General features: G+C 36.3%; 54 protein-coding genes and 1 pseudogene (1 of these 55 only partly in view). 25 read left to right on the top strand and 30 right to left on the bottom strand.

What is annotated here, in order from left to right; genetic code table 11:
- The first annotated feature begins 82 nt into the window (after window positions 1-82).
- Window positions 83-358 (top strand): hypothetical protein, encoded by a 276-nt coding sequence (locus DKT72_RS01920; protein WP_162623216.1) that lies wholly within the window; start codon window positions 83-85, stop codon window positions 356-358.
- Window positions 359-469: 111 nt separating this feature from the next.
- Here DKT72_RS01920 and DKT72_RS01915 read toward each other — a convergent pair whose 3' ends face one another.
- Entirely contained in the window at window positions 470-1,966 is a 1,497-nt protein-coding gene (locus DKT72_RS01915) for a hypothetical protein (RefSeq protein ID WP_111307020.1), read from the bottom strand.
- A gap of 411 nt (window positions 1,967-2,377) precedes the next feature.
- Here DKT72_RS01915 and DKT72_RS01910 point away from each other — a divergent pair, with 411 nt between their 5' ends.
- Entirely contained in the window at window positions 2,378-3,097 is a 720-nt protein-coding gene (locus DKT72_RS01910) for a hypothetical protein (protein ID WP_111307019.1), read from the top strand.
- Window positions 3,098-4,552: 1,455 nt separating this feature from the next.
- On the opposite strand, the gene DKT72_RS01905 is transcribed toward DKT72_RS01910, so the two are convergent.
- Complete coding sequence (locus DKT72_RS01905; protein WP_111307018.1) at window positions 4,553-4,945, bottom strand: gamma-glutamylcyclotransferase family protein; 393 nt, start codon at window positions 4,943-4,945, stop codon at window positions 4,553-4,555.
- A 6-nt stretch (window positions 4,946-4,951) separates the two neighbouring features.
- A complete protein-coding gene (gene ytxJ / locus DKT72_RS01900; RefSeq protein WP_111307017.1) occupies window positions 4,952-5,341 on the bottom strand; it encodes a bacillithiol system redox-active protein YtxJ in 390 nt (129 codons plus the stop codon).
- 267 nt (window positions 5,342-5,608) lie between these two features.
- Here ytxJ and clpB point away from each other — a divergent pair, with 267 nt between their 5' ends.
- Window positions 5,609-8,218, top strand: coding sequence for an ATP-dependent chaperone ClpB (gene clpB / locus DKT72_RS01895; protein WP_111307016.1), 2,610 nt, complete (start codon window positions 5,609-5,611; stop codon window positions 8,216-8,218).
- A gap of 172 nt (window positions 8,219-8,390) precedes the next feature.
- Entirely contained in the window at window positions 8,391-8,789 is a 399-nt protein-coding gene (locus DKT72_RS01890) for a hypothetical protein (protein WP_235841580.1), read from the top strand.
- Here DKT72_RS01890 and mqo read toward each other — a convergent pair.
- Window positions 8,786-10,276: a malate dehydrogenase (quinone) gene (gene mqo / locus DKT72_RS01885; RefSeq protein ID WP_111307014.1), complete on the bottom strand. Its 1,491-nt coding sequence runs from the start codon at window positions 10,274-10,276 to the stop codon at window positions 8,786-8,788. The genes DKT72_RS01890 and mqo overlap by 4 nt on opposite strands.
- A gap of 298 nt (window positions 10,277-10,574) precedes the next feature.
- On the opposite strand from mqo, the gene deoC reads away from it, so the two are divergent.
- Window positions 10,575-11,237, top strand: coding sequence for a deoxyribose-phosphate aldolase (gene deoC, locus DKT72_RS01880; RefSeq protein WP_111307013.1), 663 nt, complete (start codon window positions 10,575-10,577; stop codon window positions 11,235-11,237).
- Here the strand turns inward: deoC and DKT72_RS01875 are convergent.
- The 7 genes from DKT72_RS01875 to DKT72_RS01845 all read right to left on the bottom strand — a co-directional run bounded on the left by DKT72_RS01875 (window position 11,234) and on the right by DKT72_RS01845 (window position 19,561).
- Complete coding sequence (locus DKT72_RS01875; protein WP_111307012.1) at window positions 11,234-12,079, bottom strand: 5-oxoprolinase subunit C family protein; 846 nt, start codon at window positions 12,077-12,079, stop codon at window positions 11,234-11,236. The two genes, deoC and DKT72_RS01875, sit on opposite strands and share 4 nt — an antisense overlap.
- The gene (gene pxpB / locus DKT72_RS01870; protein WP_235841579.1) at window positions 12,072-12,803 is read right to left on the bottom strand and encodes a 5-oxoprolinase subunit PxpB; all 732 of its coding nucleotides are present in this window, start codon (window positions 12,801-12,803) and stop codon (window positions 12,072-12,074) included. Before pxpB ends, DKT72_RS01875 begins: the two co-directional genes overlap by 8 nt.
- 5 nt (window positions 12,804-12,808) lie before the next feature.
- Entirely contained in the window at window positions 12,809-13,546 is a 738-nt protein-coding gene (gene pxpA, locus DKT72_RS01865) for a 5-oxoprolinase subunit PxpA (RefSeq protein WP_111307010.1), read from the bottom strand.
- Entirely contained in the window at window positions 13,546-14,778 is a 1,233-nt protein-coding gene (locus DKT72_RS01860; protein ID WP_111307052.1) for an Nramp family divalent metal transporter, read from the bottom strand. Before DKT72_RS01860 ends, pxpA begins: the two co-directional genes overlap by 1 nt.
- Window positions 14,778-15,875 (bottom strand): DUF2891 domain-containing protein, encoded by a 1,098-nt coding sequence (locus tag DKT72_RS01855; protein WP_111307009.1) that lies wholly within the window; start codon window positions 15,873-15,875, stop codon window positions 14,778-14,780. Before DKT72_RS01855 ends, DKT72_RS01860 begins: the two co-directional genes overlap by 1 nt.
- Window positions 15,876-16,025: 150 nt before the next feature.
- Window positions 16,026-18,887, bottom strand: a complete 2,862-nt coding sequence (locus tag DKT72_RS01850) for a M16 family metallopeptidase (RefSeq protein WP_111307051.1) — start codon at window positions 18,885-18,887, stop codon at window positions 16,026-16,028.
- A gap of 191 nt (window positions 18,888-19,078) precedes the next feature.
- Window positions 19,079-19,561 carry a DinB family protein gene (locus DKT72_RS01845; RefSeq protein ID WP_235841578.1) on the bottom strand — a complete coding sequence of 161 codons (483 nt, stop codon included), beginning with the start codon at window positions 19,559-19,561 and terminating at the stop codon, window positions 19,079-19,081.
- Window positions 19,562-19,882: 321 nt separating this feature from the next.
- Here DKT72_RS01845 and DKT72_RS01840 point away from each other — a divergent pair, with 321 nt between their 5' ends.
- Window positions 19,883-21,358 carry a S41 family peptidase gene (locus DKT72_RS01840; protein WP_162623215.1) on the top strand — a complete coding sequence of 492 codons (1,476 nt, stop codon included), beginning with the start codon at window positions 19,883-19,885 and terminating at the stop codon, window positions 21,356-21,358.
- 68 nt (window positions 21,359-21,426) lie between these two features.
- On the opposite strand, the gene DKT72_RS01835 is transcribed toward DKT72_RS01840, so the two are convergent.
- The gene (locus DKT72_RS01835; RefSeq protein ID WP_111307006.1) at window positions 21,427-22,962 is read right to left on the bottom strand and encodes a YifB family Mg chelatase-like AAA ATPase; all 1,536 of its coding nucleotides are present in this window, start codon (window positions 22,960-22,962) and stop codon (window positions 21,427-21,429) included.
- Between the two features lie 363 nt (window positions 22,963-23,325).
- On the opposite strand from DKT72_RS01835, the pseudogene DKT72_RS01830 reads away from it, so the two are divergent.
- The 14 genes and pseudogenes from DKT72_RS01830 to moaA all read left to right on the top strand — a co-directional run.
- Window positions 23,326-23,970, top strand: a pseudogene (locus DKT72_RS01830) (serine hydrolase domain-containing protein); the annotation flags it as partial.
- 249 nt (window positions 23,971-24,219) lie between these two features.
- Window positions 24,220-24,612 carry a hypothetical protein gene (locus DKT72_RS01825; RefSeq protein WP_111307004.1) on the top strand — a complete coding sequence of 131 codons (393 nt, stop codon included), beginning with the start codon at window positions 24,220-24,222 and terminating at the stop codon, window positions 24,610-24,612.
- 314 nt (window positions 24,613-24,926) lie between these two features.
- Window positions 24,927-25,268 (top strand): hypothetical protein, encoded by a 342-nt coding sequence (locus DKT72_RS01820; protein WP_111307003.1) that lies wholly within the window; start codon window positions 24,927-24,929, stop codon window positions 25,266-25,268.
- A gap of 79 nt (window positions 25,269-25,347) precedes the next feature.
- Window positions 25,348-26,526 carry a molybdopterin molybdotransferase MoeA gene (locus DKT72_RS01815; RefSeq protein WP_111307002.1) on the top strand — a complete coding sequence of 393 codons (1,179 nt, stop codon included), beginning with the start codon at window positions 25,348-25,350 and terminating at the stop codon, window positions 26,524-26,526.
- A 5-nt stretch (window positions 26,527-26,531) separates the two neighbouring features.
- A complete protein-coding gene (locus DKT72_RS01810; protein WP_111307001.1) occupies window positions 26,532-26,870 on the top strand; it encodes a winged helix-turn-helix domain-containing protein in 339 nt (112 codons plus the stop codon).
- Between the two features lie 49 nt (window positions 26,871-26,919).
- The gene (locus DKT72_RS01805) at window positions 26,920-27,129 is read left to right on the top strand and encodes a four helix bundle protein (protein WP_111307000.1); all 210 of its coding nucleotides are present in this window, start codon (window positions 26,920-26,922) and stop codon (window positions 27,127-27,129) included.
- A 9-nt stretch (window positions 27,130-27,138) separates the two neighbouring features.
- Window positions 27,139-27,879, top strand: a complete 741-nt coding sequence (locus tag DKT72_RS01800) for a sulfite exporter TauE/SafE family protein (RefSeq protein WP_111306999.1) — start codon at window positions 27,139-27,141, stop codon at window positions 27,877-27,879.
- Between the two features lies 1 nt (window position 27,880).
- Window positions 27,881-28,453, top strand: coding sequence for a molybdenum cofactor guanylyltransferase (gene mobA, locus DKT72_RS01795; RefSeq protein ID WP_111306998.1), 573 nt, complete (start codon window positions 27,881-27,883; stop codon window positions 28,451-28,453).
- Window positions 28,450-28,683 carry a MoaD/ThiS family protein gene (locus tag DKT72_RS01790; protein ID WP_111306997.1) on the top strand — a complete coding sequence of 78 codons (234 nt, stop codon included), beginning with the start codon at window positions 28,450-28,452 and terminating at the stop codon, window positions 28,681-28,683. The genes mobA and DKT72_RS01790 overlap by 4 nt, the downstream gene beginning before the upstream one ends.
- A gap of 64 nt (window positions 28,684-28,747) precedes the next feature.
- Complete coding sequence (gene moeB / locus DKT72_RS01785; RefSeq protein WP_111306996.1) at window positions 28,748-29,845, top strand: HesA/MoeB/ThiF family protein; 1,098 nt, start codon at window positions 28,748-28,750, stop codon at window positions 29,843-29,845.
- Window positions 29,835-30,278, top strand: a complete 444-nt coding sequence (locus tag DKT72_RS01780) for a molybdenum cofactor biosynthesis protein MoaE (RefSeq protein WP_220628060.1) — start codon at window positions 29,835-29,837, stop codon at window positions 30,276-30,278. The genes moeB and DKT72_RS01780 overlap by 11 nt, the downstream gene beginning before the upstream one ends.
- A gap of 34 nt (window positions 30,279-30,312) precedes the next feature.
- Window positions 30,313-30,660, top strand: a complete 348-nt coding sequence (locus tag DKT72_RS01775) for a four helix bundle protein (RefSeq protein WP_111306995.1) — start codon at window positions 30,313-30,315, stop codon at window positions 30,658-30,660.
- Window positions 30,661-30,689: 29 nt separating this feature from the next.
- Window positions 30,690-31,601, top strand: coding sequence for a bifunctional molybdenum cofactor biosynthesis protein MoaC/MoaB (gene moaCB / locus DKT72_RS01770; RefSeq protein ID WP_111306994.1), 912 nt, complete (start codon window positions 30,690-30,692; stop codon window positions 31,599-31,601).
- 78 nt (window positions 31,602-31,679) lie between these two features.
- Window positions 31,680-32,687, top strand: a complete 1,008-nt coding sequence (moaA, locus tag DKT72_RS01765) for a GTP 3',8-cyclase MoaA (RefSeq protein ID WP_111306993.1) — start codon at window positions 31,680-31,682, stop codon at window positions 32,685-32,687.
- An 8-nt stretch (window positions 32,688-32,695) separates the two neighbouring features.
- On the opposite strand, the gene DKT72_RS01760 is transcribed toward moaA, so the two are convergent.
- The 10 genes from DKT72_RS01760 to tilS all read right to left on the bottom strand — a co-directional run bounded on the left by DKT72_RS01760 (window position 32,696) and on the right by tilS (window position 46,331).
- Window positions 32,696-34,993: an FdhF/YdeP family oxidoreductase gene (locus DKT72_RS01760; protein ID WP_111306992.1), complete on the bottom strand. Its 2,298-nt coding sequence runs from the start codon at window positions 34,991-34,993 to the stop codon at window positions 32,696-32,698.
- Between the two features lie 2 nt (window positions 34,994-34,995).
- Entirely contained in the window at window positions 34,996-35,613 is a 618-nt protein-coding gene (locus DKT72_RS01755) for a nucleotidyltransferase family protein (RefSeq protein ID WP_111306991.1), read from the bottom strand.
- Between the two features lie 7 nt (window positions 35,614-35,620).
- Window positions 35,621-36,640 (bottom strand): XdhC family protein, encoded by a 1,020-nt coding sequence (locus tag DKT72_RS01750; protein ID WP_111306990.1) that lies wholly within the window; start codon window positions 36,638-36,640, stop codon window positions 35,621-35,623.
- A gap of 91 nt (window positions 36,641-36,731) precedes the next feature.
- Complete coding sequence (locus tag DKT72_RS01745) at window positions 36,732-38,927, bottom strand: molybdopterin cofactor-binding domain-containing protein (RefSeq protein WP_111306989.1); 2,196 nt, start codon at window positions 38,925-38,927, stop codon at window positions 36,732-36,734.
- 12 nt (window positions 38,928-38,939) lie between these two features.
- Window positions 38,940-39,395, bottom strand: coding sequence for a (2Fe-2S)-binding protein (locus DKT72_RS01740; protein WP_111306988.1), 456 nt, complete (start codon window positions 39,393-39,395; stop codon window positions 38,940-38,942).
- Window positions 39,396-39,594: 199 nt separating this feature from the next.
- The gene (locus DKT72_RS01735; protein WP_111306987.1) at window positions 39,595-41,736 is read right to left on the bottom strand and encodes a xanthine dehydrogenase family protein molybdopterin-binding subunit; all 2,142 of its coding nucleotides are present in this window, start codon (window positions 41,734-41,736) and stop codon (window positions 39,595-39,597) included.
- A gap of 10 nt (window positions 41,737-41,746) precedes the next feature.
- Window positions 41,747-42,208, bottom strand: coding sequence for a (2Fe-2S)-binding protein (locus tag DKT72_RS01730; RefSeq protein WP_111306986.1), 462 nt, complete (start codon window positions 42,206-42,208; stop codon window positions 41,747-41,749).
- Between the two features lie 89 nt (window positions 42,209-42,297).
- Window positions 42,298-43,266 (bottom strand): YheT family hydrolase, encoded by a 969-nt coding sequence (locus DKT72_RS01725; RefSeq protein ID WP_111306985.1) that lies wholly within the window; start codon window positions 43,264-43,266, stop codon window positions 42,298-42,300.
- A 49-nt stretch (window positions 43,267-43,315) separates the two neighbouring features.
- Complete coding sequence (gene ade, locus DKT72_RS01720; protein ID WP_111306984.1) at window positions 43,316-44,935, bottom strand: adenine deaminase; 1,620 nt, start codon at window positions 44,933-44,935, stop codon at window positions 43,316-43,318.
- Between the two features lie 85 nt (window positions 44,936-45,020).
- A complete protein-coding gene (gene tilS / locus DKT72_RS01715) occupies window positions 45,021-46,331 on the bottom strand; it encodes a tRNA lysidine(34) synthetase TilS (RefSeq protein ID WP_111306983.1) in 1,311 nt (436 codons plus the stop codon).
- Window positions 46,332-46,455: 124 nt separating this feature from the next.
- Between tilS and DKT72_RS01710 the strand changes: the two genes are divergently transcribed.
- Window positions 46,456-47,148, top strand: coding sequence for a hypothetical protein (locus tag DKT72_RS01710; protein ID WP_111306982.1), 693 nt, complete (start codon window positions 46,456-46,458; stop codon window positions 47,146-47,148).
- On the opposite strand, the gene DKT72_RS01705 is transcribed toward DKT72_RS01710, so the two are convergent.
- The 4 genes from DKT72_RS01705 to DKT72_RS01690 form a co-directional block, all read right to left on the bottom strand.
- On the bottom strand, window positions 47,145-48,437 hold the full coding sequence (locus DKT72_RS01705) for an anthranilate synthase component I family protein (protein WP_111306981.1): 1,293 nt from the start codon (window positions 48,435-48,437) through the stop codon (window positions 47,145-47,147). The two genes, DKT72_RS01710 and DKT72_RS01705, sit on opposite strands and share 4 nt — an antisense overlap.
- A 194-nt stretch (window positions 48,438-48,631) precedes the next feature.
- Window positions 48,632-49,336, bottom strand: a complete 705-nt coding sequence (locus DKT72_RS01700) for a hypothetical protein (protein ID WP_162623214.1) — start codon at window positions 49,334-49,336, stop codon at window positions 48,632-48,634.
- Window positions 49,337-49,453: 117 nt separating this feature from the next.
- The gene (locus tag DKT72_RS01695) at window positions 49,454-49,930 is read right to left on the bottom strand and encodes a T6SS immunity protein Tdi1 domain-containing protein (protein WP_111306979.1); all 477 of its coding nucleotides are present in this window, start codon (window positions 49,928-49,930) and stop codon (window positions 49,454-49,456) included.
- A 162-nt stretch (window positions 49,931-50,092) separates the two neighbouring features.
- On the bottom strand, window positions 50,093-50,449 hold the full coding sequence (locus tag DKT72_RS01690; RefSeq protein WP_162623213.1) for a hypothetical protein: 357 nt from the start codon (window positions 50,447-50,449) through the stop codon (window positions 50,093-50,095).
- A 396-nt stretch (window positions 50,450-50,845) separates the two neighbouring features.
- Here DKT72_RS01690 and DKT72_RS01685 point away from each other — a divergent pair, with 396 nt between their 5' ends.
- A complete protein-coding gene (locus tag DKT72_RS01685) occupies window positions 50,846-51,553 on the top strand; it encodes a hypothetical protein (protein ID WP_111306977.1) in 708 nt (235 codons plus the stop codon).
- Window positions 51,554-51,886: 333 nt separating this feature from the next.
- A complete protein-coding gene (locus DKT72_RS01680; protein ID WP_111306976.1) occupies window positions 51,887-52,780 on the top strand; it encodes an aldose 1-epimerase family protein in 894 nt (297 codons plus the stop codon).
- A 151-nt stretch (window positions 52,781-52,931) separates the two neighbouring features.
- Here the strand turns inward: DKT72_RS01680 and DKT72_RS01675 are convergent, their stop codons facing one another.
- A complete protein-coding gene (locus DKT72_RS01675) occupies window positions 52,932-54,260 on the bottom strand; it encodes a HEPN domain-containing protein (protein ID WP_111306975.1) in 1,329 nt (442 codons plus the stop codon).
- 227 nt (window positions 54,261-54,487) lie between these two features.
- On the opposite strand from DKT72_RS01675, the gene DKT72_RS01670 reads away from it, so the two are divergent.
- The gene (locus DKT72_RS01670) at window positions 54,488-55,834 is read left to right on the top strand and encodes a DEAD/DEAH box helicase (protein WP_111307049.1); all 1,347 of its coding nucleotides are present in this window, start codon (window positions 54,488-54,490) and stop codon (window positions 55,832-55,834) included.
- A 65-nt stretch (window positions 55,835-55,899) separates the two neighbouring features.
- Window positions 55,900-56,679, top strand: a complete 780-nt coding sequence (locus tag DKT72_RS01665; protein WP_111306974.1) for a S1/P1 nuclease — start codon at window positions 55,900-55,902, stop codon at window positions 56,677-56,679.
- A 4-nt stretch (window positions 56,680-56,683) separates the two neighbouring features.
- On the opposite strand, the gene DKT72_RS01660 is transcribed toward DKT72_RS01665, so the two are convergent.
- From DKT72_RS01660 to DKT72_RS01650, 3 genes are all read right to left on the bottom strand, one after another.
- Complete coding sequence (locus DKT72_RS01660; RefSeq protein ID WP_111306973.1) at window positions 56,684-57,028, bottom strand: TfoX/Sxy family protein; 345 nt, start codon at window positions 57,026-57,028, stop codon at window positions 56,684-56,686.
- Between the two features lie 13 nt (window positions 57,029-57,041).
- Window positions 57,042-57,248, bottom strand: coding sequence for a YdeI/OmpD-associated family protein (locus DKT72_RS01655; RefSeq protein WP_262510058.1), 207 nt, complete (start codon window positions 57,246-57,248; stop codon window positions 57,042-57,044).
- Between the two features lie 189 nt (window positions 57,249-57,437).
- On the bottom strand, window positions 57,438-57,671 hold the 3' portion of the coding sequence (locus DKT72_RS01650; RefSeq protein WP_111306971.1) for a putative antibiotic biosynthesis monooxygenase. It continues 318 nt past the right edge of the window; only the last 234 of its 552 coding nucleotides appear in the window; the start codon falls outside the window, past its right edge; it ends in the stop codon at window positions 57,438-57,440.

The following is a 57,671-nucleotide window of genomic DNA, read 5'->3' as shown; positions in this document are numbered from 1 at the left end:
TCTTTCGTGGAATTCAAATTCGCCACTGAACATTATGAAAACAAAAAAGCTGGCGACAAAAATCAAACATAAAATTCTTAAAATGATAGTCAAATTGTCTAGTTCAGAGATTAAGTCTAATTCAGAGAACGATTTTTCAAATCCAATAATAAATGGGAGCATTAGAAGTCCCATTAACCAACCTTTATATTCTGACTTTATGTATTTGATAATTTTCAATTCAGAGTTCGATTTTCAAATTGCATACAACCCCCACACAACCCCAACAAACACCAATCCTATTATTGCAGCCATATCGTTTACATACGCAATATATTACTTTTCAACAAGCTATCCAACAGACTTAAAACAACCATAATCGTATTGTTAATGGCAATGGTTTTGGTAAGTCAAAAACTTTCCACAGCAGGGAAGCGACCTAAAAAAGAAACTGCCTCAAAAGGCAGTTATAGAAGTCTGTTTTTATAATTTATAGGCTTGTGCAACGGTTACCATTGTTAGCAGCTGGTATTATATCAAATTTTTGTTGCAGTTTTACTAATATTTGGGCACCTTGTCCATTTATTCCTTTTCCATATTCTTTGTCAATTTCTTGAATAGATTTTATAACAAACGATTCAGTCATTAAAAAGTTAATAATGTAAGAAATAAATAAGTCAAATCTATCAATTCCTTTAGTCGGTTTTACATCTTCTCTTTTCTTATCTGAATATTTACTATCAACAAAATATCCCAATTTTTCAATATCTTCAATCAAGTGAATAGGATTGAATAGAGAAACAACAATTGTGTTTAAAAAATACATTTGCTTTAACTCATTACTGTCTATTGGATGCCAAAATAAAGGAACAGTTCCTGGAGTATTTTTATCAGTCAAATCTGGATTGTATAATAACTGTCCGATTATAATTCCATTATTCTTTGATTCTTTTTTGATTAATTTTTTAACAGCCTTAACATATATTTCCTTGAAGGTGTCATTAACTCCATATTTGGTGAAATCCTTATGAAAAATATTATTGTATAAGCTTGTTTTTCGGGACTTTAATGAAATAAATACAAGACCCTCACTTACTTGAATATATTTGCTTTGGTTTACTCTTGATGATTTTAGCAACTTTTCTATTTCTTTTGAATATGTTGGATTTTCGAGTTTCTTTCTTCTATCATTTTCTCCTTTTTCATTAAATAACAGGTTTGCCATTCCAAGAATCTGCCTTCCATTTCTTGTTTTTTCTAATTCGAGATTTTCAAGAGGTTTGTTTTTTTTATCTATGTCATCCCTTTTAAAATATGTTAGGCTTAAGTTTAAAGTTTGAGAGTCTACTTTTTGGGTTTTCAATTCGCCAATTTTTTCAACTTTGAGCGTCTTAAGATTTATAAAGCTAAAATCTCCATATCGTAAAGTGTTTGTGATATCGTGAAATAAAGTGAAATGTCCTTCTATATGCTTAATGTTTTTTATGAACTCAAGTTCACCTCTTTTGCCAATATCAGCGGTATCATTTATTATTCTTTGATGATTTAAATGTTTGGACAATAATTCCTCATCGAATTGATAGAAGAAATAGGCAAAAGCGTCTCCAAAAGATTTAGACATATTCACAACTGAATCAATTCCTTTTTTGAAATTCGATAATAATTTCATTTTTGATCGGAACCAATCATAGCTGTAACTGTCTTTTTTCTTAATATAATTCTTCTCTTCTGAAATTATATTGTTTCTTATTGACTGTAGTCTGAAAATTGTTGTGGCAAGAGTTTCTTGAAATTTCAATAGTCTGTCGACAAAGTTGTTGTCGTGATATGATAGAGCTTTTAAGTCTGACAAAAAGTTCCAACAAAATTCCAAGTTTTCTTCAGCAAGCTTGAATTCAGATTGAATAATTTTTTTTGTAGTCTTTTTTGTCATACTTGCCACTAACACTTGTATAACCACAATAAATATATACCTTATTGCAGCCATATCGTTTATATATGCAATATATTACTTTTCAACAAGGTATCCTATAGACTTGTAATGGTTTTATTGTTAATTCCAATGATTTTGGTATAAATCCCTTGCCCTACAAAGTCTCTGCTCTTTTCATACAAATACCTCATGCCATTAAGTTTTATAAAATAACCTGTATCTGTATAGCAATAACAGGATGTATTCATCAACCTGTATAGCTATGTCAGGACGCCTCATCTAGGTATCAAGTCCATAACAACTCCATAACAAGTCCATAACAACTCCATATTAAATATGGACTTGTTATGCATTTCATATGCATTAATTATGTACTTTTATAAAACAGAACCAAAGCCTTGCCTTAAAAACAAAGGCAGCTCATGGTTAAAAAAAGAGTGAAAACCTTAACAAAAACGTGAAACGATGGCGAAACCCATACAAGATGGCACCCTAAGTGGTGCGATAGGCAACGTGGTATTTGTGAACAAAGGCGACTATACCTATGCACGCAGCAAACCGGGAAAGATAAAGCAAACCGCTGGCACCAAAGCAGCAGCCAGCACCTTTGGCTGGGTCAGCCAACAGGATAAAACATACAGGAGGGCCCTTACACAGGCCTATCCCTTGGTAACCGACAGCTATTATGCCGCCAGACACCGCGCTACGATGGCCAAGGCACTCAACCCCACTTTGGGAGCTACCACCCCTGCCAGCTCCTTAGCATCCAACATGCCACAGGCATTGGAAGGCTTTGAGTTCAACAGCCAGGTACCCTGGGCTAAGACCTGCCATTTCTATATCGAGGTGAACCAGACCGACAACAACACGGTGGACTGCCTCATCCCTGCCCTAAACCTGGGGCAAAACATCAAACCGCCCAAAGCCGTGCGCTCCGCCCTCCTACAACTCCATGCCTTTACGGTAAACCCCAACAAGCCCGACATCGATATAACGCCCCTGAGCAGCCACGAGACCACCCTACAGCCCCATAAAACCATACCCGAAGCCCTATGGCAGTTCCCCATGCCTTCTGAAAAGGGCTGGTTACTGATACTCGGCACGGTGACTTTTAAGTTCGAACAGGCCCATGTGGACAACAAATTACAGGGCAGTGCCACCTATCTGTTTGCTAAGGAGGTGTAAGGTTATGGATGAATGCCATGACGTTAAGAAAGAACACATGCTGTTTTGTCATTCCGAAGCATGAGGAATCAGATTTTTTGCTCACGTTATATGATGTCTCCTTCGTCGAAACGACATATCGATTATTGATAGTGTTCTTTAGTTACGCTGCCCGTTCGAGTGACATACTAAGGCACGACGTATTTAGTATCGAGAACAGATTTAAACCCTAAGCTTCCCGATATAAATTTGTTCCGTCCGCTTCACAAATTCCATCGAAGTAACATGTCGATTATTGATAGTGCTTTTTAGTCACGCTATCCGTTCGAGTGACATACTGAGGCACGACGTATGTTGTATCGAGAACAGATTTAACCCCTAAGCTTCTCGATACAAATTTATACCGCCCACTTCACGAATTCCATCGAAGTGACATATCGATTATTGATAGTGTTTTTTGTTACGCTGTCAGTTCGAGTGACATACTGAGGCACGACGTATGTTGTATCGAGAACCGATTTAACCCCTAAGCTTCCCAATACAAATTGGTTCCGGCCGCTTCACAAATTCCATCGAAGTAACATGTCGATAATAGATAGTGTTTTTTAGTCACGCTATCCGTTCGAGTGACCTACTGAGGCACGACGTATGTTGTATCGAGAACAGATTTAACCCCTAAGCTTCCCAATACAAATTGGTTCCGCCAGCTTCACAAATTCACTCGAAATGACATATCGATTATTGATAGTGTTTTTTGTTACGCTGTCAGTTCGAGTGACATACTGAGGCACGACGTATGTTCTATCGAGAATAGATTTAACCCCGAAGCTTCCCAATACAAATCGGTTCCGTCCGCTTCACGAATTCCATCGAAGTAACATGTCGATAATAGATAGTGTTTTTTAGTCACGCTATCCGTTCGGGTGACATACTGAGGCACGACGTATGTTGTATCGAGAACCGATTTAACCCCTAAGCTTCCCGATATAAATTGGTTCCGCCCGCTTCACGAATTCACTCGAAATGACATATCGATTATTGATAGTGTTTTTTGTTACGCTGTCAGTTCGAGTGACATACTGAGGCACGACGTATGTTGTATCGAGAACCGATTTAACCCCTAAGCTTCCCGATATAAATTGGTTCCGCCCGCTTCACGAATTCACTCGAAATGACATATCGATTATTGATAGTGTTTTTTGTTACGCTGTCAGTTCGAGTGACATACTGAGGCACGACGTATGTTGTATCGAGAACCGATATAACACCTAAGCTTCCCGATATAAATTTGTTCCGCCCACTTCACAAATTCCCTCAAAGTAACATATCGATTATTGATAGTGTTTTTTAGTCACGCTGTCAGTTCGAGTGACATACTGAGGCACGACGTATGTTGTATCGAGAACAGATTTAACCCCTAAGCTTCCCAATACAAATTTGTTCTGCCCAATTCACAAATTCACTCGAAATGACAAACTAGGTGTTTAAATAACGCCCAGAAGGAATCAACCGCAGGGCATCCGTAGGAAAGTGATACGCATAAAACCAGGTACTTACTTCAGTACCATCCCCTAAATAAGCCGTCACGGACCTACGTACATACGCATACACATGGGGGTCGCCATCACCAATGCCCTCATAATCATCCAATACCTTAAACACAGCGTCCGCATCCATCACCTTAAACACATGGCCATACACCCGCTCCGAGGCATCCCCACTAGGCACCGCTCCCGGATAGTCCCCCAAGTCATAAAGCCTCCCGTAGATATAAGCATCACCAACAAACTCCGAATGCGCCCGCAAAAAGCGCGACACCCCGTTGTTTGCCGTATGCATCAAAGTGCCATAAACAAACAGAAACCCCATATAAGTTTATATAAACCGCTTTATATCCAAATCGTTGATAGCACCATGACTGGCATGCGCGACCACCACGCCGTTTTTAATAACCAACACCTGTGGCGATTCGTGAACCACGTTAAAAGTATTGGCAACAGCATGAGACACCTCTCGGTAAGCAAGTAAATCCAGATAATATAAATCCAACTCCTTTTCAGACAACCCAAAATCGGCAACAAATTGCCTCATCACCATCCTGCTAATCCCGCAGGTAGTAGAATGTTTAAAAATAACCTGCGTTTTGGTAGCTGAGTGGTCTTTGATGGTCTGTAATTGGCTGGTCGTGTTTAAATCTAACCAAGGCAATACCTTTTCCTCTTTTTGTTCTAATGAAGTGCTAAATAACTTGCTAAATAATCCCATAATTCGTATCTTATACCTGATTAGTCTGTTTCATTTTCGAAATCTTACAACTGACTAAAAGTCAGTGTTTATAGGTGTTTTAATGTCATTTTGTCCTGTAAATCGGACTGGTAAGATTATTGACTGAATCACTTTGTAAAATTAAATCAATTAAGAAGAAAAAGAAAATACATCATGAAATTCCTGCCTGAGCAGGCATAACAACAAGAAAATAAAAGACACAATCAAAAGATCCCTGCCTAGGCAGGAATGGAAAAATAACATATTATGAACTTAAACAATTATACCATAAAATCGCAAGAAGCCATACAGCAAGCGCAACAAATAGCGCAAAGCCATGGCCACCAACAAATAGAAAATGAACACCTGTTTAAAGGCATTTTTGAAGTTGACGACAACGTATTGCCATTCCTTTTAAAAAAACTGAATGTCAACATCGTGGTGTTAGAACAAGCTTTAGACAAACAATTAGAAAGCTTCCCTAAAGTATCGGGCGGCGAGCTCGTCCTATCCCGCGAAGCAGGAAAAACACTTAACGAAGCCGCCATCATTGCTAAAAAAATGAACGATGACTATGTTTCCGTAGAGCATTTAATCATTGCCATTTTTAAATCGAACAGCAAGATCGCACAGATGCTAAAAGACCAGGGTGTCACCGAAAAGGCGCTAACAGCCGGTATCAACGAATTACGTAAAGGCGACCGTGTGACGTCACAAAGCCAGGAAGAAACCTATAATTCGCTAAACAAATACGCCAAAAACCTAAACCAGTTGGCCAAAGACGGCAGGCTGGACCCGGTAATTGGCCGTGATGAAGAAATCCGCAGAATTCTTCAAATTTTATCCAGACGGACTAAAAACAACCCCATTTTGGTGGGAGAACCCGGTACTGGTAAAACCGCTATTGCCGAAGGATTGGCGCACCGAATTATAGATGGTGATGTGCCAGACAACCTAAAAGACAAGCAAATTTTCGCATTAGACATGGGCGCCTTAATTGCAGGTGCCAAATACAAGGGCGAGTTTGAAGAACGTCTTAAAGCCGTGATTAAAGAAGTGACCGAAAGCGAAGGCGATATCGTGCTGTTTATTGATGAAATCCACACCCTGGTAGGAGCCGGTGGCGGACAAGGGGCTATGGATGCAGCCAATATTTTAAAACCTGCCTTAGCTCGTGGTGAGTTACGCGCCATTGGTGCCACCACGTTGGATGAATACCAAAAATACTTTGAAAAAGACAAAGCCCTGGAGCGACGTTTCCAAAAAGTAATGGTCGATGAGCCTGATACCGAAAGTGCCATCTCCATCCTTCGAGGTATTAAAGAAAAATATGAAACCCACCATAAAGTACGTATTAAAGACGAAGCCATCATTGCAGCCGTTGAATTATCACAACGCTACATTACCAACAGGTATTTACCAGATAAAGCCATTGACCTGATGGATGAGGCCGCTTCCAAATTACGTATGGAAATCAATTCCAAACCAGAAGAGTTGGATGTTCTGGATAGAAAGATCATGCAGTTGGAAATCGAAATAGAGGCGATTAAACGGGAGAAAGATGAATTAAAATTGAAATCCCTACGCTCCGATTTAGCCAATTTAAAAGAAGAACGCAACGAATTGAACGCGAAGTGGAAAAGCGAAAAAGAAGTAGTCGATAACATCCAGACCATCAAACTAAATATTGAAAACTTTAAACTGGATGCCGAACGCGCCGAACGTGATGGTGATTATGGTAAAGTCGCCGAATTACGTTACGGAAAAATCAAGGAAGCCCAAGAACAATTGGAAACCCTTCAAAAAGAGCTGCAAGACAATCAGTCTGAAAACTCTTTGATAAAAGAAGAAGTAACCTATGAAGATATCGCAGAAGTCGTGGCGAAATGGACAGGCATTCCGGTATCTAAAATGATTCAAAGCGAACGCGAAAAACTATTGAAACTGGAAGACCAATTACACAAACGCGTGGTAGGCCAACAAGAAGCCATCATAGCCGTGAGCGATGCCGTAAGACGAAGCCGTGCCGGATTGCAAAATCCGCAAAAGCCCATAGGCACCTTCCTGTTTCTAGGAACCACAGGCGTGGGTAAAACAGAATTGGCAAAAGCCCTGGCAGAATATCTGTTTGATGATGAAAATGCGCTAACCCGAATCGACATGAGCGAGTACCAGGAACAACATGCCGTAAGCCGATTGGTAGGAGCACCTCCGGGATATGTAGGCTATGATGAAGGCGGTCAGTTAACAGAAGCCGTTAGAAGAAAACCCTACTCCGTTATTTTGCTGGATGAAATTGAAAAAGCACATCCCGATACCTTCAACATCTTATTACAAGTATTGGATGAAGGCCATTTAACGGATAACAAAGGGCGTGTAGCAGATTTTAAAAACACGATCATCATCATGACTTCCAACATCGGAAGCCAAATCATACAAGAGCGTTTTGAAGCTACAAAAGATATCGATTCAGCCATTGAAGTCGCTAAACTAGACGTACTCACCCTATTAAAACAAAGCGTGAGACCCGAGTTTTTAAATAGGATAGACGACATCATCATGTTCACGCCTTTAACCAAAGACGATATTGTGAATATTGTTGGGCTGCAACTGAAAGGCATTACCAAAATGATTGCCAAACAAGGCATCATCTTTGACGCCACCCCAGAAGCAGTGGCCTATTTAGCGAACAAAGGCTATAATCCGGAATATGGCGCAAGACCTGTAAAACGTGTCATTCAAAAAGAAGTATTGAATGCTTTGAGTAAAGACATCCTAGCAGGAAAGGTAAATACCGATAGCGTTATCCTATTGGATGCTTTTGATGACGAACTGGTGTTTAGAAACCAAAGCGATTTAGCAACAAAAAGCATCTAAAGTGTAACAATTTACAAAAACAACCGTCTTAGTATTGGTTGGTTAGTGAAAAACAGCAAGGTTTTATTCAGGCATTTCTGAAAAATAATTGCTGTTTTTCTATTTTATTAGGTATTTTTTTACTAACTTAGTAATTCCACGTCTTAAACCTACTAAATCAATAATTATGGGAATGATTCATTACTATGATATTGGTCACGCGGAAGTGTTTGTATTTGACCACTTTATCATAAAACAAGTTAAAGAAGGACAATCGTCCGACTTATTAAATACCTCCGAACTAGAGACCATTGTTAAAGAACATTTTGAAAACAAAAACATGGTTTACATCTCAAACCGTGTAAACTCTTATTCTGTAAACCCACTTGTTTACAAAGAATTTGAAAAAATACCCAATCTGATTGCCATTGCCGTAGTCCCCCATAGCAATAGCATGCGATTGAGTGCGGAATTAGAAAGCAAATTCTTCAACAAACCTTTTGAGATATTTGAAAATCTCAACACAGCCGTTTCATGGGCAAACCGCATCATTGAAACAACCAATACCCAAACCTTCCCAAAAAGCAGTTAAAGCCTCAAAAGCAATCTAGAACGTTCTAGTTGCTGTTGGAACACGGCTTTACTTACCTCCGTGTTCCAAGTAGGCACCATGTCTTTTAACAGCTTCTCCCCTTTTTCAGAATGCATTATTTCAGGAAAGGCCTTTTCCAATACCTGCAACATCACATGGGTCGCTGTAGAAGCCCCAGGAGAGGCTCCCAACAAACAGGTAATACTCCCGTCCTTACTACTGACTACTTCGGTACCAAATTGCAACACCCCACCTTCATATGCGTCTTTTTTAATGATTTGAACCCGTTGTCCAGCAACCAATAGCTCCCAATCGGCACTCTGGGCATCTTTAACAAATTGCCGCAAATCGTTCATTCTATCCTCATGGCTCATGGTCACCTGTTCTATCAAGTACTTCGTCAATGGCAAATTATGCCAAAAAACCCCTAACATCGGCTCTATATTATCCAATTTGATGGATTTCAATAAATCGAAATTAGAGCCTTCCTTTAAAAACTTGGCACTAAAGCCCGCAAAAGGTCCAAACAACAATTCGCGCTTGCCTTTAATATACCTGGTATCTAAATGCGGCGTGGACATAGGCGGATCGTTCGGCCCCGCTTTACTATACACCTTCGCATGATGCTGATTAATAATGGCCTCATTTTTACAAACCAACCATTCCCCACTTACAGGAAAGCCACCATACCCATCCTTTTCCTCAATCTCTACTTTTTGCAATAACAACAAGCTACCGCCACCTGCACCAATAAACACATGCTCGGCATCAAAATACTGTGTCTTTTTCGTCTCGGTATCTTTTACTTTTACGTACCATTCCACCTGCTCATCCGGGTCGATATCCACCACCTCTTGATGACATTGCACCTTGGTATCAAACTCCGTTTCCAAAATCCTAAAAAGCGTTCTGGTGAGTTCCCCATAATTAACCTCCGTTCCCCGCTCTATTCTGCTAGCCGCCATGACCTCTTCAGGACTTCTATGAGCGGCAATCAACGGAAACCATTGCTTCATAACCTCAACATCTTTTGTAAACGCAATGGTATCGAACATAAAATGCTTTTTCATGGCATGATAGCGTTGCTCCAGATAAGCCACATTCTCGCTTCCCGTTACCCAACTATGATGTGGCACATTACAGATAAAATCCTCTGGCGTTTTCATCAGCCCCCTAGCTACCAAATACGACCAAAACTGTTTAGAGACTTCAAACTGGTTGCAAATAGCAATCGCTTTTTTAATATCCACCTCTCCGTTTTCATCCTCGGGGCAATAATTAAGCTCACATAAAGCCGAATGCCCCGTACCCGCATTGTTCCATGCCGCCGAGCTTTCTAAAGCCACGTCACCCAAACGCTCCAGTATTAAAATATTCAAAGTAGGATCAAAAAGCTTGGCCATAAGTGCCAATGTCGCACTCATAATGCCACCTCCAACACATATTAAATCGTAATCGGTATTGACTTGTATGGATTTAGAACTCATTCAATATATTTTCAGCTAAAATAAATAACATTTCGGAAAACACACCCCATACCACAAATACTTAACAAATAGTGCAATACATTAAATAATCCTTCAGTTATTAACAATATTTTATGAAATGTTCATTTTTTTTAACAAAAATCGATAAAGTACACAATCTAGATAGTCCATCTTTTGTTTTTATTCGTAAATTTGCACGACTACTAGCCCCAACCTAGACATACATTATTTAATTTAACAAGCATATTATGTTCTTAGCATTAAGAAGGTAATAGGCTATAAAACCCTACTTATAAACATGAACATATCCAAATATATAGATCATACGCTATTAAAACCGACTGCTACAGAACGAGATATTATCAATTTATGTGAAGAAGCCATCGAACACAATTTTTATGCTGTTTGCGTGAACAGTGGCTATGTGGCCCTAGTTAAACAACTATTACAAGGCAGTGGCATTAAAATAGTGAGCGTCATCGGCTTTCCTTTTGGAGGCATGAGCACAGAAGCCAAAGTCTTTGAAGCCCAAAAAGCCATTGAAGATGGTGCCGATGAAATTGATATGGTCATCAACCTGGGCTTTCTTAAAAGCAAAAACTACGTACTAGTCTTTAAAGATATTAGAGATGTAAAATTAGCTATTGGAAGAACCCCATTAAAAGTCATCATTGAGATTTCTGAATTAAACAAAAATGAGGTGATTAAAATCTGCGACATCTGTATGGATGCCAAAGTAGATTTCATTAAAACATCTACAGGCTATTCCAAAGCTGGTGCTACATTAACCGCCGTAAAGATTATAAAGAAATCCGTTAGGGATGATATTAAAATAAAAGCATCTGGAGGCATAAGAGATTATGATACAGCCATAAAATACATTGAAGCTGGCGCGGACAGAATTGGTACCTCATCGGGAGTTGACATTCTAAATACGTCCCTCTCCTCCAACACGTATTAAAGCCATTTAAAACAGACCTTATTTCCAGTAAATTTTTGTGCCATGGTACGCATGGCACTTTCTTTTAATTGCAACACCCTGGGATAACCGCCCGTGGTTTGACAATCGCGCATTAAAACAATCAGGTGTCCCGAAGGGGTCAACTGCACGGTTCCGGGCAATACCAAGGAGGTAATGATGGGGTCTAAATCATTCTCTAAAGGCTGCTCTAGTTGATAGGCCATACGGTTATTATCTTTTGAAACAGTAAACACCTGCGTCAGCAACTGGGTTTGTTGTTCCCTTGAAAGCTTGTCAAACTCAGGCCCCTTAAAAACCTCAATGGTGTTGGCATCCATGTAGGCATCATTTATTTTAATGGATGCATGCTTTTGAAGCATGCCCTTCACCTGTGCCATGATAGGCAATACATCGCCTTTTGCAATAACAGACTGGTTCGTGACTCCCTTAAACTGACTCCTACTGGTCATGGTCTTTTCTGTTTCAAACCCACCAGAAACCGCTAAATAGCACCTAAAGCCACGCTTCAACCCCCCAAAAGATAACACAGAGTCTTTTTCAACACGAAGGGCTTTATGGTTTTCTATAGGATGCCCATTAAGCATGGGGGACATATCCGCTCCAGACAAGCAGATGATGGCAGCACTATGGAACTGTAATGTCGCCCCAGTCATTGTCATTTCCAACACAGCAGCGTCTTCATCATTGCCCACCAACATATTGGCAACAGAGGCCGCATAAGGATCCATAACACCAGCATACGGTACTCCATAGGCTTGAAATCCGAAACGCCCCTTATCTTGAATGGTGGCATACAATCCTGGTTTTAATACCTCAACCATGCCACACCTCACTTTCTATTTGATATACGCCTGCTGCCGACAACACTTTAATATCGTTATACTCTTTCATCGATATGGGTTTAAATCGAATATGATCGCCCGCTTTTGCAAAACAAGGCACCTTGTTTTTAGGATTAAAATAGTCAATGGGTGAATTCCCAATGATGTTCCACCCCCCAGGACTTTCGATTGGATACACCCCCGTTTGATGGCCGCCAATGGCAACAGCCCCTTGTGCTATTTTTAATCTAGGGGTCGATTTTCTAGGCATGTGTAGCGTATCATCCAAGCCTCCTAAATATAAAAAGCCCGGCAAAAAACCAATAAAATAAACCGTGTAAACAGCTTGCGAATGACGCTTAATAATGGCTTCTTTTGAAAGGTTTTTTTCTTTGGACATGGCCTCTAAATCGATACCAAATGCCTCATCGTAACACACAGGGATTTTCCAGAGGATTGACAAACTGTCATATTTAGAATCGGTCGTTTTATAGATGGATTCTAGGGTATTTACCTCATTTTCAAAATTCCTACAAACAGTATGATAAACAATTAATAACGAGTTGTATGCATGCTTTACATCAACAATCACTTTAATGTCTTTTTTTATAATTGCAGCTTTAAATCTTAGAACATCTTTTAAAATATGTTCATCAATCATAGCGGGCCATTCTATTAAAATAGCGCCTTCTCCAAAACGTTTATAAGTTAAATGATAGGTCATGGATGTCATAAAATAGTGAGTCCTTTGTCTTCTAATTGCATTCGTAAATTTTTAACCAAATCTATGGCTTGGGGGTTATCGCCATGCACACAACAGGTATCTGCTTTTATAGCAACTTCCACTCCACTAATGGTTCTTACTTTTTGGTGTACCACCATATTATAAACATGCTCCACCACCGTTTGGGTATCGTGTATTAAGGCATGATGTTCTTTACGGGACACCAATGTTAAATCAGGATTATAATTTCTATCGGCAAAAACCTCATACACTATAGGGATGTTATTTTGTAGAGCCAACTCGGCGATAACCGATTTATAAGGCACGTATAATTTAATAGGCAAGGCAAACCATGTCATGACTTCAACAATCACCAAGGCAATATTTTTATCGGTGGCCGCTAAATTGTAAAGGGCCCCGTGTGGTTTGATATGGTTTAGAGTCATCTGAGCGTCCCCAAGAATCGGAATCAAACTTTCAATCTGGTTTTTTACAGAAGCAAACAATGCCGCATAGGACATCTCCATGGGTTCCCGACCAAAATGTGCCTTATCTGGAAATGATGGATGCGCCCCTATTTTAACGCCATAGCGTTTGGCTAATGCCACAACCGTTCGCATGCTTTCAGGGGTGCCAGCATGACCGCCACAGGCTATATTACAAGACGTGATATAAGGCATCAGCAAAGGTTCGTTACCAATACCTTCTCCTACATCGGCATTTATATCAATAATATGTTGCATTAAAACAAAGTTAACCCAAATACTTTATTGAGCGTTGTTAAAGAGAGTAAGAAACTAATCAACACAATAATCAATCCGAAGATATTCTGCCATGCATTGTTTTTATAAGTTCCTAAAATAGATGTCTTATTCATAATCCACACTAAAAACCCTGCGATGATGGGCAATAAAATGCCATTGGCAACTTGGGCAAACTTAATGACATCGATGGGTTTTATGTTGAGCGATGAAAACACAATGCCCAAGAGTATCATAAACATCCATACAAACCTAAACTTAGGCGACTTAAAATCTGAAGACCAATTTAAACAGCCACAGGTAACATAGGCCGCTGCCAACGGTGCTGTGATGGCACTGGTGATGCCAGCCGCAAAAAGACCGATACTTAAAACATAGGTTGATAAGCTACCAAATAAGGGCTCTAGCCCTTTTGCTAAATCGGCGGTATTTGCTATATCTTGGGTTTTTATAGCCGCCGAAGATATGATAACACACATAGACACCATACCCCCTAACGCCACCGCAATAAAGGTGTCTTTCCTTGCTAATTTTAAATCGCTTGTATGTTGCCACTTTTCTTTGACTAATGAGGCGTGCAAAAACAAATTATAAGGCACCACGGTGGTTCCTATAAGTGCTATGATAGTTAAGGTACTATCTTTTGGAAAACTAGGAACAAAAGCCCCTTTTAATACCTGTAATACATCCGGTTTCGTAATGACTGCCGTTATTAAAAAAGCCAGACTCATTAAAATAACGAGCCCTATCAACACCTTTTCCAGAATTTTGTAGTTCCCATAATAAAGCACCCCAAAGGCAATACCTCCGACAATAACGCTTAAATAATTAAAGGAAAAGTTTGCAAAAGTTATGGTAGGACTTCCGAAAATAGTCTCTAAGCCCAACACACCTCCAGTGATATTACCAGCTTCGTAAGCGGCATTCCCTATTACAATGGCAGACAGTATCAATATGATGGTTCCAATCTTAATGACTGGATGCTTAATCTCTGTTCTAATAATTTCAGCGAGTCCTTTTTGAGATATAATGCCCAGTCGGGCAGCCATTTCCTGTAATACGATGGTTGCTATGGTAGACACTACCATGGCCCATAACAGGGCAAACCCAAAGGATACCCCTGCTAAGGTACAAACCGTGACCGTACCGGGACCAATAAAAGCGGCTGCCACTAAAGGTCCTGGCCCTATATTCTTAAACCAGTTCTTCAAGATCATTCCATAGAATTCAAAGCATAAATAGCGAAGGTTCCTAACCAGTGGCCGCCTTCGTAATTCCCATCTACAATACTTGGTAAAGAATAATTGATATGTTTATTGGCGATGTTTTTAAGATGGGCATATTCTGGCAAGCCTTCAGCTATTTTGTTTAAGCTCCATGCACGCGAGAAATTAACCCCATCTAAATGCACTAATTGTCCGTCGGTTCTATCAGAAACCTGTCCAGGTTCTAGGCTATAGTTTTTATCTTTTAATTTAGGTAAGAAGGCATCTAACCAAGTTTTAAATTCTTCTACTGGCAACAAGCGTTTCATTAAGGCTGCTTCTTCTAAACATGGTGATAAAAAATCGGTTCCCCCAGGTTCCCAACTCATAGGGCAATCTTTATCATTTAAAAAGAAATAGGAAGCCCGTTCTGCAATGACCTTTTTTAAAGGCTCATTGTTTACCGTTTGGGCATAATCGTAAGCAAAAGACAATCCGAAGGCTGTATTCGGGTGTGTTCCCACACGAAGTGGATAGTTTAACTTCGGCAAAAACTCTATGTATTTATCAACAATCAAATTGGTTAAAGGCTGTAGATTGTCCTCCAGCTCTCTAGCCGTTGGGTCGTCCCAAGTATGTAATTCCTCTGCCAACTTTAGCAGCCATGCCCAACCATAGGTGCGTTCATGCGACTTATTTAAGTCGTCATAATAAGCCACTTCGGTGATAATATGCTCTTTAGAAATGTTTTGAAGCAACTGCGCTTTGATGGTATCTGCATGATCCATATCTGGGAATTGCTTTAACAAACTTACCAAACTCCAATGTCCGTGTACGGCCGAATGCCAATCGAAACAACCATAAAACGCGGGATGCAATGTTTGCGGGGACTTTAAATCGGCATCGCTCCCTAAGGTTTGACTCAACTTATTGGGATACTCGGTATTCATACATGCTAAGGGTAATTGAGCCAAGCGATTGGCTTCATGTAAATTCAGCACGGGAATTGCCGCTTGTTCGATGTCTGGTACGGGAGCCTCCTTTTGTTTGTGGGAATCGCTACACCTTAAAACTAAAGCAACTAATAAGAGTAAAAAGTATTTCATTAAAATAGGGTTTTGATTGAATAACTAATCTTAAACCCTAAAGATATAATAGCTACGTATCATATACAAAGTTTCCATGGATCTAAATGACACAATAAAAAAGGGTGCCACATATGTGGCACCCTTTTTTTTACCTTAATTAAAATTAACTTAGGGTTTCACTGGTGAAACTTCTACTTTTTTAGCATCTTTATCTAAAAGAATAACCTCATCAAAGTCTGCTGTTTTAAATTTTTGAAACTGGGTAGCAGCATCTCCAACAACTAAATAGCTCATTTTTTTGGTGTCTAAATATTTATTGGCGAGTTTTTTATGCGCTTCCAAGGTCATGGAATTAATAATGTTTTCTTCGTTAGCGATATAATCTGATGGCAAATCATAAGAGCTCATTTCCTGTAACATACCCAATAAGGAGTATTGGGATTCGAAACGACGTGCATTGGATTTTATTAAAGCATTTTTAGTAAAATCTAAATCTTCTTGGGAAATACCTTCTTTATATTTTTCAATTTCGTCTTTAAAGATTTCTACAGATTCATAAGTTGTGTTGGTTCTTACACTTGAAGAAGCAGAGAATGTTCCTGGTATTTTTGTACCACTAAAACCAGTACGAGCACCATAGGTATATCCTTTTTCTTCCCGCAAAATAAGATTAACATTTCCAGAAAAAGAACCACCCAACTTATAATTCATAACTGTAGCAGGAAAATAGTCTGGATCTGTTCGCGGCATAGACAAATACCCTATTTCTATAACTGATTGTTTGGCATTGGGAATATCAACAAAATATAAGGAAGCCTTATCACGCCCCTCTGGAAGAGGATATGTTGGTATTTTCACTTCTTTTGCTGCCCATTTAGTTTCCAAATCACGTAACACTTTTAATGTTTGATCTTTGGTAATATTGCCAACAATGTGAAATGTACTTACTGAGGGCGAATAATTCTTTTCGTAAAAAGATTTTAAATCTGCCATCGTGATGGATTCTACGGACTCCTCAGTTCCTGAAGTGGGATAAGCGAAAATATGCGCCTCTCCATACAGCAATTTATTGGCGACATTATTGGCTACGGTATTGGGGTCTGCAGCCGAACGCTTAATGCGATTTATAGTACTTAATTTAATTCGTTTAAGCTCATCTTCATCCCAACGAGGTTCTAATAGGATCTCTTCCACCAAATCCATGGTTTTATCAAAGTTTCTAACTAGAGTATTTCCTGAAATGGTGATGGCTTCCCGTCCTGTGTACATATTAATTGAAGCCCCTAAAAGCTCTATAGCTTCTTCTAATTCTTCTGGGGTTTTATTGGCCGTACCTTCCATCATAATATCGGTCATTAAATTGGCAACCCCATTTTTATCAAAAGAATCCAATAAGTGGCCCCCTTCTATTACCAGGCTAAAATTAACTAAAGGCAATTCGGTTTGTTCAATTCCGTAAACTTCCATTCCGTTTGATAAGGTGGATGTCCAAGTTTGAGGTAGTTTCAATTTAGGCGAAACGCCTTGAGATGGCTCTATAGAACGGTCAAAACTTGAAGGTGTTTTCACCACTTCACTATCATGCTCTGCTACAGCAACATCCACATTTTCTTTAATTTCTTCTTCCACTACTGCTGCCATCACAGAATTATCGGCTGCCAATTTTAATTCCCCTTTAGGCACAAAACTGGTCATTACAAAAGGCTTATCTTTTATATATTTATTATAAACCCTTAATATATCTTCTTTTGTAACCGCTTTAATATTTTCAATATCTTGAGTAATAAACCCTGGGTCGCCTGTAAATACGTTGTATTGCGCTAATTGGAATGACTTATTCAAAACACTGCTAATGCCATTATAAAAATTAGTTTCCAAACCTGCTTTAATACGTTCTACGTCTGTATCTTTAATACCTTCTTTTTCAAATTTATCAAAGGCTTCAAAAATGGCCTTTTCAATCTCAGCTAAGTTCTTTCCGGAATTTGCAGTCACACTTATATGAAACTCTCCAGCAATTTCCTGGGAGTTATTATAAGCATTGACACGAGATGTTAATTCTTTCTCCTTTACCAATACTTTATACATGGGTGCTTTTTTTCCTTTAGATAATATTTGAGCAAGAAAATCAAGAGCATACGCATCATCTGTATATTGTTGTAGTGTTGGCCAAACCACGTTTAACTGTGGCGCTGTAGCAAAATTATCTTCATGGTATAATCGCTTCGTTTCATTTAGAGTAACAGGTTGCGGTTTTAAAGGCTCAACCTCTTGGCGTCGCTTTATTTCGCCAAAATATTTATTGATTAATGTTTTTGCTTCCTCTGTTTCAAAATCACCTGCCAAAACCAACGTAGCATTATTAGGCCCATAATACTTATCATAAAATTCCTTTACATCGTCTACCGTAGCGTTTTGCAAATCGACCAACTCACCAATGACCTGCCAGTTGTATGGATGCCCTTCTGGATATAAGGCCTTATCCAATACCCAGCTTGTATGCCCATAAGGGTTGTTATCTACACGTTGTCTTTTTTCATTTTGAACCACTTCTTGCTGATTGTAAAAAGCACTTTCTGTTACCGTATTTATAAGATACCCCATACGGTCGCTTTCCAGCCATAAAACCATTTCCAGGGCATTATTTGGAACTACTTCATAATAGACAGTTCCATCTTTCCAGGTACCTCCATTTAAAGTGCCTCCAGCATCTTGGATTTTTTTAAAGAATTGATCCTGAGGCACATTTTCAGATTCTTGAAATAGCATATGCTCAAATAAATGAGCAAATCCCGTACGCCCTGGTTTTTCTCTGTTGGAGCCAACACCATACTGTATTGCCAAGGACACAATAGGGTCTGATTTGTCTTGATGAAGTACCACATCGAGCCCATTATCAAGCGTGTACTTTTCAAATTCAATAGCTAATTTATCACCTGACCTTTCTTTTTCAGATTTACAATCCGTAAAGATTAAAAACCCTGAAATAGTTACAACTGTCAAAATGATTCGTTTAAGATTGATGATCATAAGAATATTTTTTAATGTTAACATCTAAAAATACTGAAAAAATATGAATTGGACTTACTGGAAAACCGTAAACCCTTACAAAGCAAATCATTAAACCAAACTATTATCACTTTAAAACCGTCTTTTTATAAAACAAAAAAGTCTTTAACCACATGGATGAAAGACTTTTTAGAAGATATGAAATGATACTCTTAATTACTCCAAGGCGGCACAACACCAATAGATCTTGCATAGGCAATTAATTGCCCTTTATGTTCGCCGGTATGGTCTAAAACCACCATCATGGTACCTAAGGTACTTAGCTTAGAAAATCCTAAATCCACTTCTTTCCCATAATCCTCAGGGTTGATTTGGCCTAATTTATCCAATACAAACACAAAGGACTTATGAAGCGTTTCAATCACATTCTCTTTTCCTGTGATTTTCTCCATGCCCATCATGTCCACATCTTCGGGTGGTGTAAACCCTAGCTTCGTTGCTAGAAAATAATTGGCTGCAGCGATGTGTAAAATAGCTTCACCAACCGAGCGAATCCCTTCGGCAGGACGCCAATTGTACTGCTCTTCTGAAAACGCATTGGCTAAAGAGGTTATTTGAGTTTCATTATTACTTATTAAAGCTTGCAAACTGGACTTGGCCACGCTGTCTTGGGCGGAGGCCATGAGGGTGCTCATACATACAAAGAGGGTGATTAGTTTTTTCATGTGTAATGGTTTAAGGTTATCTATTTGATTTTTAGAACTATAAATATCTTAAAATGATTTGGAAACTGAATTATATTGTTAATAAATTTTATTGTTTTTTGACATTAAGCTTGATTTTAAGGGCCATCAAAAGGGAACGTATACCAAACCATTGAAATTAATAATAAGACCCGCATAAGTCTGTTGGACACCTTATTAAAAAGCAATATATTGCATACATAAACGCTATAACAACAATAGGATGGGAGTTATTGTGGTTGTATGATTGTTGGCTATAATTTGAACATGCAAATGAAAATCATTATTTTATCAAGTTTAATCTTGCTGATTTCCTGTAAAACGGAAAATAAAAAACCTGAGTTTAAAGAAGACTATTCCTTATCAAAACAAGAAATGCTTCAAGACTTTGAAATGTTTGAATCCATATATGAAAAAGCGAATGCAGGTCTTTATAAATACCGCTCTAAATCTGAAATTGATAGTGTTTTCAGGAAGAATAAAGCAGAAATAAAAGACCATGTTTCCTACAGAGAATTTTATAACATCTTATGGAACGTCATTGACTATACGGGAAGTTGCCATAATGAGCTAACTTACCCCGATTCTTTAGACAATCATTTAAGTAAACAAAAAATATTCTTCCCTATTCCACTTAAATATTTAGAAAACAAAATTTATACAAATCTTGATTATAAAAACATACCGACAGGAAGCGAAATAATTTCTATCAATAATATGAGTGCTGATCAGTTTCTAACTTCACTAGGAAAATATGTAAGTACCGACGGATTTAATAAAACAGGCAAAAACATAAAGATTGAAACAGATTGGCTGCCTTTCTATATTTATTTGGCAATGGGAAAGCAAAACCAATTCGAAATAGAGTACAAGACAATAAATTCAGACATTATTAAAAAAAGCTCTATCATAAGTGTTCCCTACAAAGATTTTTATGCGAATTACAACAAACGACACTCTAAAGAATTTGAGCATACAATAAGCAAAGACTATGCTTATAAACTATTGGACAGTATAAACACAGGGCTTTTGGAAGTGCACACTTTTGGAATGGGTGGACCCGATACAGACGGACACAAAAAGTATGCTGTATTTTTGGATTCAGTATTTACAACGCTTAAAACAAAAAAAGTGAAAAATCTAATTGTTGATGTACGTGGAAATGGCGGAGGCAATGACCCAAACGACATTTTACTTTATTCTTATTTAGCACAACGGGAATTCAGAGAGAACAAAACAGCATTCACAATCTTTCAAGATATTCCATTTCCAAAATATTATATAGATGATGATATTGATGAACTTCCAGGGGAATTAAAAGAAGAGCATTCTATTTATAAGCATGGTAAATACTACCAAAATGAATCCTTCAATAAGATATGGAAACCCAATACAAATGCTTTTCAAGGAACCATTATTTTACTAATTGACCCCTATGTAGCATCTGCGGGTTCATTATTTGCAAGTTTGGTAAAGAGTGATGAAAACACCATAGTCATAGGAGAAGAGACCTTGGGCGGCTATTATGGACATACAGGCCATATTCCAGTAACATATAAATTACCCAACTCTAAATTAAAACTGTCTTTTTCCATTGTTGATATTGAACAAGATGTAAAGGAATTATCTGATGAAAAATTTGGAGATGGCATCAGGCCAGATTTTAAAGTTGTTCAATCCCACAAAGATTTTATGAGCAATAAAGATACCCAAATGAACTTTGCAATGGAAAGAATAAAAAAACTATAGCTCCCAGCTAGTGCTCGTTTGCAAAAAGACGGATTAAAAAAGAAGATTACCGCCTTCGTAGGAATCCATTACCCCAACCAGCCTTCCCTATCCAAACTCCTGTATTGAATGGCTTCACTAATATGAGCCCCATTGACATCTTCCGCACCTTCTAAATCGGCAATCGTTCTAGCTACTTTCAAGATTCTGTCATAAGCCCTAGCGGACAGATTCAATCGTTCCATAGCGGTTTTTAAGAGTTGCTTGGAAGCCTCATCTAAAATACAATATTTACGTATTTGTTTGGTAGTCATTTGCGCATTATAATGCACGGCATCGCTGTCTTTAAAACGTTCTGTTTGGATCTGTCTGGCTTTGGTGACACGCTTTCTAATATTCACTGAGGTTTCTCCTTTTCGGTCTTCTGATAGTTTTTCAAAAGGCACGGGCGTCACTTCTATATGAATATCAATTCTATCTAATAACGGTCCCGATATTTTACTTAAATAGCGTTGCATTTCGGCAGGACTAGAGGTTACGGGTGCATTCGGGTCGTTAAAATAGCCTCCGGGACTTGGGTTCATGCTTGCTACCAACATAAAACTACTTGGGTAGGTGACGGTAAATTTCGCCCTGGAAATGGTGACTTCCCTATCTTCTAAAGGCTGGCGTAATACTTCTAAAACATCACGTTTGAATTCAGGCAACTCATCTAAAAACAACACGCCATTATGAGACAAGGAAATCTCTCCGGGCTGCGGAAAACTACCACCACCAACAAGCGCCACATTCGATATGGTATGGTGCGGACTTCTAAATGGTCGTTGCGCCATCAAGCCCGTATCTTTTACACGCCCCACAACGGAATGGATTTTGGTGGTTTCCAAGGCTTCATTCAAGGTCATAGGAGGCAAAATACTTGGTAAGCGTTTTGCCAACATGGTTTTACCTGCACCGGGTGGTCCGATTAAAATAATATTATGACCCCCAGCTGCTGCAATTTCCATACAGCGTTTAATACCTTCTTGCCCCCTCACATCTGAGAAATCGTGTTCTGGATAATTCAGACTTTTTTCGAACTCTTCCTTTACATCTATGATTTCTTGGGAAAGCGGGATATTATTATCAAAAAACTGAATAACTTCCATAATATTATCAACACTATAAACTTCAAGTCCATCAACAATAGCAGCTTCCTTAGCGTTTTGACTTGGAAGAATGAAACCTTTAAAGCCTTCCTCTTTCGCTTTAATAGCAATAGGCAATGCGCCTTTTATAGGTTGCAATGTGCCATCTAAAGACAACTCCCCCATAATGATATAGTGTTCCAAGTTTTCAGATTTAATTTGGTTTGTTGATGCTAGAATCCCAATGGCTAGCGTTAAATCGTATGCAGAACCTTCCTTACGTAAATCGGCAGGCGACATGTTGATGATGATTTTTTTACCGGGAATTCTGTATCCATTATTTTGAAGTGCCGCTGCAATACGGTAATTACTTTCTTTAATGGCATTATCAGGCAAGCCAACCAAATGGTAGCCAATACCTTTATCTGTATTTACTTCAACGGTAACCGTGGTGGCTTCAACGCCAAAAATAGCGCTTCCAAAAACTTTTTTAAGCATATCTGATTTTTTACTGTTTAAATGTAAGAAAAGTATTTTAAACTTTAATCATGATGGTGAAAGTGGTTCGACTAAAGTATCTTTTAATGTGCATTCTAATGCATGAGAGTGCCTCACTGTATTTGACATGACATACTAATCATATGCTGCGCTTCATGTTTGGTTTTATTCTAAAAAGCTTTGTAAACGAAGGCAAGGTTGCGGCATTTCTACACTAATCTTTGAGAAAGGTTAAGGAAGTCCATTATGTCCAATTTGATTACGCCGACCGTGAAGGAAAAGACCTGACAAGAAATGGCTAAAAAATGAGAAAGCAACCCTTGGCTTTTCAACCGAGAACCAGATGCTGTTGATGTCCAAGCTTTTTTAATAGAGCGGATTTCAGGAATGCCTTTTGAACAATATCTAAAAGAAAATGTATTAGATCCTTTAGGAATGGATGACACGAGATATTTTATTCCAGAAGAAGATAGAGATAGGTTTGCGGCTACTTATAATTATAATCGTGAAACGAAAGAATTAACAAGAATGCCTGATACCATCACCCAAATTTTGAATTATTACAAATGGCCATTAAATCGAGGTGCCTTAGGATTGACTTCTACTTTGGATGATTGTCAGAAATTCGCCCAAATGCTGATTAATGAGGGCACCCTACATGGTGTGACCATATTAAAACCAGAGACTGTAAAATTGATGAGAACCAATCAGTTGGATGATAGTATTACAGAACGTATGTGGCTTCCCGAAAGGGGGCAAATGGGTTTTGGAATTAATTTTGGTGTTCGTGTTGCGCCACCTATTGATGCTAACGAAAATAATGGTGTCGTAGGCGAATTTTTCTGGGATGGTGGCTTTAGCACCTTGTTTATCGGTGATCCTGTAAATGATATGACCGTTGTAATGTTTGTACAATTAAACCCTTACGATAAAATCAAATTACATAAAAAATTCAGGGATGCTATATATGGGAATTTTGTTTCTGAAAATAAATCAAAAACTGATTAATTTATTATGTAAATATTTTATAAATGAAAGTTTGGTTAACAATCTAGACTTTTTTCTTTTTATTAAAGAAAGAATATTTTATTAGCTCATTTGATTAAAACAAATAGTCTATGGTATAACGTAATCACATTGATTATTTTAATAAAACACTCTTATAAATTCTTTTTTAAGTAGATTTTTTATTTAATTACTAAATGTAAGAAATGTATTTTTATATTTGGTGGACAGCAAAGAAAGAGAAAGCTAAAAATGGATAACTTCCAAAAAATAATAAGACTGCTAAGAAAATCATCTTTAGAAGATATTGCTAAAAAATCTGGAATAAAAACAGAAAATCAACCCAAGCATAAAATCGCTGAACAAATAGATTTATACATTCAAAACAATACCTCTAAAAAGTCTTTTTTCAATACAGCTCTTTTTCAATTCGGATATCCAATATTTTTATCTGTTATTGCTTTTATTATCGGATTAAATATTGATATACCTAATAAAAGTCTAAAAAACATAATTGATAATAATAATTCTATATCACTTAAAAAACTTGAAGGTCTTTCCCAGCCTTTACCAACAGAGTTGAATATGAAATTCTTAAGTGTTGTGATTGAAAAAAATGGTTTTGAAAACTCCTTCCTGAAATAAGAGAAATATACAAAATATCAACAGTTGCACAATCATATGCTGATGATATTAATAATCCTGGTACTAGTAAATTTCAATTTCCAAGGAAAGACTATAGTGAAAAATACTATAGTAATGAGCTTAGAAAATTTTTTGAAAATATAACTCTTTCAATTGGTATTTCATTAGGCGAGAATTTATTTGATGATAATTTTAAATTACAAAAACCCTATTTATCCTGGTCCTATATAACTAAAATAGATTTAAATAAAAGTGATTCAAAACAATTTCTACATTATGAAATAGACCATTGGGATAATAACACAGAAAGCTTAATGCTTGGTAATTCAAGAGAAGATAATGAATATTTAATAGAATCAAAGCTTAGCTTTCAGAATGGAGCTAATACAGCCTTTGATTTATGTAATAGAAGTGTAAAAATTAACATGTCCATAACAAATAGTAATGGACAAAGAATAATTGAATCGCCAATATTGACGTTTAGAAAGATTAGATTTGTAGATAATTTAAATAGAGAATATGAAATTGAATTTGTTAAAAAATCTGATTATTATTACAAAGAAGTTGCTGAAAAGATTTTAAAAACAAATCCAAATTTTGATATTCAAGTTCTAAAATATTATTTGGAAGGAGTTTTGATATGTAAAAGTTTTTAAGTTTCCATTAAACTCTACATAAATAAAAATTGTAAAGGTTGAATCTAATCGTTATATTTGAAAAGACATAACGAATCGTATGATATCTATTGAAGAAGCTCTAAGTCTCGTAAAAAGTAAAAGTCATCCTTTATTAAAAGACACTACATTGGCTATAGAAAAGTCTGGTGGTTATATTATTAATAAAGATGTTTTTTCCCCAATAAACATGCCACCATTTAGGCAATCGGCTATGGATGGCTATGCGCTCCATTTACACAATAGCTTATCATATCATCTTGTTGATGAAGTAAAAGCTGGAGACAACCATCAACCTATTTTGAATAAGGGAGAGGCTGTTAGAATTTTTACAGGTGCAGCGGTTCCAGATACTGCCAATGGGGTTGTTATGCAAGAAAAAGTCATAACTAATGGAGCAGAATTGGTTATAGAAAAACAGTTACCTGAAAATTATAACATTCGCGCCATAGGAGAACAAGTTAAAAAAGGTGATTTGGCACTTGCTAAAGGCACTAAATTAACCCCTGCGGCTATTGGTTATTTAGCATCTTTGGGTATTACCCATGTGTCTGTATATAAAAAACCTACCATTGCCATTGTTACTACAGGAAACGAACTGATTGAGGCTGGACAAGAGTTAAGTTATGGAAAAATATACGAGAGCAATTCCAAAATGCTTCAAAATGCCCTTTATAATTTAAAGTTTTATGATATTACCATTCATAAAGTTGAGGATGATTACGAAAAAACACTATCTAAATTAAAAGAGGTTATTTCAGAAAATGACTTGGTTATCATTTCGGGAGGCATTTCCGTTGGTGATTATGATTTTGTTGGAAAAGCACTCCAAGAATTACATGTTGAAGAACATTTTTATAAAGTTAAGCAAAAACCAGGCAAACCTTTATTCTTTGGAACAAAAAACCATGTCGTTGTTTTTGCGCTTCCTGGCAATCCAGCCGCTTCGTTAACCTGTTTTTACATGTACGTTTATATCACTCTACAAAAAATGATGGATAGAGATGATTTGGAATTGCCTAGAATTCAAGCAAAATCAACTAATGGATTTACGAAATTTGGTGACAGACCTCAATTTCTAAAAGCTATTTATAATCATGGAAAAGTGACCATTTTAGAAGGACAAAGTTCTGCGATGTTACAAACGTATGCCCTATCTAACGCTTTGGTGTTTTTACCTGATAACATTTCAAAAATTAACATAGATGATTTGGTTGACGTCATACTATTACCTAATTAATTATTATGCATTATAAAATTAAAAGCCGAATTTGGATAGAATCTGAAAACAATGTATTGTTGGGCGAAGGCCGTGTACATTTATTAAAGGCCATTGGTGAAACAGGCTCCTTATCTAAAGCAGCCAAATCGATTAATATCTCCTATAAAAAAGCATGGGGCATGTTAGATTCCATAAATAAATCTGCCAAAAAGCCTGTGACTATTAACAGTACAGGTGGTAAAGGTGGCGGAGGCGCGGTATTAACCGCCTATGGTAAATCGCTAATTCAGGTATTTGATGAAATCAATAAGAATTGCTGGGAATTTTTGGATAATCAATTGGATAAAATGGAACGTTTATAATAAAGGGACTAAAATTAAAAGTACTTAAAGTGCCTAAATTTTAAAATTTATGGAAAATAAGGAATTTGCTAAGAAGCTTGAGGTGCGAACTCAACAATCGAACCTCTCTATTGTTAATTTATCATCAACATTACCTAAGTCTGGCGAAGGGTTGGTTATTAGAAATCAGATCACTAAATCCGGAACCAGCATAGGAGCTAATTATAGAGAAGCAAAAGAACTTTTAGCAATTTTTACTACTATTTCAAATAAACTTTAGACAGTTATAATGCTACAAACAGAAAACATCTCCCTTTTTCTACTCATGCTCCCCATTGTATCGTTTTTATACGCCAGTGTTGGTCATGGTGGTGCCAGTGGTTACTTAGCTTTAATGGCATTATTCTCATTTGCTCCAGAAACCATGAAACCTACCGCTTTGTTATTAAATCTTTTCGTGGCTGGTATTTCTTTTTTTTACTATTACAAAGAAGGTTATTTTAATAAAAAACTATTCTTGTCATTTGCTATTACGTCCATCCCCTTAGCTTTTTTAGGGGGCACTATTGAAATAGACGCCTCGATTTATAAAAAAATATTAGCCATTTTATTGGTGTTTGCTGTTCTAAAAATGTTGAATGTTTTCGGAAAAGAAAAAGAGGATATTAAAAACGTGAAGCTTTGGCAAGGATTGCTTGTCGGCGGTATTATAGGTTTCTTTTCTGGTCTCATTGGTATTGGTGGTGGTATTATTTTAACTCCTATCATTTTATTGCTACATTGGGGCAATATGAAAGAAGCCGCGGCTGTTTCAGCATTATTTATTTGGGTGAATTCAGCATCGGGTTTAGTTGGTCAAATAAGTAGTGGCGTTACTATTGAAAAAGAATCCTTTCTTTTGGTTTTTGTAGCACTTGTTGGTGCTGTTGCTGGAGGGTATTTGGGAAGCAAAAAAATAAACAATCAAAAATTACGCTACATTTTAGCGTTTGTGTTAGTAATTGCATGTGTTAAACTATTTTTCACATAAAATGATAGATAAAAAAGACATAACTGGCATTATTCTTTCGGGAGGAAAAAGCAAACGTATGGGTACCGATAAAGGCTTTTTACTATATGGAGGAAAATATTTTATACAATATAGTATAGAGGCTTTAAAACCTCTTGTAAATGAAACCATCATTGTTTCCAACCATATTGATTATGATGTTTTTGGATTAAATCGTGTTGAAGATACCTTTGAAAATTACGGCCCTTTAGCTGGGTTATATTCAGGATTACAGCATTCTAAAACTAAATATAATTTGGTGCTAAGCTGCGACATTCCTTTAATAAAAACCAACATATTAAAAAAACTCATCAAAGCTGCGGATAATGATTCAGATATCATTCAAATTGAAAGTGATGGAAAAACAATGCCTTTGATTGCATTGTATAAAAAAGAATGTGCGGCTATTTTTTTAAAACTTTTAAACCACAATGAGCGTCGCTTACAATATGCAGTAAATCAATGCAAAGTAAAAACGGTTGTTTTAGATGATGCAGAGGAATTATTTACTAGAAATATTAATACGCCTGAAGAATTAAATGAGATTACAATATGACCATCACTATAAAATATTTCGGACTGATTGCTGAAGTCACAAAACAAAATGAAGAAACAATTGACTTTTCTGGACAGTCCGCTACGGAACTTTTGGAATATTTATTTTTAAAATACCCCGATTTAAAAAACAAGGATTTTCAAGTGGCCCAAAATCAAGAATTAGTTGCAAACGACGCCATAATAACAGGACAAGAATTAGCATTATTGCCGCCTTTTGCAGGAGGATAGTTTTAGATGTGTTGAGCTGTTAAATTATTTAACACAGTTCAACGAGTAACAATAAAACCACAACATGAGTAGATACCATAGACATATTACCTTATCTGAAATCGGACAACAAGGTCAAGATAAGCTTTCAGCTGCTAAAGTTTTGGTAGTGGGTGCTGGTGGTTTGGGTTGTCCCATTTTACAATATTTAGCAGCAGCCGGCATTGGTACACTGGGTATTATTGATTTTGATGTCGTAGATATTTCAAATTTACAACGTCAAGTATTATTTGGAACATCAAGTTTAGGGCAGAACAAAGCTAAAGCTGCTAAAAAACGGCTAGAAGATTTGAATAATGAGATTATTATAAAATCGTATCCTGAAGAACTAAACTATCAAAATGCCATTGATTTGTTTGAACACTATGATATTATTGTTGATGGCACTGATAATTTTGAAACACGGTATTTAGTAAACGACGCTTGCATCATCACCAATAAACCATTGGTTTTTGGAGCCATTTATAAGTTTGAGGGTCAGGTTTCTGTGTTTAATTACAACAACGGACCGAGTTACAGATGTTTATTTCCCAACCCGCCAAAAAAGGATAGCGTTCCCAATTGTTCAGAAATTGGTGTTTTAGGTGTGCTACCAGGGATTATTGGAAGTATGCAAGCCAACGAAGTCTTAAAAATGATATTGGGAATTGGCTATGTGCTTTCAGGTAAATTACTTTGCTACAATGCCCTAACGTCGCAAACTTCTGTTTTAAGCATCCGTAAAATTGAAGACAATTTCCATAAGGTTTTAAAAAATTCGCTAGTATTCCATAAAAAGCCATTGAATATTAATTGTGACGTTGATATTATTGACATTTCAATAATGGATATATTACAAAAAGAGAATATTCAGTTTATTGATGTCCGAGAACACCATGAACAACCAAAAGTGGACAATTTAAAAATCACTTACCTACCGCTTAGTGAATTGGAAAATCATTTAGATAAAATTAATTCCGGTAAGGAAAAAGCTATTTTTTGCCAATCTGGGATACGGAGTAAACAAGCAGTTTCCATATTAAAAAAATACAATATAACTAATTGCTACAGTATTAAAGAAGGCGCTTCAGATATTAATAAATTTATAAAAGAACAACACAAAACATCATTCAATGTCAGATAAAAAAATAAAAAATGTCTTTAAACAAGGAGCTATTTCTTCAGAATTCATTGGAGAATCCATCGCCAAACATCAAACGAAAACAAGCATTGGTGCTCACAATATTTTTTTAGGACAAGTAAGAGCCGATATTATGGATGGAAAAACGGTTTCGGCCATTGAATATACGGCTTATGAAGACATGGCAAATGCCAAATTCCATGACATAAGAGAAGCCACTTTTGAAAAATTTGAACTCACTTGCATGCATATTTATCATAGTCTAGGTACTGTAAAAGCCGGCGAGATTTGTCTGTTTGTGTTTGTTTCTTCACCTAGAAGAAAAGTCGTTTTTAAAGCTTTAGAATATATTGTGGAAGAAATAAAAGCACAGGTTCCCGTTTTTGGAAAAGAGATTTTTGAAGACGATACGCATCAGTGGAAGGTAAATAATTGATTATTGTTTATTGATTATTGTTTATTAAATTACTATGAAAGAGCAATTAAAAATAAGAACTAAAGTATTTGCCCATAACTGTGTAAAAACAACTCAGCTATTTCCAAATACTTATCTTTCCAATCATATCAAAGGACAGCTAATCAGATGTTCTACTTCAGTGGCTGCTAATTACAGAGCGACATGTATTGCACAATCTAAGCCCAGTTTTATTGCAAAAATAAGTATCGTTATTGAAGAAATTGATGAGTCAAATTTTTGGTTGGAATTTGCTAGAGATGAAAATTTGATTTCAAAAGAAGAAATAGATTTTTTATTGAAAGAATTCAGTGAATTAACCTCAATTTTTATAGCCTCAAGAAAAACAGCAAGCAGTAAATAATCAATAATAATTAGACAATAATCCATATCATGGTTGACATTACAAATAAAAGCACAACATTAAGAATCGCTACTGCACAAGCCATTGTGAAAGTCAGTAAACCTGAAACGATTACTGCCATACAAAATAACACCGTTCCTAAAGGGCATGTGTTTGCTATGAGTAAAGCAGCTGGCTTATTAGGCGTTAAACGTACCCCAGATATTTTACCCGATTGCCACCCCTTACCTATTGAATTCACAGGCGTAGACTATGAAATAAACGGATTAGAAATCATCATACTATTTACCGTAAAAACCATATACAAAACGGGTGTTGAAGTAGAAGCCATGCACGGTGCCAGTGTGGTGGCGTTGAATATGTACGACATGCTAAAACCTATTGACAAAGGCATCGAAATCCTTCATATAAAATTATTGGATAAAAAAGGTGGAAAGTCAGATTTCAAAGACCGTTTTAGAAAAGATATCACGGCTGCGGTGATTGTATGTTCAGATACGATTTCGGCGGGACATAAAGAAGATAAAGCAGGTAAAGCCATCATTGAAAAATTGGAATCTTGTGATGTTAAAATTGTGGATTATATCATTATTCCAGATGAGAAAGACATCATTCAAAACAAAGCAAAAGCCTACCAAGAACAAGGCGTTGATTTAATTATTTACACGGGTGGTACGGGGCTTTCGGTAAGAGATGTGACTCCTGAGGCTATTATTCCTTTACTGGATAGGCGCATCCCAGGCATTGAAGAAGCCATTCGCAATTACGGACAAGACAGAATGCCTTACGCTATGTTATCGAGAAGTGTTGCTGGAACCATACAAAACACCTTGGTTTTAGCACTACCAGGCTCTACCAATGGTGCTAAAGAATCTATGGAGGCTATATTTCCATCGGTACTACATATTTTCGGCATTTTAAAAGGTGCAAGGCATGACTAAAATGTTTTTTCGTGGAATTGTTAAGTCGTTTAATCACTTACACAATGCAACGATTCAACAATTAAACCTAGTGAAGAAATGAGCGAAAACAAAAACATATTACAAGATTCACATGGTAGAGATCATGCCTATTTACGCATTTCATTAATTGAACGTTGTAATTTACGCTGCTCATATTGTATGCCAGAAGAAGGGATTCAGTTATCACCTAAAAGTCATTTAATGACGTATGAGGAAATTTATGAAATAGCCAAAACCTTCGTAAAACATGGTGTCACCAAAATAAGATTAACAGGTGGTGAACCTTTAATCCGAAAAGACATTCCTGTTATTTTAGAAAAATTGGCAACGCTTCCTGTGGAATTATCCATCACCACCAACGCTATCATTATTGATCAATTTATTGATGTTTTAAAAGCAAACAACGTTAGGAAAATAAATGTGAGTTTAGATTCTTTAGACCGCGAAAAGTTTAAACATATTACGCGTCGTGACCAATTTGAAAGGGTTTATAATAATATTTTCTTGTTGATTAAGGAAGGGTTTCATGTGAAAGTGAATGCTGTCTTAATGAAAGATTTTAACGATAATGAAATCATCGATTTTATCAATTTCACTAAAGATTTACCCATTTCTGTACGCTTTATTGAGTTTATGCCCTTTGATGGCAATAAATGGGATATGAGCAAAATGGTATCTTATAAAGAGGTTATGAATTATGTGAATGATTCATTTACCGAAGACCAAATTGAACGCATTCAAGACGCACCAAACGACACCTCTAAAAACTATAAAATAACAGGCTATCAAGGTAGTTTTGCTATCATTAGTTCCGTCACCAATCCGTTTTGTGATTCGTGCAACAGACTGCGTTTAACAGCTAACGGGCAATTAAAAAACTGCTTGTTTTCAGCAATGGAATCCGATTTACTAACGACACTTCGCGAAGGAAAATCTATAGAACCCATTATTGAAAAAGCTGTAAAAGCCAAGTTTAAAATTAGAGGGGGTATGGATACTTTGGAGAAACTCCAAGAACCAAAACTTCATAATAATAACCGCAGTATGATTACTATTGGTGGCTGATTTTAAAATCAATTTGCCACTTCAACAGTTATAATAACACTTTTGGAAGCTGGAGTTTTAGCTGTATGTGCAAAACTATCTAGCGGAACCAATACATTCGTTTCAGGAAAATAGGTGGCACAACAGTTTTTGGGAATATCATATCCAACAACTTTAAATTGATGTGCTTTTCTAATAACACCGTTAAATTCGGACTGTAAATTCACCACTTGCTGTTCTTGTAAGTTTCTGGCTTTCATATCATCTCGATTCATAAATATGACGCGTCTTTCATTAAAAATGCCCCTATATCTATCATCCAAACCATAAATAGTGGTATTGAATTGATCGTGACTGCGTATGGTCATCATAATCAATTCTTTATCTTTAAGTGTCCATTTTGGAAGTTTATTAATGGTAAAATGGGCTTTTCCGGTCTTGGTTTTAAATTGTCGTTCTCTCGCACCGTTTGGCAAATAAAAACTTGAGGATTGTTTCAATCGTTTATTATAGTCTTCAAAACCATCCACAACTTCCTGAATATCATCACGAACCAAATTATAATCATCTTTATAAGCAAGCCAGTCTATTTTAGTCCTGTCCTTTAAAGTCGCATGAGCAACACCACAAACCACAGCAACTTCACTCAATAAATCATCTGAACAAGGTTCTAAAACACCTTTGGTAGAAGAGACAATACCCATGGAGTTCTCCACACTTTGCATTTGTATGCCCGTCTTTTGATAATCTTTTTCTGAACGCCCTAAACACGGTAAGATAAGCGCTTCTTTACCTGTTACTAAATGAGACCGATTTAATTTTGTACTGACATGAACTGTTAAATCGCATTTAGCCATACCCATAGCTGAATAATTTGTATCTGGCACAGCTGAAATAAAATTGCCTCCCATACCAAAAAACACTTTAACTTTATCTTCATACATGGCTTTAATAGCATCAATGACAGAGTAACCATGTTCGGATTTAGGCTTAAATCCGTATTTGTTTTCAATTTTATCTAAAAAAGCTTGTGGTGCAGATTCCCAAATACCAACCGTTCTATCGCCTTGCACATTCGAATGCCCTCTAACTGGACATGTACCTGCACCTTCTTTACCAATACTTCCTTTTAACAATAATAAATTAACCAATTCCCGAATATTATCCACAGCATTTTCATGTTGGGTTAATCCCATGGCCCAACAAATAATAATATTATTCTTATTCAGAATTAAATTAAAAGCCTCATCAAAAGTATCTTTTGTGATTCCTGAAGCTTTTAAGCAATCTTCAAAATCATAAGTTTTTATATCAGTTATAAAATCATCAAATCCATGGGTATAGTTTTTTATGAACTCTACATCAAACACTCCCCCTATTTCTTCTTCTTTTTCTATCAATTTCAGTAATAATGCTTTAAAAAAAGCAACATCTCCGTTAATGGTGATGGGCACATGAACATCTGACAATTTAGTGCCCCCCATTAATAACCTCATCGGACTTTGAGGATCTGTAAAACTAATTAATCCGGCTTCTGGCAACGGATTTATAGCCATGATGCTTCCGCCGTTCTTTTTACATTTTTCTAGAGCGGATAACATTCTAGGGTGGTTTGTTCCTGGATTTTGCCCAACAACTATAACCAATTCCGCTTTATATAAATCGTCTAAAGTGACCGAACCTTTACCAATTCCCAATGTTTCAGATAATGCACTCCCACTTGCTTCGTGGCACATATTAGAACAATCTGGCAAATTGGTTGTTCCAAATTCCCGAACAAATAATTGATATAAAAAGGCTGCTTCATTAGTCGTTCTTCCAGATGTGTAAAAAACCGCCTCGTCTGGACTTTGTAAAGCATTCAAATGACTTCCTACTTTATTAAAAGCTTCTTCCCAAGAAATGGGTTGATAATGCGTTGCTCCTTTTGCTAAATACATGGGTTCTGAAAGCCTACCCGATTTACCAATTTCAAAATCTGATAATTTTGCTAATTCATCTACAGAATGTGTTGCAAAAAAATCTCTATTAATAAGTTTATTCTGCATTTCTTCGGTCATGGCTTTTATACCATTTTCGCAATATTCACCTACAGATGAACGCTCATCATCGGGGTCAGGCCAGGCACAACCAGGACAATCGAATCCCCCTTTTTGATTCATTTTAAGCGAGGCTTTTATAGCATCCAAAGGATTTGTATATTTTAAAATATAACCCACAGACGATTTTAAAGCAGGTAAACCAACACTGCCGTTTGAAGGTTCTTTAATTTTTAAATCTGTAAATACTTCTGGCGTTTGTGCTTTTTTTTCAGCGGAAGAACCCATAGTTAATTTTTAAAATTTGATTGATACAAATTAATATAATCTTCTTTGGTATCCAAATCCATATTTTCTGTTGGAGGTTTTAATATTTGGACGTTAGGTTGATGGACTTCAAGAATTCTTTTTGCACCTTGATCGTCATTCAGCAGTAACAATTCATTAAAATAGGCTTTATCAAAAAGTACCGGAACACCTACTTTAGCATTTTTATAAGACGTCGCTACAATTTGATTTTTATTCGGTTGAAACTTTGATACCATTGATTTCAAAAAATCACTGGAAATAAATGGTTGATCGCACAAGCTTATAAGAACACCATCTATATGTTGTTTCGACTTTTGAAGATATTCAACAGCGACCGCAATGGATTTACCCAATCCCATCTTCCAATGATAGTTATTTAAAACAATGACTTTTGAAGTTTCCATGGTTTTATGGATTAATTCAAAATTAGCACCTAAAACGACGATAACATCCTTAGCGTCTGCTTTCCTTGCTACATGGACGGCATGATTAATCAAGGTAGAATCGCCCCATTTTAATAATTGCTTGGGCTCCCCCATCCGATTGGAGGCACCAGCAGCTAATATGACAATGGGAATGTTTGATTTAGAACCAGCCATTCTAGAACTATAAGTTGGAGTGAATTCGTCCCGTTTTTTTACTTAAGGATATCGTGTCTCTTTTTCTGGTAACAGCTAAAATTTCTGCCATAATGGAAATGGCTATTTCTTGAGGTGTTTCAGATCCGATATCAATCCCTGCTGGTCCGTAAATTCGTTCTAAGAAATCATCTTCAATATCTGGGCAATATTCCAAGAATTGATTTAATAAATCTTCCCGCCGTTTGGTCGGCCCCAATACGCCAATGTAATTAGGATGGGTCTCTTTTAATGCTACTAAAAATCGTAAATCGTTGGCAAAACTATGCGTCATCAAAACAATTGCTGTTTGATTATCAATAGATTCTATATTGATTTCTTCTGGTGTAACGGCATAAAAACTTGAAGCTCCTTGGAAATCACCAATCGTTTTAGCTTCTTTAGCTCCAGCAACAATAGTGACTTCCCAACCTGTTAAGGCTGCGTATTTACAAAGCTGAACGGCATCATGCTCTGCACCAATAATAACCAATTTAGAACAAGCTGACAAGGTTTGGTTAAATATAGAAAGGGTTTTATTTATTTCTTTGGAATGATTCCCTAAAGAGAACATTTCATCATTTAATTTTACAAACGACCCCAAGCCTAAAATAACTCCTTCTTTTTTGGTATAATAGGACTGAATTTCAAAAGGTTGTCTTTTTTTAATACATTCAAAAAAAGCCTTTTCAAAAATATCTTCAGGTTGAAATAATTCCAACAATATATATAAAACACCTTCACAACCTAATCGGTATCTACCATCATAAGTCATCATTTTAGATTCACCCGACTTAAAAACAGTTTGTGATCGCAATAGAATTTCCTTTTCAACACAACCGCCACTCACAGCACCAACCATTTCATGATTTTCAATAATTAACATTCTAACTCCTGGTCTGCGGTAAGACGAACCGTCTAAAGCAACCACAGTAGCTAAAACCGATTTTAATCCTTGCTTTTGAGCTACTAATCCATTTTGAACTATTTCCTTAAACTCGTGAGTCATGTTATAAAATTCTAAATAATACTATAAATAAAAGTAAAAACCCAACTAAACTAACAATAGATTTAGTTGGGTTTGTCACCATAACAAAAATCTAACCTATAAGTGGCTTATACGTTGTAAATGGCTGATTGTAATATCGTTGACCTGTAACCCCATACAACGCATTAGCCAATGCTCCAATAGCTGGTGGTAAGCCAGGCTCACCCAATCCAGTTGGTGCAATTTCATTTTTAACAAAGAAAACCTCTATTTTTTCTGGTGCTTGCGAATGTCGAATTAATTGATATCTATCAAAATTCATTTCGTTTGGTGCTCCATCCGTAAATGTTAATTGACTGTACATAGCATGGCCAATACCGTCAATAACCCCACCTTGAATAATATTTTCTGCAGCATCAGGGTTTACTAAAATCCCACAGTCCACTGCACACCAAACATTTTTTATTTTTGGTTTATTGTCTTCCATAACCATATCAATTACTTCAGCTACATAGGTAGAATGACAAAAATAAGCTGCCACACCACGGTGAACTCCTGGTTTTGTTTCTCCCCAATTCGATTTTTCCTTGACTAATTTTAAGACACCTGCATAACGCTCTGCTTCATACTCATATTTGTCACCAACTGGATTGTTTATAGCACGATCGAATAATTCCAATCGAAAATCAATAGGGTCTTTTCCTGCTAATTCTGCAACTTCATCAAGAAACGCTTGTTCCGCACCTGCCGTAAAGTTAGACCTTGGTGCTCGCCATGCTCCTGTTGTTATATTCGTTTCTTCTGCATAACTTCCAGCTGAATAATTGTCTACGGCTCCTGCGGGGAAACGGTTAGGAAACACGGCACTTTCTGGTAAGCCTGTTCCTTTCACAGAAAAAGCAATTAGGTTGTTATTTTCGTCCAAACCAGCTTTATATCTAGAAATATATGTAGGTCTGTATGTTCCTTGGCTCATATCATCTTCTCTTGTATAAACAAGTTTTATGGGTCCACCCACCTTTTTGGAAATGGCAGCTGCTTCCAAACCGAAATGTTGGTAGAGTCTTCTACCAAATCCACCTCCCATTCTGGTCATATTTACGGTGATGTTTTCAATAGGCATATTCAGTAATTGAGCAACAGAGCCCTCCAGAGCATTTGGCATTTGGGTCGGCCCTATTAATTCAGCTGAATTTTCTGTGACATTTGCAAAGAAATTCATGGGTTCCATAGTATTATGAGCTATAAAAGGCGCGGAATAAGTACGCTCGATGACTTTGGCTGCCTTCTTAAATGCAGAATCGACATCACCATCTTTTCTCTCTTCTTTAAATTTACCAGATTCCAAAGCTTTTTCCATGCGACTCATGTGCATTTCAGAATTTTCCAATTCACTCACAACTTCCCAATTTGCTTTAATGGCTTTTTTAGCTTTCATCAGTTGCCATGTTGAATCACCTACTATGGCTATGAGCTCTTGAAAACCTCTTTCATCAAAACCTCCAGGTTTTTCTATGGTAGTATCAATAATAAAAGCATCTTTTACCCCTGGCATACTTTTTATTTCTTCCTCATTAAAATCCTTTATTTTCATTCCAAAAGCTGGTGGATGTTGTATCATCGCAAATTGCATTCCTTCTCTTTGAAAATCCAACCCAAATAAAGGTTTTCCTGTTACAATTTTTTTACCATCAACATTTTTGACACTTGTTGATATCAATTTAAAATCTTTAATCTCTTTAAGTTCCACTTCTTTAGGAACTTCAATACCAACCGCTTTCGAGGCTATTTCACCATATCCAATGCTTCTTTCTCCATTGATTTCTTTAATAACACCTTTATCAACCGTTAAATCTGAAATCGTTAGATTCCATTCTTTTGCAGCAGCTTCCAATAACATTCTTCTTGCAGTAGCTCCTGCCATTCTAAGTGCATTCCAACTCAACCGAATGGATAAACTTCCTCCCGCGAATTGATTTTGATAAAACCCCGTATTTAACGGTGCCTGCTCGACCACTACATTTTCCCAGTTGACATCTAATTCTTCTGCAACAATCATGGGCATAGATGTTCTGATATTCTGACCAATTTCAGGGTTTGGTGAGTATATGGTCACCATACCCGTATCACCAATTTTTATGTATCCGTTTATCTCAAACCATTCTTTTGGTATTGCCAATTCTTTAGGCTCTGCTTCTGAACTAATACATCCTGTTAGCCAGCTAAAACCTATAAGCATGCCACCACCTGCAGCAGCCGAAACCTTTAAAAATGAACGACGATTGTATTGTGTTTGTATTTTTGTCATGATTTCTGGCTTTTAAAGTTTAGCTGCTGTTTTCACAGCTTCTTTAATTCTTACATAGGTGCCACATCTGCAAATATTTCCATTCATGGCAGATTCAATATCCTCATCAGACGGATTTGGATTGTTATTTAATAATGCCGATGCCGTCATAATTTGTCCCGCTTGACAATAACCACATTGCGGAACATCATGCTCCAACCATGCTTTTTGAACCGGATGATCCCCGTTCTCAGAAAGACCTTCAATAGTCGTAATATTTACACCTTCAGCTTGAGATACTTGAAGTAAACAACTGCGTGTGGCAGTTCCTTCCACATGTACAGTACAGGCTCCACATTGCCCAATACCACAACCATATTTAGTACCTACAAAACCTAAAGAATCTCTTAGCACCCATAAAAGTGGTGTATCGGCATCCACCTCAACGGTGTGCTTTTCATTATTAATTTTTAAATTGAATGTTGGCATAATATTTATTTAGTTGAAGTTATAAATGAGTCCAAATCTATAGATTTAAATGCATAGCTTTTAAATGTACAAAAAAGGTGATGATTATAAAATTATTGGCACATTATTTTAGAGGCTTCAACAAACATAAGATACTGATATTCATTTTGGTATATATTTTACCATCTATAAATCCCTCATATTTCTTATGTATCACAACCTACGATACCATATATTTTGTATAAGGTTGTTTTCTATAACGTTCGCCTGTGGCTGCTTTTATAGCATTGGCAACAGCCGCCCCAACGGGAGGTAAAGAAGGTTCTCCTAAACCTGTTGGATCCTCATTACTATCTATAAAATAAGTTTCCACAATTGGGGTTTCCATCATTCTAATCAAACGATAATCGCCATAATTTAAGTTTTGTGGCTTTCCTTTAACAAATGGCATTTCACCATACATGGCGTGTCCTATACCATCAATAATACCACCTTCTAATTGGTTTTTAGCACCTAACGGATTAACAACCACACCACAATCAACCACGCAATACACTTTGGTTACTACCGGAACTCCATCTTTTAAAACAACCTCTGCCACCTCTGCAACATGGGAATTATGACTGTAATACGCACTAAAACCTTGGTACACGCCTTTTTTAGATTTTCCCCAATTAGCCTTTTCAGCAGCTAACTTAATAACCGCTTGCATCCGTTCTGGAGACCATTCCATTTTATTTTTTTTGTCCTTTTTTGCCACTTCCAATAATTCCAACCTCAACTTTACAGGATCTTGATTTAATTCTTCAGCCAACTCATCAATAAATGTTTGTTCTGCCGTTGCCAAAAAATTACAAACTGGTGCGCGCCAAGGCCCCGTGGTAATTTCACTTCGTAATTGTGCGGCCTCAACTTTGTAATTTTTAACACATCCCGCTGGAAAATAACTTGCACGCGATTTATTGATACTACTACCAACCGCAGCTTCTTTTAAATGATAACCAATAAGTTTATTATCTTTTATAGCGGCACTTATTTTATATTTTACGATGGGTCTATAAAAACCTCCGGCCATATCATCTTCACGAGTGTAAACCAATTTTACTGGTTTTTTTGATATGTTGGATATTTCAGCAGCTTCTAAAGCGTAATCACCTATTAAACGTCTACCAAAACCACCTCCTATTCTAGTTAATACCAAATGCACATCATCTGGCTCTCTTTTTAACAATCCAGCAACTTGTCTAGCCGTACCTTCTGGTGTTTGAATGGGCCCAGCCAACTCCACTTTATCATCGGTTACATGAGCAAAAAAGTTCATAGGCTCCATACAGCTATGTGGTAAAAAGGGTGCTTCATACGTGTATTCAATCACTTTATCCGCATTCATTTTTGCTATATTTACATTACCATCAGACCTAACTTCTTTTAATTTATCTGAATCCAATAACTTTTCAAGCTCTACATCATGGTCTTCCGAACTCATCAAGGTTTCATCTGAACTCCATTCAGCTATTAATGCGTTCTTGCCAGACATAGCTGCCCAAGTATTGTTTCCTAAAACAGCTATTTTATCTCCAAATTGAAATACATCTATAACCCCAGGAACATTTTTTGCTTCAGTAGCATCAAAACTTACTAGTTTTTGTCCAAAAGCCGGCGGTCTCAACGACACAGCATAGACCATACCTTCTTTTTTATAATCCAATCCGAATAATGGTTTACCAGAAGTAATTTTATCGATATCTACATTCCTAATATCTTTTCCTATGATTTTAAAATCTTTTGGATTTTTAAGCTTAACATTATCTGGAATTTCCAGTAAAGCAGCTTCTGTAACTATTTCACCATATCCTAATTTTTCACCTCTAGAATTTTCTATAACACCTTCGTTTGTAGTACATTCTGACGCATCAACGCCCCACTTGATAGCAGCCGCATTAATAAGCATTTGCCTTGCAGTGGCACCGGTTTGTCGCAATGGCGTCCAAGACGATCTGATAGACTGACTACCTCCAGCAACTTGCCCTTTGAAATTTTTAGTATCTAAATCAGCTTGCCTAACCAAAACATGTTCCCAAGGCACATCCAATTCTTCTGCAATTAACATAGGCATGGATGTTTTAACCCCCTGACCTATTTCAGGATTTTTTGAATAAATGGTTACCATGCCATTCTCTGCAATTTTTATAAAAGCATTAAAATCCTTATAATTTAAAGTTTCGGGATCGATCATCACCTTACTATCAGGGTTGCACGCCTCAAATAAGGTAAACCCTAACATAATCCCACCAGTAGATAAACCAACAGTTTTAATAAAAGATCTTCTACTAAATGATAAGCTATTATTACTTGTTTCCATGTCCAAATGATTAAGATTCCATTGTGGCAGCAAGATTTACAGCCTTTTCAATTCTATTATATGCACTACATCTACAAATATTTCCATGCATAGCCGCTCTAACCTCTTCTTCTGTTGGACTCGGATTTTTCTCTAAAAAAGCTGATGCCGTCATAATTTGCCCGGCTTGACAATACCCACATTGTGGCACATCTACCTCTTTCCATGCTTTTTGAACTGGATGACTATTATCTTCTGAAAGCCCTTCGATGGTGGTGATTTTAGCGTCTCCTACACTAGAGATTGGTATTAAGCAGCTTCTAGATGCTGAACCGTCAAGATGGATGGTACAAGCCCCACATTGGCCGATCCCACATCCGAATTTGGTTCCTACCAAATCCAAAAGATCTCTTAAAACCCACAATAAAGGCATATCTTCTTCTGCCTCAACAGTATGATTTTTTTTGTTGACGTTTAGGTTATAAGTTGGCATTTTACTTTTTTTTGGTTAATATATTGTGAATTAGAACAAAAACTAAGACACTTTCATACTTTTTAAAAATACAAAAAAAGGACGCTCATTTATGCTTTTAACATAGTTTTAATAAACTCCAACGCTCGTTTTTCATTATAATATATGTTCTTTTTATCAATAAATCCTGCATGTCCGCCATACTTAGGCATTTCTAAATATAGATTAGGATTATTTTTTGCTTCTTTAACAGGATAACATTCTGGAGATAAAAACGAATCGTTTAATGCATTAATAATCAACGATGGAATTTTAATATTAGGTAAAAACTGCTTGCAACTAGATTTTTTATAATAATCGGTGGCATCTATAAAGCCGTGGGCTTTAGATGTGTATACATCATCAAAATCTCTTAATGACATAATGGAACACCATACTTCAGCGGGCAATTCCTCAGGATAATTATTCATTTTAATTAATAGTTTACGTTTTAAGTAATTAAGAAAATGAATAGAAAATGGTTTATTTTTAAATTTATGAAGTTCCCCACAAGAGCCATTCAAATCTGCAGGCACAGAAATAGCAACCGCAGCTTTAATTTCATGAGGCACATCTTCCCGTTCGCCCAAATATTTTAAAATAAGATTGGCTCCTAAACTCACTCCATATAGATAGATTTCTTGGTAGGTATTAGATGCTAAAATGTGTTTTATAATCTCCTCTAAATCTTCGGTAGCACCCGAATGGTAACTTCTGTATTTTAAATTATCTTCCCCACTACAGCCTCTAAAATTAACACAAACCGCATCCATGCCATTGGTATTACATAGTTTTGCAGTTCCCGTAACATAAGGCCGTTGCCCATGACCTTCCAACCCATGAAAACAGATAATTAGTTTATTAGCTTTTTCATTTGCATAACTCCAATCTAAATCTAAAAAATCGCCGTCGCTGAGTATGATGCGCTCACGTTCCTGTTTTACTCCAGAAACTTTTCTGAATAAACCAGAATATACCGTGGCAATAAATCCGTTTTTAAAAAAGAATGGTGGCTTGTAAGTTGAATCTAGGATGGGCATTTGGTTGGTGGGTGGTTGTTGGTTGGTGGTTTTTGGTTTTTGCTATAATTTAGGTTTGTAGGTTTACAAAGTTAAAATCTTTACCATTAAAAAGGCCTTGGTCGCTTAATTTTAATGAGGGAATGACCAACAATGCCATAAAAGACAAAGTCATGTAAGGTGCGTTGAGCTTAGATGCCAAACTTTTGGCCATTGCATCGAGTTCAGCATATTGCAACCCGACCGTTTTTCCATCTTTATCACTCATAATGCCAGCGACAGGAAGCGGTAATATTTTTTCTTCGGAATTCGAAACCGCACAAATACCTCCTTTATTTTCAATTAATAAGTTAACTGCTTTACAAATCGCTTCATCGGAAACGCCAACAGCTATTATATTATGGGAATCATGTCCAACCGAGGATGCTATAGCCCCTTCTTTTAATCCGAAATTCTTAATAAAAGCGATGGCTGGTTTGTTATCATTGTATCGATTGACGACAGTCATTTTTAAAATATCGGTTTCTATATTAGAAATTAAATGACCATTCTCAATAGTAGCCTTTTCAATCAGTTCATTGGTAACTAACTGACCTTCTAAAGCTTCTATCACCCTGATTTTTTCTTTTAAAGCTTCCACTTTAAAAGCTTCCACGTTCTTTTTATTGGTGTTGAAATTATTCAGATTTTCAAAAGAAACTGTTTCAATAAATGATTTTCCTTTATCAAAAACCAATTCGCCATCTATGTAGGTTTGTACTGTTTTGAAATTTATTAAATCTTCAACCACAATAAAATCGGCAGCATCTCCTGCTTGCAACAAACCGACATTTAAATTGTAATGCTTTACAGGATTTATACATGCCGCTTGCAACACTTTAAACACATCCATGCCTTTTGCAATGGCTCTGGCACATAATTTATTGATATGGTCAATGATTAAATCGTCTGGATGCTTATCATCACTACAAAACATCATATTTTCGAAGTGTTCTGGTAGCAAATCAATAAGGGCCTCAAAATTTTTAGCAGCACTCCCCTCTCGAATCAACACTTTCATGCCTTTTTGAAGTTTTTCTAAAGCTTCTTCATAAGTAAAACATTCGTGATCGGTAGTGATACCTGCACGAATATATTTTGAAAGATTGTCACCTCGTAAATCTGGCGCATGTCCATCGATGGGTTTATTATAGTGTTTTGCCCAAGCTATTTTTTTCATTACTTCGGCATCATCAAATAAGACGCCTGGGTAATTCATCATTTCGGTTAAATACTTAATATCAGGGTTTTCAAGAAGTGTTTTAATGGCATCAGAATCTATGACCGCTCCAGCAGATTCAAAAGTGGTGGCTGGTACGCACGATGGTGCCCCAAAATTAAATTTGAAAGGAACTTTTTTACCGTTTTCAATCATGAAACGCACACCTTCAACACCCAACACATTAGCAATTTCATGTGGATCGGAGACGGTGGCAACCGTTCCATGTGCCACAGCCAATTTGGCAAATTCACTAGGCACTAGCATGGAGCTTTCAATATGAATATGGGCATCAACAAAACCAGGCAGGATATAATGATTTTCATCGTTGGCTTTCTCAACAATAGCAACAATTTTCCCGTTTTCAAAAGTAATGTCTCCTTTGAAAATGCGTTTGTTTGGTATGTCGACAATGTTGCCTTGTAGTTTCATAATATTTTAGCCCCTAATTTCACGAATTTACACCAAGTGAAAATTTATTTTAATTCAATGCCCCTACTCAGCCCAGTATGACAAACTATTTCAATTCAATCTTCAAAACACGTTTCGTATTTTCAGTGACTTTAAAACGATTATCGGCGCGTTTTCCAATAACCCAAACAATGTCGTCTCCTGAACATAGCAACCAAGTATGTTCTTTATCCAGCAACGACAATTTTTCGTCCTTAAAATACTTGCTGAGTTTCTTTTTACCAGACATTCCTAATGGAAAAAACACATCGCCTTCTTTCCATTTTCTGACAATTAATGGAAATTTCAATTTTGATTTGTCAACATACATGCTTTGTTTTGATGCTTCTGAAATGGCTTCCACTTCATCAAAAAGCAACACCCCTAAAGGCATATCGACTTTTTTATCTGTTTCTGAAATCCGTATACTTTCGGATGCTTCAACAGCTATTTCACTTAGTAATAAATACGCTCTATCCTTAATAAGCCGCCACTGTTCTGAAAACAGTTGTTTGCCTGATTGAGCATCTAATAAGCTGAGCACGTCATTCCATTCCGTAAAACCAAAGTCCTTAAAAACCTCAAATAAATAGGCTTTGGGATTGTTTTTGCTTTTAAATTCTGAAATTTTAAACTTTGCTACGTTGTTGTCTGCAATATCGAGAGCTCTATTTAAAAATTCATCAATACTTTCTTCAATAATGCCTTGGGATTCCTGTAAATGATTAATGGTATTCTCAAAACTTTGTAACAAACTCGGATTCATATGCTTTAAAATGGGAATCACATCATGCCTGAGTTTATTACGTACATATTTTGTGGAGGCATTACTACTATCGTCTCGCCAAGTTATATGGTGATCTTTGGCATAAGCTTCAATATCCTCTCTGGAAAATGGCAAAAGCGGTCTGATGAATAGCCCATTGATTTCTGGAATTCCCGTTAAACCTTCCAGCCCCGTACCTCTAGTCAGATTGATTAAAAAAGTTTCCAGATTATCATCGGCATGATGGGCTGTTAAAATATAATCGAAATGCAACTGTTCAGCTAGCTCCACAAACCAATGATAGCGCAATTCCCGTGCCGCCACTTGAATGGATTTTTTATGTTCTTCGGCATAGGCATTTGTATCAAAACTTTCTACAAAAACCTCTAAATCTAAATCTTCTGCCAATTGTAAAACAAAATCTTCATCACCATCACTTTCATAACCTCGCAAATTAAAATTACAATGTGCAAAAGCAATATGTAATTGAGATTGTTTACATAAATGCGCCAACACCACACTATCTATCCCACCAGAAATGGCAATCAATATTTTTTTGTCCTTCAAAAAAGGAAATTTAGACTTTATATGGTCTTGAAACTTGCTTAACATATTTCAAATATACAATATTGCCGTTTGAAACTAAGTGGGTTTTCGGCTTAAAAATGACTTAAATCATAATTTTCAACCACAAAAATTCCGTATCTTTTAACTGTCAATTTAAATAAACGATGTTATGAGCACTTTAGAAAAAATAATCGATAGAAAAACGCAAACAGCTTTCAATAAAAAAGTCGTGTCTGCTAGCCAACATTTACATCCTTATGTAAAACACAGATTATACATTGCCGAATCTACAGGCATTCTTCCAAAAAATATGTATGCTTCCAACGGTATTGTTGATGAAAGTATTGCCAAATTTTACGAAGATGGGTATGATATTGATTGGAGTACTAACACCATAAAATTGAAACTTTTCTACAATGTTAACAGAGTACTGGATGCTACTTACAAAGTAGAAGCTTTCCACAAAAATACGGTAAGTACCAACTCTATTTTAGAAGAAGAATTAGATGGGTTGGATGAACGATATACCATTGATGATGATTGGGATTTTATTATGGCTGAAGATTTACAAGACATCTCATACCATCAAAATAACAACCGTAAACATCTTTTTATTTACGATGATAACGAATCATCTATTTTAAATGCCTTCGAAATTAAAAATGTACCTAAAAGTCAATCTAAAAAAGTGTTGGGAAGCCTTTACAGTTGGTTACCTGTAAATATTTCGAATGTGGTCGATTTATTTGTATTTGGAAAATTATCATTTAACGAAATTGCCGAAGTTAAACAGATGGAACCCCAGAGAGTTGAAATGATTTTTGAAGAAATCATTAAAAACTTCAAAGATCATATCGATTAATGCTCCAAAACCTCACGCATGGCTTTGGCTTTCAATAAACATTCCTCATATTCCTTTAATGGGTCACTCTTTGCGGTAATGGCACCACCAACGGAATAGGATACATATTGTTTAGTTTCATTATATAAAATACTACGAATCACCACATTAAAATCAAAATCATTGTTTGGTAAAAAATAACCCACCGCCCCAGAATAGAGTCCGCGCTTGGTATCTTCCAAGGCTTCAATAATTTTCATGGCTGAAATTTTTGGAGCTCCGGTCATGCTTCCCATGGGGAAGGTACTTTTAATAATATCAACTGGATGTGTATCTGTTTCCACTTCCGAAGTGACTGTAGAAATCATTTGATGTACTTGTTTAAAGGTATAAACTTGGCATAATTCTTCTACATTCACGGTGCCCTTAATAGCCGTTTTAGATAAATCGTTTCTTATTAAATCGACTATCATGGTGTTTTCACTGCGCTCTTTGTCACTTACTGCCAAATCAAATTTTAATTGTTCATCTTCTTCTGGATGATCCGACCTTTTGGCTGTGCCTTTTATGGGTTGCGATACTACACGTGTTCCCTCTTTTTTTAAATAGCGTTCGGGCGATGCCGATAACAAATATTTATCTGTACATTTTAAAAACGTCGCGAATGGTGGTTTTGAGATACTATTCAGTTTTAAATAGGTTTCTAACGGATTAATGCTGGTGTCTTCGGCATAAAACTCTTGGCAAAAATTAGCTTCATACACATCGCCACGGTGAATATGCGCTAGAAGATTATTGACTTTATCGAAGTAGTCATCTTTGTGGATTCTTAGCTTGATTTTAATAGAATGGTTTAATTGTGGAGTTGTTGAGTCGTTTAATCGTTCTATGGCCTCTAAATCAGCTTGCAACTCATCATCAACAGCATTTAAATATTGGATTTCAAGGGTATTGCCTTTAAATAAAAACAGTTTTTTAGGTTGAAAAAAATAGAGGTCTGGAAACAGTAACCCGTCAAAATTATTCGAACTCAACGTTTCTACATCGTTCTTTAAATCGTAGGTTAGGTAACCGAAAATCCAGTCGTTGGTACTAGTTTGGTATTCTTTTAATTTCTCAAACCCATCTTGATAATCTGTTTGAATGCTTGTAAAAGCATCTACAGCCAATACCGCATCGTAATTGGAATATTTTTGCTCGTAATGGTTGGAATCTAACCATACAATATCATCAAATTGTTGGCTCCATAATAATAATTGATGCTTAAAAGCTTCGGTGTCCGAAATGGTATGGGTGTACTGCGTTCTCAATCAAAAAATTTATGCCGCAAAGTTAGTTAGAATCCTTAAAAAATTAAGAATTTTACGTTATAGTTTCATGATTGCCTGCGTGGGTGCGGTTTGCAGTACAGCCACTTTTGCCATTGTTAAATCAGGATGACCGCACGACGAGAACTTTGTTTCAAAACCAGTCTAAAAAGACTTTTTTTTAGACTAGTTCTTTGTTAGCCACTGGCTTTTTCCGTTACTTTATTCACTTTCACATAAAACCAAGGCGAAGGTTCAAATCCGTTTTTCTCGTCATTCATATATTCCACCATTTCAGTCCATTTATCATTTTCGTTAATCAGTCCGAATTCGTTTATTTCAATTCCAAACTTTTCGATTAAGTCACTTGCTAAATCGTGACAATGAAAACTATGAAATTCACTACTACCTTCAATTCCGATTAAATCGTAGCCTAAAGTCAGTTCGTCTTTGCTTTCTGTTATTCCTTTTTTTAAGTTTTTAAAAAGTCCGATTTCACCAAAACTCGTCTTTTCAGGATTGAATAAATTTAGTAATTCGGTTCTTTCTGATTCGGGAAAATTAATACTCAATATTTCACTTTCTGCTTTAGGAAAAAACGAACTTTTATATTCGGTTAAGGTTTCTAAATCGGCAAATGTGCAAATCCATCCAATTTTGTTTTCCTCCATTTTTTTATCCGTCCAATTCTGAATTTCTTTAATCAGCTTTTCATTAAGATTAAAATCCGTTTTGGTTTCTGAACTAACATTTTTCCCGTTATCAGCCCACGAAATCGACCAGGTATCAAAAAAGGAATCGTTGATACAAGTGCTACAAGTATACAATTTTTTTCCTTCGTAAGTTCCAAAATTGGAATCACGAAGTTTAATTAAATAATATGCTCCAATGTAGTATCTCAATGTTTTTTTCACCTTGTGTCTAACGCTTCGTATAAGAATAGTGCGTAGTTTGTGTGCGAGGATTTTCCGTAGGAAAATCGGAAGCAATGAACTATACACGGTGTTGTAAAACGTTTTTTATTCAGTTGTTTTTATATTGATTTTTGTTCCGTCTGGTAAATCTTTAATCTGTTTATGAATTTGTCCGCTTAATTCGAAATGAACTTCAATGTCCGTTAATTCAAAATTTTCAGGTTCATATTCTCCACCTAAAACTGGTAATTTTTTATATCCGTATAGATGTTTGTCAGTTAGCTGAAGTCCGTTTTCTTTTAACTTTTCTACAAGTCCAATTAAAAACCATTCATCGACTTGTTCATTGTCTTTTAGTTTATCTTTAAATTGGTTAACGTTATCAGCTACTTTTTCAAAAACTCCTTCTCCAACGTTCAGCCAATAACAAACACCGTTTTTGTCAGCAAGAAATAAATCTCCAATACTTGATATTAAAATCGGTTTTTTATCCGTTCCGATTAACCAACTCCAACTTTCGGTCAGGCGGTTTTGGTCAATGTGATTAAAGTCGACTTTTAAGTCATTCCAAGTAATTTTCATTCAGTTTTTAAATGTTTTACAACGTTGATGTATAAGGATAGTTGCGTGTTTTTGTGCGAGGATTTTCCGAAGGAAAATCAGAAGCTAGCAAACGGGCAACTAACATTGGTTTAGCTAAAACTAGCAATTTTTTATATATTGTGTTGTGTACCGTTTTTTAATTTACAAAATAAAATAAATAAACCCTATACAGACATTAATTAGAACACAAACTAAACCCAAAATAAACTTCCAATCTGGTCTAACTCCAACGGAAATCAAATATAAAATTAAAACAAGTATTCCATAAAAACAAGGTCCAATAATATACATAAATCCACCGTGACCAATACTTGCTGGCATATCTGCATTCAAGGCTATTACAATTGAGAGTATAATGGATATAAAAATTGCCATTCCCATAAGAATGGTTACTGATGTATATGGTTTGTTTTTATTGTCATCATTCAGTTGTCCTTTAGCTGAAATGATTGGATATAAAATAAAAACCACTAAAATTCCGAATAATAAATAGTTCAAATCTTAATTATTTAAGGTTTTCTCAAATGGTGTACAACAATCAGATATAAACAATTGTCTATATCCACCTTATGTAAAGGTATCCAAAAGTAGATAAAACACTTACATAAATCATTTTTATTACCTTATTTCATTAAACTTGAATTAGTTACCCAAAACATGTAAAGGGCATACAAATGCGTTGTATATAGTTGTTCTGGTAAGGGTCATGTTTTGAACAAGTCCATAACAAGTCCATAACAGGTCTATAACAAGTCCATATTAAATATGGACTTGTTATGTATTTTATATGGATTAATTATGTACTTTTATCGAACCTGTGCAAGCGTTCTACCCAAAAAAGAAAGATCTTGGCGGTGACAAAATAAGTATCAACCTTATTTAAAACTTTATATTATGGCTAAACCAATACAAAATGGCACACTAAATGGTGCTATTGGCAACATCGTATTTGTAAACAGGGGCGGTTATACCTATGCACGTACCAAACCCGCCAAAATAAAGCAGAACGCTAGCACCAAGGCGGCCGCCAGTACCTTTGGCTGGGTGAGCCAACAGGATAAAAAATTCAGGTTTGCATTGGCTCAGGGTTATACTTTGATAACGGACAGCTATTATGCGGCAAGGCACCGCGCTAGTATGGCAAAGGCACTAAATGCTAACGCCACTACGGCTTCCCTAACCGTGAACATGCCACAGGCACTGGAGGGGTTTGAGTTCAACAGCCAAGTGCCTTGGGCTAAGACCTGCCATTTTTATGTAGAATTCACTCAAGGAAGCAACAATACGGTGGAATGCCGCATCCCTGCTCTCACCTTGGGACAGAACATAAAACCGCCCAAAGCGGTGCGCAGCGCTAACCTACAACTGCATGCCTTTATGGTGGATCCCAATAAACCCGACATCGATTTGACGCCCATAAGCAGCCATGAGCTATCACTACAGCCCCTTAAGACGGTGCCTGAGGCACTGTGGGGTTTTAACACGCCTTCTGAAACTGGCTGGCTCGTAGTACTCGGCACCATCACTTTTGAGTTTAGGCAGGCGCCTGTGGCTACCACTTTGCGGGGATGTTCAACCTATCTTTTTGCGAAGGTGCTGTAATATTTATCAAGAAATTTAGTTCATGTAACCGCTCTGTATTAATTTTAGGCGTTCATTATATGATCGTGATGGGGACAATAGCACGGGCTGACTAAAAATAAAATGCATTCCTACGCAGGCAGGAATCCAAAAAGAACATATAAGGCAATAAATAAGTGGATTCCTGCCTGCGCAGGAATGACAAACAACCTAAATGTCACTTTGAGTGAATTTGCGAAGAGCAACGTAGCAAATTTGTATCGAGAAGCTCGTTAAACTAAGGTTCTCGATACAATTCGCTTAGGGCGAATCACTCGAACTGACAGCAGTATTTAAAATAAAACTCCAATTACCATGCAATACACCATAAAAAACTCCCAACTCAACATAGCCATTAAAAAAACAGGTGCTGAGCTTTGCAGCATCCAATCCGTGAAAAACCACACGCAGTTTATGTGGGATGCCGACAGTTCGGTTTGGGGCAATCATGCGCCGAATCTGTTCCCGATTATTGGTGCATTAAAAGAGGATACCTATATTTTTGAAGGCAAAGCCTATAACTTGCCAAAGCATGGTTTTATAAGGGGCAATACCGATTTTGAAGTCCACGAACACACCGAAACCAGCCTCACGCTTAAATTAAGGTATAGCGACGCCACACTAAAAACATATCCGTTTAAGTTTGAGTTTTACATGACTTACAAGCTTACTGATAACAAATTGGATATCATCCATACCGTTAAAAATCTAGATGATAAACCCCTATATTTTTCTGTGGGCGGACACCCTGCTTTTAAATGCCCCGTTTTTGAAGATGAGAATTATGATGACTATTTTTTAGAATTCGAACACCCCGAAAACTCTAAAACGCACTTGATTAATACGTATAATGGATTGATTTCCAGCAACACAAAACCCATTTTCAATAATACCAACATACTGCCATTAACCCACGAGTTGTTTAACGACGATGCGCTTATTTTTAAAGATTTAAAATCGAAACAAGTGAGTTTAAAAAGCAACAAACATGGTACTATATTGACAGTGAGCTACCCAGATTTTGAGTATTTAGGTATTTGGGCCAAACCCACTGGTAATTATGTGTGTATTGAACCTTGGTTGGGTATTGCTGATAGTGAAGCTACTGACCAAGAGTTTATCACTAAGGAAGGGATTTTGAGTTTGGGGGCTGGAGATACTTTTGAGGTTGGGTATTGGGTTGAAGTTGATGTGAAGCTTTTAAGTTAAATGTTAATACTTTTAGGTTATGCTTATCTTTCCTGCGCTTGTGGCTGCTGATGAATTCGAAGACGAATATTTTCGGCTAAACGATAATACTATTAAAAATGATAATTCCACTAAATTCCGCAATAGCCACAAACGTCTGTTGAATGAAGTGTTAATATGCGTCTAGAATTGCGTCGTCTATTTCTTTTAATATTTCAGATTTTTGTCTGTGTTTATAACTTTTCTCAATTAATTTGCCAATTAAAGTTTGTATTGTGACTTGTAAATTTCTCAAATCGTCTATTTCAAAATCCTTTTCTAGAGCGTGATGTACATATGAACTTCTAATTTCGTACATTTTTTTTATTAGATTAATTAAATTTAATCTTTCTTCTCTTTTTGAATGGACAATTTTTGAGCAATAACGAGTTAGACTTTCTAAAATGTTTGCTTGAGAATTTGGAACTAATAAAGATTCCATCACAGTAAAAAGTTCTACAATTCTTTGGTTCAGATTTGTAGTAGTCAGAGCTTTTGCTAATCGTCGAATTGCATTAATTATAAGGTTTTGTAACTCTGTATTTTCGTCGCTTAATCGATAAATAAAACTATTAAAGAAATCAAGATTTCTCATTGATAAGCGTTTTCTATAATCCTCTGTTAATTGATGATAGTTAGGAATTCTCTTTGATATAATACTAATATCGTTTTGCTTATTGATATTACTTACTAAAGTTTCAGCACTAAATGATTCTAATAATCTAGAATCTATATCAAAACTAATTTTAGTCTTCGGATCATCAATTGTATCACTACAAATCTTAATTATATCAATCGATAAACTACATTCTTTTAAAGCTAATTCAATAGCTCTATCTTTTTCTGCTCTCATTACACAAGAAGCAAAAACTTTCTTCCTATATTTCTTATTAAACTGACTTATAGATTCTGCATTTTGACGAACATTGTCTTCAACAAAAAAATTACTTTCAAGTTTTGATATTTCAACTTTGCCAATTTTAAGTGGTTTGAAAATTTCTAAATTTTCTACAGAAAAATAAATTTTATATTCTTTAATTTCTTTTTCAATATTGTCTACAAGAAAATCAGAAAAGTTTCCTTCTGTTCTATTTTCGCTATGTGATTTAATGAGATATCTAAATACCAAATCATAGAGAAATTTTCTACTTACTAATGAATGAATTTCGGAAGTTTTATAAACTGTGTCAATGAATTTTTCGTAACGTTTATAAACATCATTTTTTAATTCACGACAATACTTTTCATCACAATGCTTAATTGAAACAATCTCCGAGCCAAGTTTTTCAGTTGTTATAAATGGAACAATCACTTTATCAGACAAATCAATAATATCATCATCTACGTCAAAAGGCACATAATCTAATTTCTTGATTGGTGAAAAATCAGTAATTTCAACTAAAGAAATAATTTCATAAATTTCCTTATCTAAATAGTCTTGCCTTTTATTTGGAATATTCATAATTTAAAATTACTCTAGATTCTTGATTCTGCGGAAACATTTCTGCCAATGACTTAGATAAAGTTCAGTTTTAATGAGCTTTATGCGATAAGCGAAGTTAGTTTTTCAAAAAATAATAATCAATAATCTTAGTAAGAATTCACCTAAAACTTATAAACAAACTATTTTAAACACGGTTTATCAACTAAAAAATAATAAACGTAACTTTGCCAGCTAAACAAAGAATAGTGACTTTTCAAGATTTAAATTTAAATACACCGCTTTATAACGCCTTAGACGATTTAGGTTTTACAACGCCCACACCCATACAAGAACAAGCCTTTAATGTGGTGAGTTCTGGTAAAGATGTGGTTGGTATTGCGCAAACAGGTACCGGAAAAACCTTTGCCTACATGCTGCCTATTCTTAAAAACCTACCCTTTTCTACGCAAGAAAATCCGCGTGTGTTGGTGTTGGTACCAACTCGTGAGTTGGTGGTACAAGTGGTTGAAGAAATTGAAAAACTCTCTAAATACATAAATACCCGTGTTTTGGGTGTGTATGGTGGTACCAATATCAATACCCAAAAGCAAGCGATTGCCCAAGGTTTGGATATTTTGGTGGCTACGCCCGGTCGGTTTTATGATTTGGCGTTGAGCCGTGTGTTGCAAGTCAAGTCCATTCAGAAATTAGTGATAGATGAAGTCGATGTGATGCTGGATTTAGGATTTAGACATCAGCTTATTAATATTTTCGATATTCTGCCAGAACGCCGACAAAACATCATGTTTTCGGCAACCATGACTGAAGATGTCGATGATTTAATTAACGACTTTTTTAAAGGCCCCGAGCAAGTTTCTATTGCGGTTTCTGGTACGCCGTTGGAGAATATTGCGCAATATCGTTATAGTGTCCCCAATTTTTACACCAAAGTGAATCTGTTATTTGATTTGCTACAAGACAAAGAACGTTTTAATAAAACCTTGATTTTTGTGGCGAATAAAAAAATGGCTGACCGCTTATTTGAAAAGTTGGATGAGCAGTTTCATGACGAACTCTGCGTGATCCATTCCAACAAAACACAAAATTACCGTTTACGAAGTATCGAGCAGTTTAGAACGGGCGAAAACCGTATTTTAGTAGCTACCGATATTATGGCGCGTGGTTTGGATATTGACAACGTATCGCATGTTATTAATTTTGATACGCCACACTATCCTGAAAACTATATGCACCGTATTGGTAGAACGGGACGTGCCGAACGTGAAGGAGAAGCGCTTGTTTTTACCACAGAAAGTGACGAGGAAGCCATTGCAAACATAGAGCGTTTGATGAATATGCAGATTCCTGTATTGGAGTTTCCTGAAGATGTCGAGGTATCAGACCAATTGATTGAAGAGGAACGTCCGCAAATAAAAGAGCGCAACAATCCCGATAGAAAACCTGAAGATGTCGGGCCTGCATTTCATGAAAAATCTGAAAAGAATAAAAAGGAAAATTTAGGTGGTTCGTATAAATTTAAAATTGCCGCGAAGTACAAAAAGCCTAAAACCCGAGGCGATAAAAATTATAATAAACGGAATAAGAAGAAGTAGTTTACAGTCTCCGTTTTCAGTAACTGTTTGCTGTAATTAATTATAAATAATAAAAATAAATCCATATGAAAACTAAGCTTTTAATAACTTTTATTTTAAGTGTTCTCATAACTTTTCCATCTCATGCTACCCCTATATGGGGACCAACGGGACATAGAACGGTGGGAGAAATTGCTGATTCTTATTTAAATTCAAGAACAAAAAGGAAACTAAAAAAATTGCTGGATAGCGAATCTTTAGCTTTTGTTTCAACATTTGGCGATGAAATAAAATCAGACGACCGATACGATAAGTTTTATAACTGGCATTTTATCAATATGCCTTTAGATGCTACGTATGATGTCTCAAAAAGAGACCCAAAAGGTGATTTAGTCAGTGGCATTGAATTTTGTATTGGTATTATTAAAGATAAAAATACATCAGATGTTGATAAAGCCTTTTATTTAAAATTACTCGTTCACTTTATTGGAGACTTACACCAACCCATGCATGTGGGTCTTGCTGAAGATAAAGGAGGGAATGACTTTAAATTGCAGTGGTTTAATAAAGACACCAATTTACATAGTGTTTGGGATAGTAAAATGATTGAAGATTATGGCATGAGCTATTCTGAATTAGCAAAAAATGCTGACTATTTATCTAAAGAGGAGGTAAAAAACATTCAAAAAGGAACTGTTATCGATTGGGCAAATGACACACATAAACTGAGTCAAGTGGTTTACAATTCTGCTAAGCCAGGTGAAAATTTACGATATGAATACTCTTATAAGTATTTTGGCATATTAAGATCGCAACTTCAAATCGCTGGCATCCGATTGGCTAAAATTTTGAATGATTTGTTTTAAGTAATTATTTCTTTTTGGAAGATTTGGCTTCGTTGTTAAAATCTAAACACAAATTAATCCAATACTCAAAATCTTGTTTCGTTTTAAATCCTTCAGGACTTACATAGCAATAACCTTTATATTCCCTACCCTTCATTACCATGGGCTGATAACCCATTTTTGATGCCACTTCCTCAATGGTTTTAGGATTAAAACGACACATTAAATTGTCTCCACTCACATTGATACACATTTTGTCGTTTATCATAAATGCGAGTCCACCAAACATGTTTTTTTCTTCTATGTTTTTGTTTGTAGATTCTGTTAAATATTCTCTGACTCTGTCTGCAAGTTGGATGTTGTAAGCCATAGTTTTAATTTTTTTAAAGTGTATCCCTACCTATAAATCGTTCTTTACCTAATAAAAATTTGATTGCCCGTTTTATATTTATTTCAAGTGTTTTTTCCGTTTTAATATTTGCCAAATATCTTATGATTTCCAATCTCATTGAAGCCGATAAATTGTCGAAAATCACTTTAGCTTCGTGATTTTCGTTTAATGCCATTACAAAATTATCTGGTGGTTTTATTTCCCTACTTTTAGAATCAAAATTTATTGTTACTTCAATTATTCCTCATATTCTTTTAGGTGACTTTTTTAACATACTTGTATTTATATAAAGTCTCCAAGCACCATTATATTTGACTAATGTTTGCCGATAGTTTTTTTCATTTACAGTTCCAAATATTGGAATAGGTCTTTTATTTCTTTTGCTAATTTAATTATACAACCATTTCTTAATCAGTTTAGTATACTGTGGCATCACCACATAAACCATCAATAAAACAATAAGCCCTGAAATAAAAAAAGCCTCAATAAATCGGTTTTGCGGCATATGTAACATTCTAAACAAAGGAGACACCAAAGACGACATGAGTAAAGACAGTGGATAAATAGCCGACCATGTTACCAGAAATTGTTTCCAACTTACAGGTGGTTTTGACTTTTCGGC

Origin of the sequence: Confluentibacter sediminis (assembly GCF_003258355.1) — a bacterium.
Taxonomy (GTDB): Bacteria; Bacteroidota; Bacteroidia; order Flavobacteriales; family Flavobacteriaceae; genus Confluentibacter; species Confluentibacter sediminis.
Note: the sequence above shows the minus strand (reverse complement) of the source record. Positions and strands in the feature narration are given on the sequence as shown.

Excerpts from the sequence above, each read along its gene's own strand:
- ytxJ (WP_111307017.1), bottom strand. The coding sequence starts at position 5,341 with ATGGGATTATTTAGCAAGTTATTTAGCACTTCATTAGAACAAAAAGAG.
- DKT72_RS01905 (WP_111307018.1), bottom strand. The coding sequence starts at position 4,945 with ATGGGGTTTCTGTTTGTTTATGGCACTTTGATGCATACGGCAAACAAC.
- DKT72_RS01740 (WP_111306988.1), bottom strand. The coding sequence starts at position 39,395 with ATGCCAACATTCAATTTAAAAATTAATAATGAAAAGCACACCGTTGAG.
- DKT72_RS01735 (WP_111306987.1), bottom strand. The coding sequence starts at position 41,736 with ATGGAAACAAGTAATAATAGCTTATCATTTAGTAGAAGATCTTTTATT.
- DKT72_RS01745 (WP_111306989.1), bottom strand. The coding sequence starts at position 38,927 with ATGACAAAAATACAAACACAATACAATCGTCGTTCATTTTTAAAGGTT.
- DKT72_RS01800 (WP_111306999.1), top strand. The coding sequence starts at position 27,139 with ATGCTACAAACAGAAAACATCTCCCTTTTTCTACTCATGCTCCCCATT.
- pxpA (WP_111307010.1), bottom strand. The coding sequence starts at position 13,546 with ATGCAACATATTATTGATATAAATGCCGATGTAGGAGAAGGTATTGGT.
- DKT72_RS01755 (WP_111306991.1), bottom strand. The coding sequence starts at position 35,613 with ATGGCTGGTTCTAAATCAAACATTCCCATTGTCATATTAGCTGCTGGT.
- DKT72_RS01805 (WP_111307000.1), top strand. The coding sequence starts at position 26,920 with ATGGAAAATAAGGAATTTGCTAAGAAGCTTGAGGTGCGAACTCAACAA.
- DKT72_RS01845 (WP_235841578.1), bottom strand. The coding sequence starts at position 19,561 with ATGAGCACCCTCATGGCCTCCGCCCAAGACAGCGTGGCCAAGTCCAGT.
- moeB (WP_111306996.1), top strand. The coding sequence starts at position 28,748 with ATGAGTAGATACCATAGACATATTACCTTATCTGAAATCGGACAACAA.
- mqo (WP_111307014.1), bottom strand. The coding sequence starts at position 10,276 with ATGAGTTCTAAATCCATACAAGTCAATACCGATTACGATTTAATATGT.
- DKT72_RS01665 (WP_111306974.1), top strand. The coding sequence starts at position 55,900 with ATGAAAACTAAGCTTTTAATAACTTTTATTTTAAGTGTTCTCATAACT.
- DKT72_RS01710 (WP_111306982.1), top strand. The coding sequence starts at position 46,456 with ATGAGCACTTTAGAAAAAATAATCGATAGAAAAACGCAAACAGCTTTC.
- DKT72_RS01825 (WP_111307004.1), top strand. The coding sequence starts at position 24,220 with ATGGATAACTTCCAAAAAATAATAAGACTGCTAAGAAAATCATCTTTA.
- DKT72_RS01910 (WP_111307019.1), top strand. The coding sequence starts at position 2,378 with ATGGCGAAACCCATACAAGATGGCACCCTAAGTGGTGCGATAGGCAAC.
- moaA (WP_111306993.1), top strand. The coding sequence starts at position 31,680 with ATGAGCGAAAACAAAAACATATTACAAGATTCACATGGTAGAGATCAT.
- DKT72_RS01725 (WP_111306985.1), bottom strand. The coding sequence starts at position 43,266 with ATGCCCATCCTAGATTCAACTTACAAGCCACCATTCTTTTTTAAAAAC.
- pxpB (WP_235841579.1), bottom strand. The coding sequence starts at position 12,803 with ATGACCTATCATTTAACTTATAAACGTTTTGGAGAAGGCGCTATTTTA.
- DKT72_RS01780 (WP_220628060.1), top strand. The coding sequence starts at position 29,835 with ATGTCAGATAAAAAAATAAAAAATGTCTTTAAACAAGGAGCTATTTCT.
- DKT72_RS01685 (WP_111306977.1), top strand. The coding sequence starts at position 50,846 with ATGGCTAAACCAATACAAAATGGCACACTAAATGGTGCTATTGGCAAC.
- DKT72_RS01750 (WP_111306990.1), bottom strand. The coding sequence starts at position 36,640 with ATGACTCACGAGTTTAAGGAAATAGTTCAAAATGGATTAGTAGCTCAA.
- clpB (WP_111307016.1), top strand. The coding sequence starts at position 5,609 with ATGAACTTAAACAATTATACCATAAAATCGCAAGAAGCCATACAGCAA.
- DKT72_RS01920 (WP_162623216.1), top strand. The coding sequence starts at position 83 with ATGATAGTCAAATTGTCTAGTTCAGAGATTAAGTCTAATTCAGAGAAC.
- DKT72_RS01730 (WP_111306986.1), bottom strand. The coding sequence starts at position 42,208 with ATGCCAACTTATAACCTAAACGTCAACAAAAAAAATCATACTGTTGAG.
- ade (WP_111306984.1), bottom strand. The coding sequence starts at position 44,935 with ATGAAACTACAAGGCAACATTGTCGACATACCAAACAAACGCATTTTC.
- DKT72_RS01915 (WP_111307020.1), bottom strand. The coding sequence starts at position 1,966 with ATGGCTGCAATAAGGTATATATTTATTGTGGTTATACAAGTGTTAGTG.
- DKT72_RS01660 (WP_111306973.1), bottom strand. The coding sequence starts at position 57,028 with ATGGCTTACAACATCCAACTTGCAGACAGAGTCAGAGAATATTTAACA.
- deoC (WP_111307013.1), top strand. The coding sequence starts at position 10,575 with ATGAACATATCCAAATATATAGATCATACGCTATTAAAACCGACTGCT.
- DKT72_RS01835 (WP_111307006.1), bottom strand. The coding sequence starts at position 22,962 with ATGCTTAAAAAAGTTTTTGGAAGCGCTATTTTTGGCGTTGAAGCCACC.
- DKT72_RS01855 (WP_111307009.1), bottom strand. The coding sequence starts at position 15,875 with ATGAAATACTTTTTACTCTTATTAGTTGCTTTAGTTTTAAGGTGTAGC.
- tilS (WP_111306983.1), bottom strand. The coding sequence starts at position 46,331 with ATGTTAAGCAAGTTTCAAGACCATATAAAGTCTAAATTTCCTTTTTTG.
- DKT72_RS01890 (WP_235841580.1), top strand. The coding sequence starts at position 8,391 with ATGATTCATTACTATGATATTGGTCACGCGGAAGTGTTTGTATTTGAC.
- DKT72_RS01680 (WP_111306976.1), top strand. The coding sequence starts at position 51,887 with ATGCAATACACCATAAAAAACTCCCAACTCAACATAGCCATTAAAAAA.
- DKT72_RS01875 (WP_111307012.1), bottom strand. The coding sequence starts at position 12,079 with ATGGTTGAGGTATTAAAACCAGGATTGTATGCCACCATTCAAGATAAG.
- DKT72_RS01840 (WP_162623215.1), top strand. The coding sequence starts at position 19,883 with ATGAAAATCATTATTTTATCAAGTTTAATCTTGCTGATTTCCTGTAAA.
- DKT72_RS01815 (WP_111307002.1), top strand. The coding sequence starts at position 25,348 with ATGATATCTATTGAAGAAGCTCTAAGTCTCGTAAAAAGTAAAAGTCAT.
- DKT72_RS01675 (WP_111306975.1), bottom strand. The coding sequence starts at position 54,260 with ATGAATATTCCAAATAAAAGGCAAGACTATTTAGATAAGGAAATTTAT.
- DKT72_RS01850 (WP_111307051.1), bottom strand. The coding sequence starts at position 18,887 with ATGATCATCAATCTTAAACGAATCATTTTGACAGTTGTAACTATTTCA.
- moaCB (WP_111306994.1), top strand. The coding sequence starts at position 30,690 with ATGGTTGACATTACAAATAAAAGCACAACATTAAGAATCGCTACTGCA.
- DKT72_RS01790 (WP_111306997.1), top strand. The coding sequence starts at position 28,450 with ATGACCATCACTATAAAATATTTCGGACTGATTGCTGAAGTCACAAAA.
- mobA (WP_111306998.1), top strand. The coding sequence starts at position 27,881 with ATGATAGATAAAAAAGACATAACTGGCATTATTCTTTCGGGAGGAAAA.
- DKT72_RS01820 (WP_111307003.1), top strand. The coding sequence starts at position 24,927 with ATGCTTGGTAATTCAAGAGAAGATAATGAATATTTAATAGAATCAAAG.
- DKT72_RS01810 (WP_111307001.1), top strand. The coding sequence starts at position 26,532 with ATGCATTATAAAATTAAAAGCCGAATTTGGATAGAATCTGAAAACAAT.
- DKT72_RS01695 (WP_111306979.1), bottom strand. The coding sequence starts at position 49,930 with ATGAAAATTACTTGGAATGACTTAAAAGTCGACTTTAATCACATTGAC.
- DKT72_RS01775 (WP_111306995.1), top strand. The coding sequence starts at position 30,313 with ATGAAAGAGCAATTAAAAATAAGAACTAAAGTATTTGCCCATAACTGT.
- DKT72_RS01760 (WP_111306992.1), bottom strand. The coding sequence starts at position 34,993 with ATGGGTTCTTCCGCTGAAAAAAAAGCACAAACGCCAGAAGTATTTACA.